The sequence below is a fragment of the Candidatus Baltobacteraceae bacterium genome, from assembly GCA_036489885.1.
Taxonomy (GTDB): Bacteria; Vulcanimicrobiota; Vulcanimicrobiia; order Vulcanimicrobiales; family Vulcanimicrobiaceae; genus JAFAMS01.
The window spans coordinates 1,835,692-1,892,598 of record DASXEW010000003.1; the positions used below are offsets into that span (position 1 = coordinate 1,835,692).

At 58.9% G+C, this 56,907-nt stretch carries 60 protein-coding genes and 3 tRNA genes (2 of these 63 cut by a window edge); 41 read left to right on the top strand and 22 right to left on the bottom strand.

What is annotated here, in order from left to right; all coding sequences use genetic code 11:
* Nucleotides 1-60, top strand: the 3' portion of a protein-coding gene (locus VGG22_15000) for a tetratricopeptide repeat protein (protein HEY1729683.1). It extends 600 nt beyond the left edge of the window; 60 of the gene's 660 nt are visible here — the last part of the coding sequence; its start codon lies off the left edge, out of view; the stop codon is at nt 58-60.
* Between the two features lie 468 nt (nt 61-528).
* Nucleotides 529-1,686, top strand: coding sequence for a DEAD/DEAH box helicase (locus VGG22_15005; protein HEY1729684.1), 1,158 nt, complete (start codon nt 529-531; stop codon nt 1,684-1,686).
* Nucleotides 1,687-1,699: 13 nt separating this feature from the next.
* Here VGG22_15005 and VGG22_15010 read toward each other — a convergent pair whose 3' ends face one another.
* From VGG22_15010 to VGG22_15030, 5 genes are read right to left on the bottom strand one after another with little or no spacing between them, the layout of a single operon-like run.
* Complete coding sequence (locus VGG22_15010) at nt 1,700-2,344, bottom strand: amino acid ABC transporter permease (GenBank protein ID HEY1729685.1); 645 nt, start codon at nt 2,342-2,344, stop codon at nt 1,700-1,702.
* The gene (locus tag VGG22_15015) at nt 2,344-3,003 is read right to left on the bottom strand and encodes an amino acid ABC transporter permease (GenBank protein HEY1729686.1); all 660 of its coding nucleotides are present in this window, start codon (nt 3,001-3,003) and stop codon (nt 2,344-2,346) included. The genes VGG22_15010 and VGG22_15015 overlap by 1 nt, the downstream gene beginning before the upstream one ends.
* A gap of 34 nt (nt 3,004-3,037) precedes the next feature.
* A complete protein-coding gene (locus tag VGG22_15020) occupies nt 3,038-3,910 on the bottom strand; it encodes a transporter substrate-binding domain-containing protein (protein ID HEY1729687.1) in 873 nt (290 codons plus the stop codon).
* A 9-nt stretch (nt 3,911-3,919) separates the two neighbouring features.
* On the bottom strand, nt 3,920-4,660 hold the full coding sequence (locus VGG22_15025) for an amino acid ABC transporter ATP-binding protein (GenBank protein HEY1729688.1): 741 nt from the start codon (nt 4,658-4,660) through the stop codon (nt 3,920-3,922).
* A 60-nt stretch (nt 4,661-4,720) separates the two neighbouring features.
* Entirely contained in the window at nt 4,721-5,707 is a 987-nt protein-coding gene (locus tag VGG22_15030) for a hypothetical protein (protein HEY1729689.1), read from the bottom strand.
* A gap of 79 nt (nt 5,708-5,786) precedes the next feature.
* Between VGG22_15030 and VGG22_15035 the strand changes: the two genes are divergently transcribed.
* On the top strand, nt 5,787-6,266 hold the full coding sequence (locus VGG22_15035) for a GNAT family protein (GenBank protein HEY1729690.1): 480 nt from the start codon (nt 5,787-5,789) through the stop codon (nt 6,264-6,266).
* On the opposite strand, the gene VGG22_15040 is transcribed toward VGG22_15035, so the two are convergent.
* From VGG22_15040 to VGG22_15075, 8 genes are all read right to left on the bottom strand, one after another.
* Nucleotides 6,263-6,616 carry a VOC family protein gene (locus VGG22_15040; GenBank protein ID HEY1729691.1) on the bottom strand — a complete coding sequence of 118 codons (354 nt, stop codon included), beginning with the start codon at nt 6,614-6,616 and terminating at the stop codon, nt 6,263-6,265. The two genes, VGG22_15035 and VGG22_15040, sit on opposite strands and share 4 nt — an antisense overlap.
* An 8-nt stretch (nt 6,617-6,624) precedes the next feature.
* The gene (locus VGG22_15045; protein ID HEY1729692.1) at nt 6,625-6,993 is read right to left on the bottom strand and encodes a DUF202 domain-containing protein; all 369 of its coding nucleotides are present in this window, start codon (nt 6,991-6,993) and stop codon (nt 6,625-6,627) included.
* 12 nt (nt 6,994-7,005) lie between these two features.
* Entirely contained in the window at nt 7,006-8,436 is a 1,431-nt protein-coding gene (locus tag VGG22_15050) for a glutamine synthetase family protein (GenBank protein ID HEY1729693.1), read from the bottom strand.
* Nucleotides 8,437-8,653: 217 nt separating this feature from the next.
* On the bottom strand, nt 8,654-9,082 hold the full coding sequence (locus VGG22_15055; GenBank protein HEY1729694.1) for a hypothetical protein: 429 nt from the start codon (nt 9,080-9,082) through the stop codon (nt 8,654-8,656).
* Between the two features lie 59 nt (nt 9,083-9,141).
* Nucleotides 9,142-9,432 (bottom strand): hypothetical protein, encoded by a 291-nt coding sequence (locus tag VGG22_15060; protein ID HEY1729695.1) that lies wholly within the window; start codon nt 9,430-9,432, stop codon nt 9,142-9,144.
* Between the two features lie 333 nt (nt 9,433-9,765).
* Entirely contained in the window at nt 9,766-11,241 is a 1,476-nt protein-coding gene (locus VGG22_15065) for a trypsin-like peptidase domain-containing protein (GenBank protein ID HEY1729696.1), read from the bottom strand.
* Between the two features lie 13 nt (nt 11,242-11,254).
* Nucleotides 11,255-12,406 (bottom strand): hypothetical protein, encoded by a 1,152-nt coding sequence (locus tag VGG22_15070; GenBank protein HEY1729697.1) that lies wholly within the window; start codon nt 12,404-12,406, stop codon nt 11,255-11,257.
* 100 nt (nt 12,407-12,506) lie between these two features.
* Nucleotides 12,507-13,571 (bottom strand): NAD-dependent epimerase/dehydratase family protein, encoded by a 1,065-nt coding sequence (locus VGG22_15075; GenBank protein HEY1729698.1) that lies wholly within the window; start codon nt 13,569-13,571, stop codon nt 12,507-12,509.
* Here VGG22_15075 and VGG22_15080 point away from each other — a divergent pair.
* Genes VGG22_15080 through VGG22_15090 form a run of 3 tightly spaced genes read left to right on the top strand, consistent with a single transcriptional unit; the run spans nt 13,521 to nt 18,288 of the window.
* Nucleotides 13,521-14,504, top strand: a complete 984-nt coding sequence (locus VGG22_15080) for a GNAT family N-acetyltransferase (GenBank protein HEY1729699.1) — start codon at nt 13,521-13,523, stop codon at nt 14,502-14,504. The genes VGG22_15075 and VGG22_15080 overlap by 51 nt on opposite strands.
* A 2-nt stretch (nt 14,505-14,506) precedes the next feature.
* Nucleotides 14,507-16,153, top strand: coding sequence for a peptide ABC transporter substrate-binding protein (locus tag VGG22_15085; GenBank protein ID HEY1729700.1), 1,647 nt, complete (start codon nt 14,507-14,509; stop codon nt 16,151-16,153).
* Nucleotides 16,153-18,288, top strand: a complete 2,136-nt coding sequence (locus tag VGG22_15090; GenBank protein ID HEY1729701.1) for a hypothetical protein — start codon at nt 16,153-16,155, stop codon at nt 18,286-18,288. The genes VGG22_15085 and VGG22_15090 overlap by 1 nt, the downstream gene beginning before the upstream one ends.
* On the opposite strand, the gene VGG22_15095 is transcribed toward VGG22_15090, so the two are convergent.
* The gene (locus tag VGG22_15095) at nt 18,289-18,753 is read right to left on the bottom strand and encodes an acyl-CoA thioesterase (GenBank protein ID HEY1729702.1); all 465 of its coding nucleotides are present in this window, start codon (nt 18,751-18,753) and stop codon (nt 18,289-18,291) included.
* 21 nt (nt 18,754-18,774) lie between these two features.
* On the opposite strand from VGG22_15095, the gene VGG22_15100 reads away from it, so the two are divergent.
* The 10 genes from VGG22_15100 to VGG22_15145 all read left to right on the top strand — a co-directional run bounded on the left by VGG22_15100 (nt 18,775) and on the right by VGG22_15145 (nt 24,886).
* Nucleotides 18,775-18,849, top strand: a tRNA-Val gene (locus tag VGG22_15100).
* A gap of 3 nt (nt 18,850-18,852) precedes the next feature.
* Nucleotides 18,853-18,930, top strand: a tRNA-Asp gene (locus tag VGG22_15105).
* A gap of 406 nt (nt 18,931-19,336) precedes the next feature.
* Nucleotides 19,337-20,410 carry a DUF4238 domain-containing protein gene (locus VGG22_15110; protein ID HEY1729703.1) on the top strand — a complete coding sequence of 358 codons (1,074 nt, stop codon included), beginning with the start codon at nt 19,337-19,339 and terminating at the stop codon, nt 20,408-20,410.
* A 406-nt stretch (nt 20,411-20,816) separates the two neighbouring features.
* On the top strand, nt 20,817-21,032 hold the full coding sequence (locus tag VGG22_15115; GenBank protein HEY1729704.1) for a hypothetical protein: 216 nt from the start codon (nt 20,817-20,819) through the stop codon (nt 21,030-21,032).
* A gap of 4 nt (nt 21,033-21,036) precedes the next feature.
* A complete protein-coding gene (locus VGG22_15120; GenBank protein ID HEY1729705.1) occupies nt 21,037-21,282 on the top strand; it encodes a hypothetical protein in 246 nt (81 codons plus the stop codon).
* Nucleotides 21,283-21,669: 387 nt separating this feature from the next.
* Nucleotides 21,670-22,137: a hypothetical protein gene (locus tag VGG22_15125; GenBank protein ID HEY1729706.1), complete on the top strand. Its 468-nt coding sequence runs from the start codon at nt 21,670-21,672 to the stop codon at nt 22,135-22,137.
* A 139-nt stretch (nt 22,138-22,276) separates the two neighbouring features.
* Nucleotides 22,277-22,483, top strand: a complete 207-nt coding sequence (locus tag VGG22_15130; protein HEY1729707.1) for a hypothetical protein — start codon at nt 22,277-22,279, stop codon at nt 22,481-22,483.
* A 488-nt stretch (nt 22,484-22,971) separates the two neighbouring features.
* The gene (locus VGG22_15135; GenBank protein ID HEY1729708.1) at nt 22,972-23,502 is read left to right on the top strand and encodes a DUF4145 domain-containing protein; all 531 of its coding nucleotides are present in this window, start codon (nt 22,972-22,974) and stop codon (nt 23,500-23,502) included.
* 380 nt (nt 23,503-23,882) lie between these two features.
* On the top strand, nt 23,883-24,338 hold the full coding sequence (locus VGG22_15140; protein ID HEY1729709.1) for a hypothetical protein: 456 nt from the start codon (nt 23,883-23,885) through the stop codon (nt 24,336-24,338).
* Between the two features lie 11 nt (nt 24,339-24,349).
* Complete coding sequence (locus VGG22_15145) at nt 24,350-24,886, top strand: hypothetical protein (protein ID HEY1729710.1); 537 nt, start codon at nt 24,350-24,352, stop codon at nt 24,884-24,886.
* 691 nt (nt 24,887-25,577) lie between these two features.
* On the opposite strand, the gene VGG22_15150 is transcribed toward VGG22_15145, so the two are convergent.
* A complete protein-coding gene (locus tag VGG22_15150; protein HEY1729711.1) occupies nt 25,578-25,985 on the bottom strand; it encodes a hypothetical protein in 408 nt (135 codons plus the stop codon).
* Nucleotides 25,986-26,115: 130 nt separating this feature from the next.
* Entirely contained in the window at nt 26,116-26,250 is a 135-nt protein-coding gene (locus tag VGG22_15155; GenBank protein HEY1729712.1) for a hypothetical protein, read from the bottom strand.
* 253 nt (nt 26,251-26,503) lie between these two features.
* On the opposite strand from VGG22_15155, the gene VGG22_15160 reads away from it, so the two are divergent.
* From VGG22_15160 to VGG22_15170, 3 genes are all read left to right on the top strand, one after another.
* Nucleotides 26,504-27,283, top strand: a complete 780-nt coding sequence (locus tag VGG22_15160) for a hypothetical protein (GenBank protein HEY1729713.1) — start codon at nt 26,504-26,506, stop codon at nt 27,281-27,283.
* Between the two features lie 89 nt (nt 27,284-27,372).
* Nucleotides 27,373-28,005, top strand: a complete 633-nt coding sequence (locus tag VGG22_15165; protein ID HEY1729714.1) for a hypothetical protein — start codon at nt 27,373-27,375, stop codon at nt 28,003-28,005.
* 554 nt (nt 28,006-28,559) lie between these two features.
* Entirely contained in the window at nt 28,560-28,988 is a 429-nt protein-coding gene (locus VGG22_15170) for a hypothetical protein (GenBank protein HEY1729715.1), read from the top strand.
* 27 nt (nt 28,989-29,015) lie between these two features.
* On the opposite strand, the gene VGG22_15175 is transcribed toward VGG22_15170, so the two are convergent.
* The 4 genes from VGG22_15175 to VGG22_15190 form a co-directional block, all read right to left on the bottom strand.
* Entirely contained in the window at nt 29,016-29,981 is a 966-nt protein-coding gene (locus VGG22_15175) for an ABC transporter substrate-binding protein (GenBank protein ID HEY1729716.1), read from the bottom strand.
* Nucleotides 29,981-30,733, bottom strand: a complete 753-nt coding sequence (locus tag VGG22_15180; GenBank protein ID HEY1729717.1) for an ABC transporter permease — start codon at nt 30,731-30,733, stop codon at nt 29,981-29,983. Before VGG22_15180 ends, VGG22_15175 begins: the two co-directional genes overlap by 1 nt.
* Nucleotides 30,730-31,497 (bottom strand): ABC transporter ATP-binding protein, encoded by a 768-nt coding sequence (locus VGG22_15185; protein ID HEY1729718.1) that lies wholly within the window; start codon nt 31,495-31,497, stop codon nt 30,730-30,732. The genes VGG22_15180 and VGG22_15185 overlap by 4 nt, the downstream gene beginning before the upstream one ends.
* A 53-nt stretch (nt 31,498-31,550) precedes the next feature.
* Nucleotides 31,551-31,626: transfer RNA gene (locus VGG22_15190), tRNA-Phe, on the bottom strand.
* Nucleotides 31,627-31,743: 117 nt separating this feature from the next.
* On the opposite strand from VGG22_15190, the gene VGG22_15195 reads away from it, so the two are divergent.
* Genes VGG22_15195 through VGG22_15220 form a run of 6 tightly spaced genes read left to right on the top strand, consistent with a single transcriptional unit; the run spans nt 31,744 to nt 39,344 of the window.
* Nucleotides 31,744-32,499: a lytic transglycosylase domain-containing protein gene (locus VGG22_15195; GenBank protein ID HEY1729719.1), complete on the top strand. Its 756-nt coding sequence runs from the start codon at nt 31,744-31,746 to the stop codon at nt 32,497-32,499.
* Between the two features lie 24 nt (nt 32,500-32,523).
* Entirely contained in the window at nt 32,524-33,732 is a 1,209-nt protein-coding gene (locus VGG22_15200; protein ID HEY1729720.1) for a CoA transferase, read from the top strand.
* A complete protein-coding gene (locus VGG22_15205) occupies nt 33,729-34,022 on the top strand; it encodes a DUF6457 domain-containing protein (GenBank protein HEY1729721.1) in 294 nt (97 codons plus the stop codon). Before VGG22_15200 ends, VGG22_15205 begins: the two co-directional genes overlap by 4 nt.
* 8 nt (nt 34,023-34,030) lie before the next feature.
* The gene (locus VGG22_15210) at nt 34,031-35,551 is read left to right on the top strand and encodes a 4Fe-4S dicluster domain-containing protein (protein HEY1729722.1); all 1,521 of its coding nucleotides are present in this window, start codon (nt 34,031-34,033) and stop codon (nt 35,549-35,551) included.
* The gene (locus VGG22_15215; GenBank protein ID HEY1729723.1) at nt 35,548-38,391 is read left to right on the top strand and encodes a molybdopterin-dependent oxidoreductase; all 2,844 of its coding nucleotides are present in this window, start codon (nt 35,548-35,550) and stop codon (nt 38,389-38,391) included. The genes VGG22_15210 and VGG22_15215 overlap by 4 nt, the downstream gene beginning before the upstream one ends.
* Nucleotides 38,388-39,344: a cation:proton antiporter gene (locus VGG22_15220; protein HEY1729724.1), complete on the top strand. Its 957-nt coding sequence runs from the start codon at nt 38,388-38,390 to the stop codon at nt 39,342-39,344. Before VGG22_15215 ends, VGG22_15220 begins: the two co-directional genes overlap by 4 nt.
* On the opposite strand, the gene VGG22_15225 is transcribed toward VGG22_15220, so the two are convergent.
* Complete coding sequence (locus tag VGG22_15225; protein HEY1729725.1) at nt 39,316-40,020, bottom strand: GntR family transcriptional regulator; 705 nt, start codon at nt 40,018-40,020, stop codon at nt 39,316-39,318. The two genes, VGG22_15220 and VGG22_15225, sit on opposite strands and share 29 nt — an antisense overlap.
* Nucleotides 40,021-40,160: 140 nt before the next feature.
* Between VGG22_15225 and VGG22_15230 the strand changes: the two genes are divergently transcribed.
* From VGG22_15230 to VGG22_15305, 16 genes are all read left to right on the top strand, one after another.
* Entirely contained in the window at nt 40,161-41,588 is a 1,428-nt protein-coding gene (locus tag VGG22_15230) for an aldehyde dehydrogenase family protein (protein HEY1729726.1), read from the top strand.
* A 111-nt stretch (nt 41,589-41,699) separates the two neighbouring features.
* Nucleotides 41,700-42,824: an ATP-grasp domain-containing protein gene (locus VGG22_15235; GenBank protein HEY1729727.1), complete on the top strand. Its 1,125-nt coding sequence runs from the start codon at nt 41,700-41,702 to the stop codon at nt 42,822-42,824.
* Nucleotides 42,821-43,702 (top strand): CoA-binding protein, encoded by an 882-nt coding sequence (locus VGG22_15240; protein ID HEY1729728.1) that lies wholly within the window; start codon nt 42,821-42,823, stop codon nt 43,700-43,702. The genes VGG22_15235 and VGG22_15240 overlap by 4 nt, the downstream gene beginning before the upstream one ends.
* Before the next feature lie 11 nt (nt 43,703-43,713).
* Entirely contained in the window at nt 43,714-45,480 is a 1,767-nt protein-coding gene (gene xsc, locus VGG22_15245; protein ID HEY1729729.1) for a sulfoacetaldehyde acetyltransferase, read from the top strand.
* The gene (locus VGG22_15250; protein HEY1729730.1) at nt 45,455-46,393 is read left to right on the top strand and encodes a bifunctional enoyl-CoA hydratase/phosphate acetyltransferase; all 939 of its coding nucleotides are present in this window, start codon (nt 45,455-45,457) and stop codon (nt 46,391-46,393) included. Before xsc ends, VGG22_15250 begins: the two co-directional genes overlap by 26 nt.
* Nucleotides 46,390-47,652, top strand: a complete 1,263-nt coding sequence (locus VGG22_15255; protein ID HEY1729731.1) for an amidase — start codon at nt 46,390-46,392, stop codon at nt 47,650-47,652. The genes VGG22_15250 and VGG22_15255 overlap by 4 nt, the downstream gene beginning before the upstream one ends.
* Nucleotides 47,649-48,422, top strand: a complete 774-nt coding sequence (locus tag VGG22_15260; GenBank protein ID HEY1729732.1) for an amino acid ABC transporter ATP-binding protein — start codon at nt 47,649-47,651, stop codon at nt 48,420-48,422. Before VGG22_15255 ends, VGG22_15260 begins: the two co-directional genes overlap by 4 nt.
* Before the next feature lie 77 nt (nt 48,423-48,499).
* The gene (locus VGG22_15265; protein ID HEY1729733.1) at nt 48,500-49,285 is read left to right on the top strand and encodes a transporter substrate-binding domain-containing protein; all 786 of its coding nucleotides are present in this window, start codon (nt 48,500-48,502) and stop codon (nt 49,283-49,285) included.
* 6 nt (nt 49,286-49,291) lie between these two features.
* Nucleotides 49,292-49,966 (top strand): amino acid ABC transporter permease, encoded by a 675-nt coding sequence (locus VGG22_15270; protein ID HEY1729734.1) that lies wholly within the window; start codon nt 49,292-49,294, stop codon nt 49,964-49,966.
* Complete coding sequence (locus tag VGG22_15275; protein HEY1729735.1) at nt 49,963-50,625, top strand: amino acid ABC transporter permease; 663 nt, start codon at nt 49,963-49,965, stop codon at nt 50,623-50,625. Before VGG22_15270 ends, VGG22_15275 begins: the two co-directional genes overlap by 4 nt.
* 14 nt (nt 50,626-50,639) lie before the next feature.
* Nucleotides 50,640-51,962 carry an aspartate aminotransferase family protein gene (locus VGG22_15280; protein ID HEY1729736.1) on the top strand — a complete coding sequence of 441 codons (1,323 nt, stop codon included), beginning with the start codon at nt 50,640-50,642 and terminating at the stop codon, nt 51,960-51,962.
* A gap of 74 nt (nt 51,963-52,036) precedes the next feature.
* The gene (locus VGG22_15285; GenBank protein HEY1729737.1) at nt 52,037-53,296 is read left to right on the top strand and encodes an ABC transporter substrate-binding protein; all 1,260 of its coding nucleotides are present in this window, start codon (nt 52,037-52,039) and stop codon (nt 53,294-53,296) included.
* Between the two features lie 86 nt (nt 53,297-53,382).
* Nucleotides 53,383-54,252, top strand: a complete 870-nt coding sequence (locus VGG22_15290; GenBank protein ID HEY1729738.1) for a branched-chain amino acid ABC transporter permease — start codon at nt 53,383-53,385, stop codon at nt 54,250-54,252.
* On the top strand, nt 54,249-55,259 hold the full coding sequence (locus VGG22_15295) for a branched-chain amino acid ABC transporter permease (protein ID HEY1729739.1): 1,011 nt from the start codon (nt 54,249-54,251) through the stop codon (nt 55,257-55,259). Before VGG22_15290 ends, VGG22_15295 begins: the two co-directional genes overlap by 4 nt.
* Nucleotides 55,256-56,041: an ABC transporter ATP-binding protein gene (locus VGG22_15300; GenBank protein HEY1729740.1), complete on the top strand. Its 786-nt coding sequence runs from the start codon at nt 55,256-55,258 to the stop codon at nt 56,039-56,041. Before VGG22_15295 ends, VGG22_15300 begins: the two co-directional genes overlap by 4 nt.
* A complete protein-coding gene (locus VGG22_15305) occupies nt 56,034-56,756 on the top strand; it encodes an ABC transporter ATP-binding protein (GenBank protein ID HEY1729741.1) in 723 nt (240 codons plus the stop codon). Before VGG22_15300 ends, VGG22_15305 begins: the two co-directional genes overlap by 8 nt.
* Nucleotides 56,757-56,875: 119 nt before the next feature.
* Here the strand turns inward: VGG22_15305 and VGG22_15310 are convergent, their stop codons facing one another.
* Nucleotides 56,876-56,907, bottom strand: partial view of a hydroxyacid-oxoacid transhydrogenase gene (locus VGG22_15310; protein HEY1729742.1) — the final stretch only. The gene runs 1,282 nt beyond the window's last position; only the last 32 of its 1,314 coding nucleotides appear in the window; the start codon falls outside the window, past its right edge; its stop codon occupies nt 56,876-56,878.

Genomic DNA, 56,907 nt, shown 5'->3' on the forward strand with positions numbered 1-56,907 from the left:
CTAACGCCTGAGGTTCGCGCCGCGTGCGGACCGGTTATCGATGCGGCGCTAAGTCGCTAAAGGAGTGCGGTTCTAGACATGTGCCGAGCCATTAAAACGCTGCATAACTTTGCACCGCCTGCAACTGACGAAGAGATCCTCGCGTCGTCAGTGCAGTTTGTGCGAAAACTTAGCGGATTCACGCATCCATCGAAGGCGAATGAGGCCGCATTTAGTCGCGCCGTGGAAGAAGTCAGTCATGCAGCTCATCATTTGCTCGCGTCGCTCGTGAGCAATGCGCCGCCGCGCAACCGGGGCGTTGAAGCGCAAAAAGCACGAGCCCGAGCCCAGAAGCGCTACGGTCGGGTGTCAGCCTGAGTGCAACCATTGGGTCGTGTCCTGATGTCGTGAGTCCGGGTCGCTTACCTAGGCGCCCGCGACGCACTCCACGCCAGAAAAGATCTTTTCATACAGCCGAAACGTAATTCCGAGGAAATCCTCGCCCGGGTCGATCGCAACGCACAGCGCGTCGCCATCGCACATGAGCTGATCCGCCCAGACGAGCAATTCACCCTAACCGACGATCAAACGCGGGCAGTCGACACCATTATCCGCGGCCTCGAGAGCGGCGCCCACGAGCATCTGCTCCACGCTCCGACCGGCTCCGGCAAGACCGAAGTCCTCATGCGTGTCGCGCTGCGAGCGGTATTAGAGGGCGGCTACGTCGTCATCATCGCGCCGACGCGCGATCTCGTCCGCCAACACGTCACCTATTTTCACGAACGCCTGGATAGCACCGGGTTGCACATCGCGGAAATTCACGGGGGCGTTTCGCCGGCAGAACGTCGCGCGGGCGAGGCGGCTGTGCGTGCCGGCAACGCGCAAATTGTCATCGGCAGCGCAATGCTGCTCTCGATCAAACATCTCTGGGATTTCGTCGATCACGCTGCGCTCACGATTATCGACGACGTGAATGCGTTCGACGAGCGCGAGCATCTGCGCTTGCTCGAGAATCTCGGCTGTCCGCTGGTCTTTGCATCTGCGACGCCCGACGAGCTAAGACCGTTCCTGACGCGCATCGGCGCAATGGCGAACGTCGCGCGCATGCGCGAGATGCCGTTCGACGTACGCCCGACAAAAGTGCATAAAATTGCGGGCGTCTGGGGCGAGCCGCCGGCCGAACAGCTGACGCGAGCCGAGTCGCATATTCGCGAGCATCTCACGCGCGGTTCACGCATCTTCGTGATCGGCCGTACACGCGGCGACGTCCCGCGAATCGCCGAGCGCCTTGCGGATACGTATGAGATTGACGTGCAGCAACTGCGCGGCGACATGGCCGACACGGCTGAACATCGCAAGCGGCATCGTCGCAAAGGCGTCGAGGTCGACAAAACCTCGACCCGCGTCGAGATGATGCGACAATTTCGCGACGGATCGCCCTCGATTCTCGCGGCAACGAACCTCGTCGGCAGCGGCCTTGACGTTCCGGCCGCCGACCTGATAGTAATCACCGATGCCGACGCGTTTGGAGAAGCCGAAGTCGAGCAGCTCATCGGTCGCGTCGGACGTCGTGATCTTCCTTCGGATGCCGTGATGGTAACCGGGACGACGCTCGAGCGGAACCCTTCGAAGAGTATGCCCACCGGTCGTGCCCGTACGTTCATGCCGCTCGGGATGCACAGCAAGAGCCTACGATTTAGGCGCTGACGCTAGGCGTCGTTCAACTTCTGGTTTCGAGTCGCCGGCCGGCTTGACCGATCGTATAGTTCACGACGAAGTACATTGCCGCGACCAGCGCAAACACCGGTAGCGGCTTGAACGGCGGCGCCGCGTACACGATTTGGCCTCGTCCAAGCAGCTCGGGAATCGTGATGATAGCGGTCAACGACGTATCCTTCAGTAACGAGACGAACTGCGCCACGAGTGCGGGCATCATGTTCCGCAGCGCAATCGGCAGGAGGATCACCCGCATGATCGTCGTTCCGCGCAGCCCCTGCGATTCTGCTGCTTCGACGATTCCGCGAGGCACGGCTAAAATGCCGGACCGGACGATTTCAGCCACGAGTGATGCAGTGAACAAGGCCATCGCTATCGCACCGGCCGTGAATGGCGCCAGCTTGATGCCGAGCGCGTGTGGAATCGCGAAATACGTATAGACGATAACGAGGAGCATCGGCAGCGCCCGCATTCCCTCAATGTAGATGGTCGCCGGCCAACGCAGCCAGGGATATCTCGAGAGTCTTGCAAGCGCGAGCAGAATTCCGATTACGAGAGATCCGGCGATCGCGACGGCCGCAAGCTTGATGGTGACGCCGAGTCCGCCCAAGAGAAAAAGAATGGTCGGGACGTTGAATAGCCAGTCCATCAGACGCTTACCGCTGCCGTCTTGAAGCGGCGTTCCAGTTGGTTTACGACGTAGGCTGATGGAAGGGTCAAGCAGAGATAGAGAAGAGCCGCAGCCGTGTACACGGTCGAGTACGCAAAAGTTTGCGCACCGATCGAATCGGCCGTATGCAGGATGTCGTAGACGGCGATCGTGCTAACGAGCGCACTGTTCTTGATTAGGTTGAGTACTTGGTTCCCGAGCGGCGGAATCACGGCGCGAAATGCTTGCGGAAGAATGACAAGCCGCATTGCTTTCGCGTGGCTCATCCCCGAAGCCAGCGCCGCTTCCATCTGCCCGCGGTGCACGGAGAGAATTCCGCCGCGAATAGTTTCTGCGATGAATGCAGCGGTGTAGATGCCTAGGCCGAGAAAGCCGCATTCAAAAGCGCCGAACCGGATTCCGATCGACGGCAGTCCGAAGTAGAAGAAGAAGATTTGTACGAGCAAGGGGACGTTGCGCACGAACTCGACGTACGCGGTTCCGATCGTTCGTAACAACCGGTTCGGCGCAACACGTAACGTTGCGATAACGGTTCCGAGCACAAACGCAAGCACCAGCGCGCACGCCGACACTTCGACCGTAATGCGAAGCCCCGAGAGGAGCAGTTGCCGGTTTTGGGCCAGGAGTTCCCAGTCCATTACGTCGACGTGCTCTGCTCTCGGCTCGCCTTACCTAGCCTTTTGTTTGATTGGCGAATTGTTGCGCAGCCTTCTCAGCCGGCATCGCGTACCACGTTTTCCAGTTTGCAGGCAGGGGTTCGTGCACCCACTTCTCATGGATCCTCGCAAATGTGCCGTCGTTACCGATCGACACGAGCGCGTCGTTTACAGCCTTAAGAAGCGTGTCGTTTCCTTTTGCTATCCCAATCCCATAGGGCTCGAACGTAAACAAACCGCCGACAAGTTTGACATCCTTTGGAGCTTGATTGTGGAAACCAACCAGAATGGTGTTGTCCGTCGTGATCGCATCGGTTCGGCCATCGAGCAGGGCTTGATAGCACGGCGTGTATCCATCGAAGGTTTGCACGTTTGCCGTCGGCACGAGCTGATGGATCGTCTGCTCGGGCGTGGAGCCTTTTGCGGTGCAGACGTTCTTGCCCGCCAAGTCGTGATAGCTCTTGATCGGCGAGTCAGTTTTCACCAACAGGGACTGTCCTGCCGAGTAGTAGACGTTCGAGAACGCGATTTGCTGCATTCGTGGCGCGGTGATCGTCGCCGTCGCGATGAACATGTCGATATCGCCGTTTTGCACCATCGGGATGCGATTTGAGGTGATGACTTGCGCAAATTGTACTTTGCTGGGGTCGCCGAGGATGCGTTTGGTGATCTCGTGCGCGAGGTCGATCTCGAAACCGGTTGGTTCGCTCTGACCGGGCGTGAGGTAACCGAAACTCGGATTATCATACTTCACGCCAATCTTAAGGACTCCGCGCTTCTTGATTGCATCGAGCGTGCTGTCCGCAGATGCGGCAACTGGGAGCAGAGATGCAGCGAGAGTTCCTCCCGCAAGCGTAATAATTGAACGACGAGTGATGCCGTGGGTCATGTATTCTCCTTATACGTGGTGCGCCAGGATTTTGGAGAGGAACGTTTTGGTTCGCTCGTTCTCCGGGTTTTTGAAGAAATGTTCGGGCGTTCCGGTTTCGACGATGCGCCCGCTATCCATAAAGATGACGCGATGGCCGACGCTTCGTGCGAAGCCCATTTCGTGCGTGACGACGAGCATCGTAATTCCCGTCGTCGCAAGTGCGGCCATGACGTCAAGGACTTCCTTGATCATCTCAGGGTCGAGCGCACTTGTGGGCTCGTCGAAAAGGAGAATCTTCGGCTGCATCGCGAGAGCCCTCGCAATTGCGACGCGCTGCTGTTGGCCTCCCGAAAGCTGAGCCGGATACGATCCCTCTTTATCAGCGAGACCCACGCGGGTGAGGATCTCACGCGCCAAGCGCTCGGCCTCCGTTTTCGAAAGGCGTTTTACGTTGATTGGAGCGAGCGAGACGTTCTGCAGCGCCGTCATATGAGGATAGAGGTGAAACCCTTGAAACACCATTCCTACCTCAGCACGAACGGCGCCGATGTCAGTCGTTTTGGCGCTCACCTCTTTGCCGTCGACGGTGAGCCGGCCGGTCTGAATAGTCTCTAGGCGATTGATGCACCGTATCAGGGTGCTCTTGCCGGACCCCGATGGGCCAATCACGCAAACGACTTCGCCTTTTTCGACAGCGAGGTCGATGTCAATGAGGACATGCTGCTGCCCAAACCATTTGTTAACGGCAGCAAATTCGATGATCGGCACGCAGTCGCACCGTACTCGTTATAGCAGTATTTTGCCTGCCGTCGCCGCGAGAGCCGGGCTTTATTTCGTGGGCGTCACTGTTACGGTCGAAAGTTCGGCGGGAAGCGTCACTGCATTGTTCGGATCGTTGTAATCGAGAAATGTCTCGGTGATGAAGCTATTCTTACACTCGTGTGTGAGAAACGTGCTCTTGTCATACGTACACGACAATTCGCGCGGCCCCGCCGCGTGTGCTCCTGGTATCGACGCCGTCGCGATCGAGACTTGATATGATCCGTAGGTTACCCCGCCTTCACTGACGTCGGCACCCACCATTATGCGCGTTCCCTCAACCAACGTCTTGATCGAGTCGGCCGGTAGTGCGGCTGCTGACGGCATCGGCTGTTTTTGCCAGGCGCTGCTCCCGACGCGGTGATAGAGATAGCCGTCCGCGATATACATCTCCATGACGACCGGTCCACTTGCGATCTGCGTGTGCACGGTTTTGGCGGCGGCCGCCATCTTCTTCTTAAGATCGCCGATGCTCATGCTGGCCGCCAGGTTGGAACCGCGCGTGCATGATGAGGCATTCTGTGGCAGCCACGTTCCGTTGACCGAAGTCTCGAACTCGCGTGTGAATGCGGAATTGCTCTGCTTCGTGTAAACCATGTGGATCGGTTCCGATGCCTGTCCGCTATCCTGCGTTCCCTCGAAGGTCCACTTGTCCGTGGTCCAAGGCCCGGCGGTTCCGCTTTCGTTGAAGTTCGAGGCTGAGCGTAGATGCGATTCCCACTTCCAGGTACTGCTTCCCGAGTCGAAGCGATAGGTCTCGTCGAACTCTCCGGAAAGGCCGTCCGTTGTCCGAAAGACGTTCTTCATTGAGATCGATCCGGGCGCGTCACGCGTGAACGTCATGGTTCCCAGGCTGCACGCTACGCTTTCGCACTTCCAGGTGCCGACCAGCGCGAACGCCTGATCCGAATTCGGTGCGACCTGCTGAGCGCCCGTCGGTGCCGTCGTAGCGCATGCGGCAAGCACGATCGCAGCGAAGCATGAATGCCATGTCATATATGGCGCACGTCGGCGGTTGGGAGACAATTTGCTCTGAAGAATGCCAAACGCCCACGTTCTGTTGACAGTTTAATAAATGATGCTCGCAGTTCGTCGCGCTACACTCGATGACGTCGATTTCATCCACGTAGCCCATGATGCAGCGCATGCGCGGGCATTCGTCCATCCGGTTCCGCTGGACGCTGTTCGAGCGGCTCTTGAGGATCCGGCTCGCGGGACGTTCATTCTTACGAAAGACGGCGAGCGCGCCGGTATGCTGCTACTGGCATACGATCCAGAAGCGCCGTGGCTCGTGGAACTCCGCAGAATTATCGTAACGAAGCAGCATGGCGGCATCGGAACGTTCGCACTACAATGGCTTGTGTCTCGGTGCTTCAATGAGATCGGCGCGGATCGGATATGGCTCGAGGTGGTCGAATCGAACACTCGAGCACGGCGCCTTTACGAACGCGCCGGATTCAAGCATGAGGGAACGTTTCGCGACGGGTTCCGCGATGAGGACGGACGGTATGCGAATCTTTGCGTTTATGGTCTGCTAAGGCGAGATCTCGTCTAGCCCTTACGTTGATGGAGCGCGAAGCCGTTACCGTCGGGGTCCATCGCAAAACAGATCGAGCATGTTTGGAATTCATACACTTCGGTAACCGTTGCATCGTTCTCGATCAAGTGCTCGTGCGCGGCGACAATGTCGTCGACTTCAAAGTTCACGCCGCTCGATGAACCGGGTTGTAAGCCCGGCGGCGGGTCACCGTCGATTGCAAATGTGGACGGCCCAACGTTAAACTCGTAGAAGCGATCGTTGAAATACTGACCTTCCTGCAGTCCAAGGACGTCCCGGTAAAAGGCTCGCGCACGCTCGACGTCATTAACAGCGTAGGCAGTGAATGCGACGTCCTTGATTTTCATTTGCGGCCCTACTGAGTGCGGTAGAGATTGACGGCGACGATCGCCCCGATGATCGTGATAATCGCACCACCGGTGACGGCGACCCAGGCCGGCATCGGCGAATTCTCGCTTCGGCGCAGCGCACGGTCGGTCAGGACGTACCGCGCAGACCCGTAGGTGCCCGTAACGATTCCCGCCAGGGCCATTACCGTTCCAAAGGCCGTTGATGCTCCGGTCGCTTTGAAAGCAACGTGCGCAATGAGCGACGCTTCGCGTTCAAAAAGCGCGAAGCGTGCGATAACAAATCCGAACCCGATGAACGCGAGCGCCGTTCGCACGTAAGCGAGGAACGTGCGTTCGTTTGCGAGAGTATCGGTAGCTCTCGGCGCTGCGTTCACGCCATCCGTCGTCTAGAACAGATTCCAGAGATACTGATTATAGACTTCGTGATGATATTGCACTTCTTGCGGTTTGACGAAAGTTCCGAGTAAGCGCGGGCATCGGTCTGCGCTGGCTTGCTTGAGATCTGCATAGCGGCCCTTGACCTCTTCGCCAAGGAGGGTCGAGGCCCACTTCGATTCACGGAAACCTGAAAGTGCTGTGTAGATATTGTCCGGCAGATAACGCTCCGCTTGCCGTAGGTTCTTGATCTTAGCAACCTGGCCGTCGATGCCGGTCCGGAAGACCGACAACATCACCATATACGGATTCGCATCTGGCGCCACGGAGCGAACTTCGACGCGCGAGCTGCGCTCGTTGCCGAACGGAACACGAATCATTGATCCGCGATCGACAGCCGATGCCTTGATCTGATTCGGTGCTTCGAAGTGCGGATCGAGACGTCGATATGCATTGACGCTCGAATTCAGCAGTAGACAGATGTCGTCGCCGGCCGAGAGAATACGATCGACAAATCCCCAGGCAAAGGCACTCAGGCGTTCCTCACCCTTTGGATCCCAGAACAGATTCTTGCCGCTCTTCGCGATCGAAACGTTCGTGTGCATCCCGCTACCGTTCACGCCGACAACCGGTTTCGGCAAGAAGCTCGCCGACATACCAAGCTTGGTTGCGACCTGGCGGCAGATGAGCTTGTATAATTGGATGGTATCCGCGGCGGCAACAACCTCACCGTACGAGTAGTTGATTTCAAATTGCGACGGGGCGACTTCGGGATGATCCTTTTCATTCTCGAAGCCCATCGCGCGTTGCACTTCAGCCGTCATGTCGATGAACAGGCGCAGTGGATCGCCCGGCAGGGAGTGGTAGTAACCACCCGTGTTAACGTAATCGAATTTTCCGGTCTCGTTGAAATGTTGCTCGGCATCGAGACCCTGAAAGAGGAAGCCTTCGATTTCGTTGGCAGCGTTCAGCGTGTAGCCGTTTTTCTTGTGTTGCTCAACGGCGAATTTCTTGAGTAGGCCGCGAACGTCGGCCGGGTAGACCTCGCCGTCGCGCGACATAACGTCACCGAAGACAAGGACCTTGCCCGGTCCGAAAATATCGGACGGTCCCCAATAGAAGGCGCTCCAGTCGAGGAACAGCCGCAGATCGCTCTCGCGCTGCTCGGTGAAGCCACGGATCGACGAGCCGTCGAAGGTCAGATTGTCGTACGACTTTAGAAGAAATTTCTTGTCGTAGTCGAGCATGTGCAGCCGGCCCTCGAGGTCGCTGAACATCACCGTGACCGCTTTGATGCGGGGCTCGTCGGTGAGGTATCGCAGGCGTTCTTCCTGCAGATCATCCAGAGAAACGCGGCTGTGCCGTTGGCGTTTGGCTTGAAGATTGAGCTCTTCCAGCTCGGAATAGGACAGCGTCAGAAAATCGCGCAGTTCGGTCGTCATAGCATTCGCGCTTTGCACAACGTCATCAGAATCCTCGCTCCAAATGTACAATGACCGAGACACTAAAGGAGGAGCTCCCTACCGCGCCAACCGGATCGTCACGGTCAACCCCGCCTACTACCGCTCAACGCGGTGCCGGCTGGATCGCGTCAGTGACGCCGCATTTGACTGGCTGGAATCGCTCGATCAAAAAGAAAAGCTCGAGCGTCTCAATCAGTTAAAAACTTGAGCGCGGCGTACGGAACACGAGTCCGTCGATTTTTCCCGCATCGTTGATGTGTATGAGAACGTCGTCCGAGCCTTCCTTAAAGATCACGATGTAGCGACGCCACGGCGCGGGAGGGTCGTCGACCAACTTAATGTTTGGTCGAGCGACGGTCTTGAATGGCCCAATTCCGAAATTGAGCTGCGCTGCGATGTCCTCGATCTGCGAGGCGGGAACGTGCGCCAGGAAGTCGTCGGTGAACCAATCCGCCGACACATGCTTCATCGTGAAAATTTGCAAAATGCGTGTTGCCGCAAGATCGGGGGTCGACGTTGGTACGGGTGACGCGGCTGCAGCGGGCGATGCGGGTGCGGCTGTCTGGGCCTGGGCGGCGCTGCATACAACGAGGATGGCGGCAGCGCAAAGCAGAGCGCGGATCATGAAATCGTAGCTTCAACCCACGAGAGTCCCGAACATGCGGCCTCGCGAAACAGAGCTGATTAGATCGTAGCCGTTGGAGCCGGTGTCGGGGTGATTTCGGGCGCCGGCTCAACGGGTAGACCCCAAATGGTTCCGTCTGCGTATTTTACAAACGTTACCGCACACTTCGGCTGCGGTTGGCGCGAGAAGACGAACTGTACGTTTCCCGCATAGTCCTTGAATCGATGGTCGACGGTTATGCCGGGTGAGAATTTCCCGACGTCGCGCACCGAGACGTCTTTTCCGTCAATGTCGACCGCAAAGCGCGCGAGCACGATCTCTTGGTTGCTCTCGTTCGTGAACTTGATCATCAACGCGCCAGTGGTTTTCCGAGAGCTCCGAAAAGCCCGCCATACACATAATCTAGGCGGCAGTTGTCAATCTGAATTGGCGATATCGTTCCTGCCACGATGGACGGCACTGATGGTGACGGCGCCGGCGAGGCATCGTCGGCGCGCGCGCCGGTTGGAAGCGTGGAAGCAATAAGGAAAGAACACGCTAATAGACACGAGATCGTGCGCATCGACAATAACTCCAATTCGGCTCACGTAGAAAGTGTCGCTTGCACGTGACACTAGCATGCGAGTCTTATGCGCGTTTGGGAAATGCTGTCGACAGTGCGCGGGGCCTTGACTTTCCCTTGTCTATTGATTCGGTGCGGTTGTTGCCATAACAGGGCGTTGCATTCTGTTTCCGCGACGAACGGAAACATTGAGCTGCCCTTCCGGTGCACTCGCGATTAACTCGCGCGCTTGCGCGGCGTCGATTACGCGTTGTCCGTTGATCGTCGTGACGATGTCGCCGGGTTGAAGTCCGGCTTTTTGCGCGAGACTGTTTGGTCCAACTTGTCGGACGAGAACGCCGCGCGGTGTTTGCATGAGTATGAACCCGTACGTGTCAGCAGGAACCGCGGGTGTCGCCGCGATCCACTGCACGCTACGTCCGGCATCCGCGGTTAGTTGCGCGTTCTGCGGGACGATGAAGTTCGCCGTTATTGCCATCGATTCGCCGCCGCGGATCGAGAGTTGCTTTCGCGGCCCGTAGACTTCACCGGGTCCGGCAGATAGGGCTCGCGCAGATAGCGTCTGCATTCCACCGTTCGGTGACGGAACGCTGATCTGAAAATCACCAGCTTGCGCGACCATGTCGTGCGAAGGGTGCAGATTCAAGCGGACGTGCAACACGTCTGCGTCGAGATTCGGACGCTGCGTAATCCAGGATGTCTGCACGGTGAAATCGCCTTGCTGGAGTGGGAGTTGCCGGAAAATCTCTTGCTCTGAAGGAAGTTGTCGTTGGGGCTGTGGTTCCGCAGGTTCCTCAGCCGGCAGCGGTTCGGCGGCAACGAATGCAGATGACGGCAACGGTGCTTGCGCAACGAGCGGTTCAGGCTGTTGCACGACCGGAATCGGTGCGACCGGAGCCGGCGGCTCTTCATAGGCGACACGGACTTTTTGATCTTCAAAGAACGGGCTTAGCACGAGCGGCCCCGAGATCGCGTAGCCGCCACGTTCTTGGCGGTTGGTGTCGCGTGTGTCGATCATGCCGACGACTTCACCGGTGCGCGGTTCGAATACGGGCGATCCGCTTAGGCCTTCTTCGATGTTCAAATTAGCGAGATCGATGAAGCGTCCGTTGCTCGGCAGCGAGCTTATCGTTCCGGGATAGAGCACACGCGGAACGAGGCCGGCGATTTCGATCGACTCGTCGTTTTTCAGAAAGCCGGCAACTGCGACATAGCTGCCTTCATGTAGCGCGTGATCTTGTGAAACGAATCGTACCGGAATCAAATTCGGCTCATCGATGTTGAGCATGGCGGTGTCGACCGGCCCGACGGACTTCAAGTGCGCGTCGATGTCGCGGGCTTGCCCGGGAACATTGACGATTATCTTCGCCGCTTTCGTGACCGTGTGCGCCGACGTTAGAACCAGCGATCCGCCTTTGTCGGACGCGACGACGAACCCGGTACCGGATTGAATCGGCTTACCGTTGCCGTCGAGTGCCCAGATCTTGACAAGCGATGGCTTGATTTTCGCGTAACCGATCGATGCATCGTCGCCTGCGAACGCAGCGCGGGAGACTAGAGCCATTGCGATGAGAAGCGACGAGAAGAAGAGACGCATTGAAGACGGACCTCTAAACGGCATGGAGATAAATTCCGGCGGCATCACAGACTCCTGAGGTCTGCCGGCTGACGCCAAGAGGGGGCCAATCCAGGTACATTCCGGGGATTGCAGCGGACCAAGTTTCGGGGAGTGCCCACGTTTCGTAGTGCGGCACGATCGAAGGCGGCTTCAGGTGGCCGATCTCGCAACTTTTGAAAACAATTTGCGGCTTGCGATTCGTCGGGCTTTTGATGCCGAAATAGCTTCCGTCGACGAATCGATTGCGATGCCGTGCATTGTGTTGCCAACTATATGGCTGCGCGATCGCAACGATGCGTTTGAGAATTATTCCATCCGACGTAGAGCCGCCCGACGGCGTCCATCCGTCCTGCGGAACCGTCTTTTGCACCATCGTGAGCGTGACGCGCTTTCCGTCGGCATTGACGCCCGTCGCGGTGAACACGAGTAGCGACGGCGTGACCGGATAGAGCTCGAGCGTCACGTCCGGCCCACCGCAGGGGAAGCGCATATCGGACGTGATCGGCTTGTTCGACGCGTACTTCCAATAAAAAGCGTAGTCGTCGACGCCCGACTGTGCCGAGCTCTTTTGAAGGCCGGCATCGACCGAGACGCCGTTCGGTCCGGCGCCCCAGCCGCCAATGTAAATGTAACCGGTCTCTTCGTCGACGATCCCTTGTGTGAAATGACTGACACCGCACGGGATCGAGACGCTGACGCGCTCCGCGCTGAATCCGTTCAGCGTACGAACGCCGTGGAACGCACCCGAATCGATATCGAAGGGCGAGGCGACTTCTGCTCGTGCCGGCGTCCCGGGGACGCGATCGTCATCTGAAGCCGGCTGCACGAAGCGATGCTCGAACATCCACGTCAAATCGTGCTTCTCGGCTCGCGGCGTTGGGCGCGCATTCGGCTTCGGGTAAGCGGTTGTGGGGACGAAGGCGAGTTGCGGTTGCGTAAACTTGCCGGCCACGGCGACGCGAAAGTCGCCGCTGTACGCGAGCGCTTGCGGATGACCGTGGCGATCCGCAACGATCACGAAGCTCCGCTGATTAGGGCGCAGCCGTTTCATCACCGCCGAGTCGTTGGGCAAGGCAACCGAAGACGCCGACGTAACGACGAGGGCGAGCACGAAAAACGCAAGGCGAACGCGGTGCTTATCCACGGCAGCTTGAACGTTCGGCGATACGGCAGGCCGTCCGTCAGAATGCGCGCGCTTCCCATGTCAATTTAATCTACACGGACGAAAGCGGCCGACGAAGAATTTAGTTAGTGACCTTCAGAAAGCTGTCTTCGGCAGCATAGTCAAATACGTCGGCGTAGACCCGCGCGAATATCGGGAATACCACGCGCCAATCGCGCCCTCGCGCCGCATCGATAAGCCATCCGCAAACCTCGGGCGCGTACGACGCGTAGTCCGTCACGGGCCTGTACCCAATTTGGGCTGCCCTGCGCATGTCGACCATGATAGGTTCCGCGTTCGACCAGGGAGTCACACCGACTCCGTCGATCACTTCTTCGCTTGGCACCGTGACGAATTCGCAATCCCAGTTCAAGCCACGCGCGATGATGCCCGCGATCTCACGGACATTCGGCGTAGTGGGATCGGCGGCGTTAAGCGGCCCGCGAAATGACGCCTCCAATGCGGCTTCGATTACGGCCGCGATGTTCGGTGTTGCGGAATTGTGGAAGATTGACGCCTCGAACTTGAGGGGTACGCGCTTGCGATCATCCAGATATCGCTTGATGAACCACCACTCGCGCGGCAGTTTCGAACTCGGTCCGTAGATCGCGCACGGACGAATCAGGCTAACCGGCACTCGGGCGTGCTCCAATAGCGTATTCTCGAGCGCGACTTTCTTCGTAGAGTAATCTTGTTGGCCGGCAAGCGTCGTCGGTTGAGTCTCGGGAACCGGAACGGGGAATTGCGCGTAAACGCCGGCGGTCGAGATGACGCTGAACTGTCCGACGGCGTCCTGTATTTCGAGCAGTTGCGCCGCGTGATTCTCGTCGTATGCAATCGTGTCGATGACGGCATCGGCGCCGTCCGCAAGCGCAGCGCGGAGCGCGCCCGGCTCGTTACGATCGAGCCGGATACTCCTCGCGCCAAGCTCCGTGAGGTTGGGGAGTGGATCGCCGCGTTGCGCGCACGTTACAGCCCATCCGGCGTGCAACAATCGTTCACCGGTTGCGCGCCCGATTTGACCGTTTGCACCTATGATAATTGCATGCCGCGCCATGAATGTCTCCGAGAGATACGTGGCAAACAACAGCGCACCTTGGCGGCCGATATTCGGATTCAACGCGCGACGGAAGGCGACATCGAGCACATTCTCGATCTCCTCGAGGCAGTTGCCTCGGAAGATCGTTGGATTGCAACCCAACTGCCCGTCGATCGCGAACGACGAACTGCGTCGATGCTGGCGACATTGGCTCGCGAGAATGCGGCGCTTTTCGTTGCCGTTCGTGATGGTGCCGTTGTCGGTGAACTCGGATTGTATCCCGGTTGGCCGGGCGTCTACGACCTCGCGATGCTCGTCGAGCGTTCGCAACGTACTACGGGTATCGGCAGTGCGCTTATGCGGGCCGGCATCGACTGGGCTAATTCGATGCACGCACACAAGATTGCGCTAGAGGTCTTTCCGTGGAACGCAGGCGCGATCGCGCTCTATTCCAAGTTTGGCTTCTTGAACGAGGGTCACCGTCGCAGACATCTGCGCCGCAGGAACGGTGAGTTGTGGGATGTGATAGCGATGGGCTTATTGCTTGGCCGCTACGATCCGCCGGATTCCGTCGCCAAGACAATCGGCGATGTCCATATTCGTGCCGCGCGGCGCTCGGATAGCGAGGCGTTGGCACGCTTACGTCATGCGCTGTGGCCGGAAGCATCATACGACGAGATCCTCGCCGACATGCAGCTGATGTTCGATGGGGTAGCGTCGTCGTTGCCCTTAGTCGATTTCGTCGCCCAGCTAGATACCAGGCTCATCGGCTTCGTCGAAGTCGGATTGCGCTCGCACGCGAACCACTGCGATCCCACTCGTCCAGTTGGATTCATCGAAGGCTGGTTTGTTGACGCCGGCGTCCGCCAACGCGGTATTGGAAGAGCGCTTATTGCCGCGGCCGAAGACTGGGCTCGCATGCAAGGGTGCAAGGAGATGGCCTCGGATGCGCTCGTCGACAATGCGCTCTCGCAGCTCGCACACGAGAGGCTTGGCTACGAAGTCGCAAATCAGTGCACCGATTTTCGAAAGACGCTCTGAACGTGGAACATTCGAAGCGGCGTTCCGGTATCTCGAGCGTGTTGTCGAGAGCGCGAATTGTAACGACGTGCGCCTTGCTTCTAGGCGTAACGGCTCCGGCGCCACCCGCGCAGGGACAGGAGCAGACGTTGCATATTGGCCTCACGCAAGAGCCGGCAACGCTCAACCCCGTGGTTGGGACGCTCGCACTTGAAACCGACGTCGTCCAGTTCATCTACAGCGGCCTGACCCGTTACGACGAACGTGGCAATCGCGTCCCCGACCTTGCGCGGGAAGTTCCGACCCGCGCAAACGGTGGGATCTCAGCCGACGACCGTACGATCACGTACCATCTCGTCCGCAACGCCTTCTGGCACGACGGTGTTCCCGTCACATCGGAGGACGTAAAGTTCACATTCGAAGCGCAGATGAATCCGAAGAACAACGTTGCGACCCGAACGCCGTACGACGAGATCGAACGCGTCGAGACGCCGGATAAATACACGGTACGGCTCATTCTCAAGCGTCCGTGGGCGCCCGCGCTCGATGCATTCAGCGACCGGAACGCCGGCGCGATCGTTCCGGCGCATCTACTTGCAAAGTACGACGATCTCAATCACATCGATTTCAACGGCGCACCGGTCGGAAGCGGGCCGTATAAGCTCGTGAGCTGGCAGCGTGGTAGTCAGATGATCCTTGAAGCCGACCCGAGATTCTATCGTGGTGCGGCCAAGATCAAGCGCGTCGTGCTGCGTTTTCTGACGGCGGACAATACGATGATGATCGCGCTGCGAACGCACGAGATCGATATGGCAGATACGTTGAATCTCTCAACGTATCTGAATTTGGGCAACATCCCCGGCATGGTACCCGCGATCAACGCGAAGTCGTTTTGGGAGCATTTGACCTTCAATACGTCGCGCGCACCGCTTGACGACCGCCGCGTTCGTCTAGCCCTCTGCTACGGCTTTGACGTGCATGAGATTTTCGCGAACGTCGCGCACGGTTTGGGGCTGCTCGGGCCGACAGCCGAGAATCCGGCAACGCCGTGGTTCAATCGGAAGCTGAGCTATTATCCCTACGATCCCTCACATGCCGCGCGTTTGCTGGACGAAGCCGGATGGAAGATTGGTTCCGACGGCATTCGTGTCAAGGACGGAAAACGATTGAATCTGACGCTCGTGTCGACGGCGGGCAATCAAACGCGCGAACAAACGGAGATCATCCTGCAGCAGCGCTGGAAAGCCATCGGCGTCGACGTGACGATCAAGAACGGGCCTGCGTCAATGGTTTTCGCGTTGGCGGCGAACGGTGGACCTCTGTACTCGGGCAACTTTGATGTGGCGCTGTCAGCATTCGTATTGGCGACGCCGGACCCCGAACAAATCAACGTCAACGAGGAAGACCGCGTGCCGCCGAACGGCAATAATCTTTCGTTCTATCGCAACCACGAATTGACCGAGCTCGAAGAACGCGCCGCATCTACATTCGATGTTCCCACGCGCAAGCGGCTGTACGATCGGATTCAAGGAATCGAGCTGCATGACGTGCCGTACTACGTCCTCCGATGGGCTGCGATCACCGATATGCGCAGTACCAATCTCGAGGGGGTGCGTCCGTCGCTCGTCGGGTCCACGTTCTGGAACGTCGCAGACTGGCAATTCAAGTAATGAGACGTTCCATTCTCGCGAGCGCCCTCATGATGATGTTGGGGGGCGTAGCTGCCGCCGCGATCTCCGCACTCGATGTATCTAAGGTCGATACGACGCCGTCGCTCGATCCGCGCGCACCGGCGTCTGGATGGACGCAGCCGGCGCCGGCGTCATTGACATGGGACGTCGTGCACGCGCGTCCTGCAAGTGAACCGACGGAAGTCCGCACCGCAACGGACGGTCGCTACCTGTACGTGCGCTTCGATGCGAAACAGGAGGGCAAGGTCGTTATCTCACAGCACGGCGACGACGCGATTACAGGTGGAAGCAACGGCACCAACGGGACGTTGTCGTGGAGCAACGACGATGCCGTCTGGGTCGACTTGTGGCCGAACGGCCCGGGCGGATTCGAGTATCAATTCGAAGCCAATCCCGGCGGTTCGCACAACGAGTACTCGAGCGAAAACACCGCGTTTGCACCGCATTGGGAGTCGCGTGGCTCATCTGTTCCAGGCGGCTACGTGGTCACGATGGCGATCCCGCTGAGCGTGATCCACGGCGTGCACGCCGGTTCGTGGCGCGCCCAATTCATTCGATATATTCGCGCGACGGGAGCCGAGTATGTGTGGTCGTTCGATGCAGTGCAGACGAACGCGGACGATGTTTCGCGCGCCGGCACAATTGCGATTCCGGTCGTGACGGTGCACGCAGCGCGTCCGGAACCGCGCGTTGCGCCGTATGCGCTCGGCGCCGTCGCCGCGCCGTCAGCCGGCGGATCGACCTCGCGTATCGGCGCCGATCTGTCGGTGCCGGTATCGGCGACCTCGGCATTTTTTGCGACGTTCCACCCGGATTTCTCGAACGTCGAGCTGGATCAGCAAACGATTTCGCCGAGCGTGTATCAACGCGTCATTAACGAGGTGCGACCGTTTTTCACGCAAGCCGCGCCGTTTTATAACACGTTTAGTTGTGATGTTTGCAATGGATTTCGTACGACGCTCTACACGCCGGCAATTCCCACGCCGTCTCAAGGTTATGCCTTCGAGGGACGGCAAGGCGATTTCGGTTTCGCGAGCTTCGATGCGATCGGGGTCAATCGCGATGATTCCGCCGCTGCTCTCGACTTCACGTCGCCGGACGCACATTGGCAAGCATCGGCCCAACATGTCACCGCTGACATCCCGGGCGTCGTCGATGATGCAGACGAGATTGGCGTCAACTATTCGAGCCTCAAGTATCTCAGCGGGTACGTCAATTTCTCGACGGACCGCGGAACGAACGCACTCGTTCCCGGACAGGCCAACGCAATCGATGCGGGTGGCGGATGGGGGAATCAGAACTTCGCTTTCTTCGCATCAGCCCGCAAAGTCGGCGCGTACTTCAACCCGGTTGACGGCTTCGATTCGCATCCGGACATCGCCGGATATGGAACGTACATTGTCCGCATCTGGACGATGGCGCCGCGAAGCGTGCTGCAATCTGTCGGCATCAGTGGTTTTATGGATCGATATCAGGGATCCGCGATGGGCTCGAACCAGAGCGACAATGCCTCGACCCTCGATATCCTTACGAAGAGCGCGTGGGATCTGCAGCTCGACACGGGTTCCGACTACTGGCGCTTCGGCAATATTCTGACGCCGATCTCGCAGAATGCCGGCTTCAGCTTGACGTACCACTCCGGCTTGCAAAACAACGTCGGCAATTTCCCGGCACACGGCACGTCCGCAACGCCGACGCAGCTTCAATACTATACGGGGCGCTACGGCCTGGGCCGGCTCGACACGTGGCTGCGGACGTCGACGATTCGGATCGGCGATCGCGGCTTTCTCACGCTCGTCGACGACAGCACGTCGCAGTGGATGCCGCGCGGCACGGCCGACAACATCCAATGGTTTGAAGACGTCTCGTACGCATATCAAATCGCGCCGAACTCGTCGCTTGCGATCGGAATCCGGCGCGTCACGGGGAATCCACCGCAACCCAACGGCGGCGGCGATTGCATCGGTCGGTGCTCGAACATCTCGATCGCCTACCACTTACGGCTCAAGAACGAAGAGTTCTACGTTGCTTACGGCGATCCGAACACTCTAGTCAGCGTGCCGCAAGCAATCTTCAAAATGATCTTCTACGTCGGCGGCCAGAAGGGGACGTAGCTACTTTACGGCGAGCGGCTCGTATTCCGCGACGATCTTACGCCATTCGTCCGGAATGGGGATCGATTTCTTCTGCCCATAGTCGTACGCGACGCATTTCATGAACAGTGTCGCCGCCAGAGTGCCGTGCGTCTCGCTCCAGATCTCGTATTCCGTATCGAACGACTTGTTGCCGAATCGAGAAATTCGGCAACCAACGGCGACTGCTTCCATCCATTCAAGGGGCGCGCGGTAGTCGACCTCGAGACGCGCGGCAATGCATCCGCGGCCTCCCGTTATGTCCTCGCCGAGCACCTCTGCAAAATAGGCACAACGCGCGGTTTCCGTCCACCGAATGTAGGCGATGTGATTCGTGTGCCGGAGCATGTCGATCTCAAAGAACGGCACGCGGAAGCGTTCGATATAGCGGTAACCTTCGAGCACGCATCCTCCATAGAAGTCCTGGACAGGCTGAGCCGTGGTCATGTAGAATCCCTGGGTTCGCCAGGGCGCGTAGCTTAGCGGGAGAGCGCCCGCTTCACACGCGGGAGGTCGTTGGTTCGATCCCAACCGTGCCCACCACTTGGCGCTGTAGCTCAGTTGGTTTAGAGCGCCGCCCTGTCACGGCGGAGGTCGTGGGTTCGAGCCCCATCAGCGTCGCCAGATGTAAGCGCAGTGTGTTACCTCCAAATAACGCAAGCGCCGCAAGGAAAACCCGCTCGGTAACCCGGGCGGGTTTCTCCTATATCCAACACGTTCATCGATCGTGCGCACGCAGAGTTTCCCCTTCGGGTACGAATAGTCTTCGCCGGGACGATTCGTAAAGCGCCACGCACCTGGCATTGTAGGCTGCGAGGCTGTGGGCATGGGAACGTGGATTCAGTCGAGCGACAGTACCGCATGGAGATCGACCGTCTTTACCGCCAGTGGGGTAGCCCTCGCGGGGGCAGCTCGGACGTGACGACGGACGGGCCCGGCTCCACGATTCGAATGCTAGTTGAGGTTGACTTCATCGAGGAGCTTGAACGCTCGGGCATCCCATTCGAACACGTATACTTGTAACGTGAGTATGCCGGTAAGCCATCATACCGTCCCACAGGTCTATCTGAGGCAGTTTGCAGATAGGAAAAAACGACTGTTGGCGGTTTCGCGCGATGGCAATGTTACCGAGCAACTTACTCGGCCCAATATCGTGCGCGTGAAAGACGCGACCGCCATCGAAAACTTCTACACCGTCTACACGGAATCGGGCGAGGCTGACGTCGATATCGAGAACCACTTTTCGGACCTTGAAAACAACTACAGGCCGATGATGGATGCTGTGCGCAGCGGGCGCGCGCTTTGCCCGAGTGATAAGGTGCGGATTGCGCTAATGGCCGCTTCGCAAGAGTCGCGGACCGTTGGTCAGATCGAAAGCTGGAGCGAAAGTGTCGAGAGCGAGCTAGGAATCGCCGAGTCGCTGTATCGCGAAAACTTACCGAACGCTACGGATGCAGAGATCACTGAGCGCATGCGATCGTATATTGCCGCCCGCGACACGACGCCGATTCTCGGAGCGCACAGCCCGCGTGACTTAGCGAGAGGATACATCCAGCCGATGCTCGCCGCACGGTTTGAGATGTTCTCACGCATGAACCAGTGCCTGTTGGTGAGTAGGGCGCAAAACTTTATTACGTCTGATCATCCCGTAGTCTGGATAAATTGGGTTCGATGGCCGCCACAGAGCCTTATGGACTACTCGTCGTTGCATCTCGCACAAGAGGTGACATTCCCGCTATCGTCGCGCTTCTGCATTTTGTTCTCGTATCTACCCGTTCGTGATCGTGTAGAGTTGCCGCAAGAAGCAGTAAGCATCGTCAATGCTCGGCAGGCTGTTCGTTCGTACGAGCTTTTCATGAAGCCGACGGAGTTGCAAGTCGTGCTCGACCGATATAGGGATGACATATTCGCCGGTGACGACTGTGTCCGTGGGCCACTTTGGAGCTTCTGTAACGGCGAGGGCAGCATAACGCCGTTCTTTGACGTCGTCGAGTTCTTGGGCTTGGATTTGAAGGACGTCCTTCGCGATAACATCGGATTTATCGAGGGTTTGGCCGATGTCGAAGGCATCGAAGTCGACCCGCGGGTCTATGATCAATTGTGACATTGGACGAGATCAAACGCGCAATCGCGGCGTTGCCTTTGAACGATCGCGCTGACCTGCGGCCGTGGATTCTCGCGCACTACGATGCGCGCGGTTATCCGCAAACCGATAAAGCGAAGGAGCTGGAAGCGAAATTGGGGCAGGCATCGCGCGCAACAAGGTAAGACTCAACTCCCTCATAATCGTGCAAGTGAGCCGAGCTTAGGCGATTAGCCACCCTGCGCGTCGCCAAACTGTCGACAGAATCGACCTGAGCAGGCTACGGGGCTCGGCTGGCGCACGTTTCATTCGGCGCCCAGCGCCGGGAGGGTGATCGTGCCGATTATGTCCGCACCCTGTTTTCCACTTTGCAGCGTGCACGCGGTTGCGACCCTGCAAGACTGTTCTGATTCGCGCGAGCGCACCAATGAGTGACTCCGATGCAAGCGCTCTGTTTGCGCTGCTCTTTTATGCCGCTTTCTTAGTGTTGTTCACAGTAGGTTGGTTTCGCATCTTCCGTAAGGCTGGTTACAACGGTTGGTTGTCGCTCTTGATGATCATTCCAATCGTCGCCATCGGTGTTCTTATCTGGTTTGCGGTCGCGACGTGGCCAAAACAAATGCCGTCGCGAGCAGGACGGTAGTACGATGCCTTTCTACATCGCAATGCTCGGCAGTCCGATAGAATTAGCACTGGTTGTGGGCGCTCTTTCGGTCATGGTGGCGCCGCTCTTGTGTTTCGGCAGCATCTTTCGCAAGGCGGGCTACAACAGTTGGCTGGCACTTCTCATGGTGATTCCTGGGGTGAACTTTGTGATGTTCCTCTGGTTCGCGTTTTCGACTTGGCCAAGTGAACGCGAGTCAGCGATACCCGAGAACGGGAGCGCAGGCTGAGCACGCCGTCAGTATCGCCACCTGAACTCGGCAATGGCAAGGTAGCATCGATGGCGCTGGCGTTCGCTGGCGCAGCAGCAATATACGCCCTGCAATACCTGCCTTACGGTTACTACACGGTTACGCGAATTGTCGTGTTTCTCGGAGCCGGGTTTGGCGCATATTGGTTCGCTCAAAAAAGACTAACGCTGCCGGCTCTTGTCGCCGCTGGTGCAGCAATTCTCTTCAACCCCATATTCCCGATGCGAATGCGTCGTGCCGAGTGGCATACGTTTGATATATGGACAGGGTTGATCTTACTGGGACTGGCTGCATATTCATACCGCCTATCCATACAGAGACCCGGTCCATCGACTTGACGCAGCTAATTCGGAGAGGCCTCGGCACATGATCGCAAATGTCGTCAAAGCGACAGGCAATTCTGGCCTTGCAGTCCTCGGGACGGCCTTCGTGGTCTTGATTTTCGCCGGACCGTGGCTTGTGTACGAAGTGTTTCCTCTTCAAGCGTACCGAGTGACTGAGGCACTGGGGTTTATTGCGTTCCTCGTTGGCGTCGTGTTTGCGATCATTGCCATCGTTCCGAGAGCACGCCCGACTTGCGGCGCGGTGTTGATCGGCGCGTCGTACGTGATCTCTCTATTACTTTGGGTGTGGTCCGTCATTCTCGTTGGCAATGCTTGGGGAATCGTGACGCTCTACGTCGTCAACTTTTTCTTTGGGGTCGGCGCGATCGTCGGTGCGTACGCCGCGACACTACTGGGCGGCAACTGGTCGGCGCTGGGGCAATTGGTCATCATCACCATCATCATCTTTGCTTTTCGACTCGGTGGAGCAGCCTTAACCGGCTCGGAGTAAAGGCGCCTACCGTTGTGTGCCAGATACCTGGCATTGGCAGGGCTACACTAAGCGTAGAAACATAGCTCCTAGCTCCGCTCGTCGGCGCCAGGCCGCGTCCGGCGGGAATCCGGACCCTTGATTAGTGGAGGAACGGATAATGCCAGACCAACCTGGTTTAAATAGTCGTCACCGCGACGAAGACGGTGAGATTCACAAGAAGCGCAGCGACACGCTGATCAAGACCCTGCGAAAAGAATATCGCGAAGATGCGTTTGGCAACGTGCGTAGCGACATGAAGCTCAGCAACTTCTTGAAGCGCGCCGGCGTCGATACGCTGTCCGATTATTTGAAACATCGGCGTTAAGCTGTGTTGCCGGTCGTCCTCAACATAATCTCTGCACTTGCTTCGTTTGCGGCCGCGGTTTTCTGGTTTCGTTCCAGTGGTCCGCTCCCACCTATGGTGGCGTATTTCGGAGGTGCACCGCCGACTGACCCCTTCGTCAAAACCTTGCGACGCGGGATGGAGATGAACCGAATAGCTGCGATGTGCGCGGGCATTGCCGCATTGGCTTTCGGACTTTCGCTCGCAATACAGATTGCTTCAAATTCCCCGGCGGGCTCGCGATGACGTTCTTTGCGCCGAACGATGATTGGGAATGCCCATATTGCCATCGTAGCATTGTACTTACTGGCGCGGACGTCGTGACGAACGATCGTCCAGTACAGCACCAAGTCACGCCAGAGAAGTTCTTTTTCGAACGCGCGCAGAGCGTTGCATGCCGTCGATGCGGAGGTTTCACTTATAGCGTGGGGTTCTATAGGTGCCAACTTGATCCAATGGGTAGGCCAATGATGCAGGCGCAAAATCTAAGTAGGGCAATCACGAATAAGGTGTATTTTGAGGGACGTGTCGTCCCCGCGTCAGACCCAAGAACTTATCCAGACGTTCCGATCCCAGAGGGCGTACTGGTAGACTATCGCGAGGCTCACGCAATCCGGAATCTCAGCCCTAGAGCATCCGTTACGCTAGGGCGCCGTTGCGTACAGGGAATCATTCGCGACTTTTATGACGTGAAGAAGAACTCACTGCACCATGAGATTAAGGAGATCGCGAAAGAACTCGACAAGGAGTTTGTTCAGGCGCTACTTGCAGTGAAGGGACTTGGCAATATTGGCGCTCACCCAGAGAATGATACGGCACTGGTCGTCGACGTTGAGCCAGCTGATGCGGAGGCACTCCTGCGCGTTATCGAACTGTTTATCGATATGACCTATGTGCGTAGGCACAACGAAAAGCAGACTCTTGCCCACATCCAAGCGGTTAATGCGGAGAAGCAAGAACTGCGAAATCGTGATCCCAATGCAGATCATGAAGATGCGTAGCGTGAGGCAGTGGACTAGCGATGCCTGTACCTAGTCGGGGCAAACAAAGAGCCACGAGCGCGAAGGCACGGGCACGACCACACGCTCAGGAACAATCGGTCGATCCTGCGGTTCATTGTGCGCTGCGGCTTTTAGCACTCGTAAGCAAGACACGGCCCACTAGACCGCTCAGGAACAGAACGTCGATTCAGGACTCGTTGGCGCTACTCGCATATTCCCTGGCTTGCGCGAACTGCAGTAAGGAGGTTCCGAAACCGGCACTGTACTGCACGCCGCGCTGTTCGCAGTCGGCATCGACGGTACGCTACGTGCGTGGCTGCCTTAGTGATGGGCGCGTCGAACGCACGGACGTCCTCGAAGGCATAGGTTCGAAACTGCTAATGCTTACGGGCGGTGGTTACCCATCGACGGAGCGAAGATTAACCCGTACGCGACGCGATGAAATCTTTGCGAGAGACGGTTTTAAATGTCTGCTTTGCGGCGCACCGGCCGATCAAATCGATCATATCCGCGGGCACACCGACGACCCGTCGAACTTGCGAGCGGTGTGCCGAAAGTGCAATATCGGTGCAGCGTTCGAGAACTCTAGGACGGTCACGGAAGATAGCGACCCAGAGCTTTACGCTTTTATCGATGGCCTTTTTAAGGAGCTTGCCACACGGATTGCCAGTCCAGTCCCGCTCAAGGTCTGCGACGACGAACGCGAGTGGAATTCATTTCAGAAGCAGTTAATGCCACAGCGACACCAGCGATTTAAGGACATGGAAGCAGAGCGCGAAGATGACTTTGAGGACGTCGACGGTTATCTGTGGCACGCCATGCAGAAGGACGACTAACCTTGCGAGGTTTGACGATTGCCGCGATGGCCTGGATCGCATGGCTCAGTACAGGCCAGGCTCACCAGAGGCGCTGTTTCATTCGCCTCAAGTTCTTGCTAATCGCGAGCTTCTTTCTGGCCTTCGTCACCGGCGTCAAATCCGATCGGGCATTTGCGCAGACCGTTGCACCTTGGGAAGAGAAGATATTGATGGATCACTGCCGCGACGGTAAGCAACTCGTGGCTCTTGAGCATGAGGCAGATACACATATCGGCAAGGATGATCCCATGGATACCTACAGCGCGCCGTTGAAGGCTGCGGCTAAATTGGCGTACGGTTGCGCGAGGACGACGAAGAATGAGTATGCTAAAGATTGGTACTCGTTCTCGTTTGCAAACGATGCTTTTCGCGGCGTCACATCCGCTGATGAGGCTGAACGCGTTTGGCCGCCAATGATTAACATCCTAATCGTGTTGACGCACTCACCACACCCGGATGTGCGGAAGGCTGCCCAAGAAACACTTAGTCTGGCGAAAGCGGCAGAGAACAAAGCTGGCATACATTGAAAATGCATGCGCGTTATCATACAAAGATCGCGCCTAAGGCCTGACCCTCTTCGAAGGCCACTTTTCGTTCGCGGCACGCCCGTCTTGCATCGAGTTTCGCCGGTCGGCGCTCGACGTAGGCTCTAAGGTTCACGCAGTCTGACGTTCAAGCCAACGAGGGTGTCATGCCGGCTTTCTTCGCTGCCGCGACGACCGTGAATCGTATCGCTGCGCTCCCTGTGTTGCGGCACGAACGAAAGGCACGCGGGGTGATCAACCCCGTTCGTGTTCTGTTGGCGCGACGGAACCATGCTCGATAAAACGCGGCTGCGCATCGTTTGGCAAGAAGCTCGGCAAACGCTGGGTCTTCCCGCCGATCTCCAACTCTACGCGCTCAAGACGTTAGGCAACTCGTTCGCTCTGGCGCGCGGCTGTAACGTCAGCGCTCAGGCGCACAAGATGGGCCACCGCTCGACGCGCATGGCGCAAACGGCTTACAGACCCTCCTCACTGACGAGCTACGAGAGACGGTCGATGTGTTCGACCGAAAGCGAGCCACTCCGAGATAGAGCGAGAGTGTTCACAAAGTACGGAGCCTATCGTTGGTCGACGGGCTTGTTTTGGCTTGACCATGTCGAAACGCGCTACCCCGAGAGTAAGTATGGCATCGGTTTCGCGTTTCATGTTGGGGAGTGCGTGTGGGACGTACCGACTATCGTTGCCGACCAAAAATCATAAGCGCGGCAAGTATCCCGAGCACGATGATCCACTGACTGTAGCGGTCCCAGAACCGACGGAGCCTGCTTTTATTACGCTCGTGTAGTCGTTGGTTGGCCTGGTTGTATTCGATTGTAGGCGCGGGCGGGTAGGGGTTGATCCCGTAGTGTTTCATCACAAAGCGCTCCGCGTCGCCCTCGTTGTACAGCCAAGTATCAAGCCATGCATCCTCTTTCGGGATGACCCGCCCGTTACGCCAGCCGCAATTATGTCCACCCGGAGCGTCGTGCGCATAAGGGTTATCGCAGCGCGGTGTTGTTTTCGCTAGCTCTTCGGCGCGCTTGCGGTCAGCTTCGAGCTTTATTTTGGCATCGGCCGTCAGGTACGCGACAATACGGTCCATGATGTCAAGGACCGGCGGTTCGTGGCTCCGTCTATCGCTACTCATGGGCGTAACCCGGCGTACCTCCGTCGCTTACAGCCCGATACCGTTGAGGCAGATCGCAGGCGCTCGCATCAACGCGGGTGCCTTTCTATGCGCCCATTATGATGTGAGCCAAGACTTCGCCGCTCACCGCGTCCTTGATTCCCTCGTAAACGACGTTATATCTAAAGGCGACATCCTTCGTGTCGGAGATCGACGCAAAGAACGTCTTGAACGTGGGCATGGTCTGCCTGCCTCTCAGCTACGCGCCGGTTAACAGCAGCGCGCCGAGTTTCCCCCAAAGTTTCCCCTTCGACGGTGCGTTTCTGGGGTATCTCATGCGGTTCCATGTGCCTATTTCGTGCGGGGCGTGCGGGGATTTCGCGTTCTGTCACGGCGGAGGTCGTGGGTTCGAGCCCCATCAGCGTCGCCAGTTTCGAAAACCCGCCCGACGCACGCCGGGCGGGTTTTCTTGTGCGTCCGTTGCACCAATGGACATGCGCAGGCTCGCGCTGTACGCGGTCGCAATCGTGCTCGTAGGCGCCGCAGCACCACGCGTTCCGTGGTTTACACCGTCGCAGGCGCTTAGCGCGCTCGTGCGTGACGACCAGAGCGTTGCCGGTTGCATGCAGCAAGATGCAAAGAACCTCCGAGCCGGAATAACGGTCTCCGCAATCGCGTCAAATCCGAAGTTGGCGCTCGTTCAAGTGATGGCGTCGTGCGTTTGCGGCGCTCAGAATTGTCCTTTTTGGGTTTATCGCGTCGACGGCGGCAGCGCGAAGCGTCTCGTCGACGGGTTCGTGATCGACGTCAGCATGGTTCCACGCTCCTCGGGACCGCCGGACATTGTCGCAGTCGCACACGACAGCGCGCTCGTCACGGACGGAACGCGGTACGCGTATCGTAATGGAACCTACGTCGCGGTCGACTCTTGGCGGAGCCGGGGCGACACGGGTGCGCGTAAGCCGATGTCCGTGGCGATCAAGTTCGTTCCCGGCACTTCTTCGACGCATCTCGCGGGTGCGGTATCCGTAGGATGGGGTGACGTCTACACATTTGCTGCCTCTGCGGGACAACGGCTAACGACTTCTTCCTTGCATCCCGCAAGCGACATCGATGTCGAACTTTTCCCCGAAAACAGACTGCCGGTTCACGTCCTGTTGAATGGCAAAGGCATCTTCTTACCGGCGACCGGCACGTATCAGTTGACGGTGGATCCGGCGACCGCTGGCTATGCCGACAGTGTGCACTACAGATTTACACTAGAGATTCAATAGCAGAAGCAACTGTCGACAGTACCTGTGTCGCAAGGTAAGCGTGTTCTCTGTCGGCGCATAGCATAAGCACGTTTCGGAGGTGGAACGTGATGATTTCTAGAGTCACCGCCTTTTTCGCCATGCTCTTGTTTGTAGGATGTTTTGCAGGAACGTCGCTTGCGCAATCGCCGGCCGTTGTTCCTTCGACTGCACCAAGTCCTGATGTTGAGCCATCAGCGACCGAGGCTCCGGGAATACTCGTGCCTGGCGGTACAATTGTTGCAGTGTCGCTGACGGAACCCGTATCGTCGGCAACGGCAAAAGAAGGCGATCAAGTCGCAATCAAAGTCACCAAGGAAGTTGACGCTGGTGGCTGGCGTGTGATTCCGAAAGGGTCTCCGGGCCATGCAACTGTTGAGACAGTTGAAACCGCAGGTAGCAATGGACATGGTGGCCAGCTCGGCCTAGTTGTCGATTGGGTCTATAGCGAGGACGGCGGCAAGGTCAAACTATCGCCAAGCAATCACGCGAGCGAGAACGGACAACAGAAGGGCGCCGCCAGTACGGCGACGATCCTCAGCTACGTCCTACTCGGGCCGTTAGGTCTTTTTGCGCATAATTTCGTGCGCGGCCGGGACGCGACGATAGACACTAAGAAGGTTTTCCAAGTCTTCGTCGATCGTGATGTGCACGTCGTCACGACTGCCAAGGCCTCGGACGTCGGCGACCGTTTTGACAAATAGCGTGAGCCACGGCAGCTGGCGTAGAGAATTGGCACGATGTTTTCATTGCCGAAGTCGGCGCGTCGGCGGCGCTGATCGGTATCCGTGGCTTCCGCCGCGCGCAGCCCAAGTGCTCATTACATTGATGGGGGTGCTCTTGACCTCGTCGATCGCGCTCGTTCCCGATCAGAGCCACATTGTGCTTGGCGTCGAGCTGATTCCAGTCAACGTGCTCATTTGACTCGCGTGTCTTTCACTTCACCCTGCTCGTGATGACGGCGGGATCGTTCGTCCTATTCCTCGCGCAGAACGGACTCTATATATAATTCGCTAACGTCCAAAATGAAAAGACCCGCCAGCAAAGCGGACGGGTCTTCGGGTAAAGAAAAGTCCGGTGGCTACTTCTTTTTCTTTTTTGTCGCTTTTTTCTTAGCTTTTTTCTTAGCTGCCATGATGTTTGAACACCCCCTTCCTGACGTGATATCGATTGGTGTCTATTTTGCCACGCTCACGTTCTGCTCCGCTATCGCGGCGGTGACGGCGGAGCCGGGGGCGCGGGAGCTTGCGGTCCCTCTATGCGTGCGGGCGCGACTGTTGATACGCTTTCGTTCGGGGTCGGTGCCGCGGTGGGCGTTTCAGTTGACTCGGGTACGAGCGTCTGGCCGCCTGAGGGGACGGGCGTCATCGGAGCGAGGCTCTCCGCCGGCGTCGGGAGCGTCGTCGCAAAGGACGGCGAGGGAATCGGGATGAGCGTCGCGCTCGAAGGCAAGCCCCTGGGTGTGGGAACAGGCGAAGCGGACGGCGTTCCAGCCGGAATCGGCTTGCTGAGCATCACGCCGAAAAATGCAGCCGCGATGCAGACGGCAACCATCGCGGCGATGATGATCCCGCGACGAATCCCTATGACCGGTACGCCGTCCCAGTCGTTTGCGAGTATCGATCGAAGAAGTCCGTGCGCCCGAGTGCTTCGACTGCCGACTGATCGAGCGCCGTTGCGGTCGTGAAGTGATACTTGATCAGGAAGCTCTTCATCAATACCTCGAGACGAGGCGAACCTCGTTGAGCGGTGCCTTATAGGCAAGGATCCCTTCAGCCATGAACTCACGTTGGACGTCTTGGACGGTAGCAAGATCGATGCGCAGGTCGGGATAGAAGTCGTAGCGCGCGGACGCGCGGATGACCTCGATGGGCTGCTTCGTGTACTTTGCGTATGCGGCAAGCGCATCCGGCGCAAAATAACTCGCACCTTGAAGCTCGGTCGCGGCTTTTCGACACGCAGCTATCGCCGTGTGAGCGAGGTCGATCTTATCGGTCAGACTCGGACCGAAGAAGATGCCGGAACCTGAGATACCGGCGGGCGGATAGCCGATCGTGCGCGCCAGGTTGTCGCGCGCAAAAGCTTCTGTGAACGGCGACGACGTGAATACGGCGTCGATCGCTTTGCGCTGGAGCGCGACGGCTTGATCCGGATTTGCGATGTTCACGCTGTCGATATCGTTCAGCGTCAATCCCGCGGGCCGTAAGATGCGAGCGACATAGTAGGCCGACACGGCGCCTGCGCCGCCGATCCAACCGATCTTCTTACCGCGCAGCGCCGGGAGCGTTCGAATTCCGGACTGCCACAAGTCTTCGCGCACCATGAGGGCGCTGGGATGTCCCGCTTTGGGCTGGTAAGCGGTCGACGCGACGAAGCGCACGTTCAGATCGCGCGCGACGGCATTGTAGAAAGCAGCTGAGAGCGCGGCGGCAACCAGATCGATTCGCCCGGTGGCGGCCAGCGCCATCGCATCTTGCCCGGCGACGACCGGTGTGAGATCGACGTCGAAGCCTTCTTCTTTAAAATAGCCGCGCTCCGCGGCGACGAACACGGGCGCGAACAGCGTCGAGGGGACGTAGCCGATCTCGAGTCTTGTGGTCCCGGCGGCACGCGCGGGGCGGGACGCCGCAGCGACAAACGATGTCGCAGCGCCGGACAGGAAGCGTCGGCGTGAGCTCATTACCGCGGGCTTCGCCGCCAGGGGACGAAGACGTTCTCGAGCGCATTGCCGGCCAGCGTGAGCACGTAGCCGAGCAACGAGACCATCACGAGCGCCACGTACATACGCTCGACTTGAAGCGTCTGCCATGCATTCCAGATTTGAAAACCGAGCCCGCTCTTGGCGGCAGTGAACTCCGCAGCGACGGCGAGTACGATCGCGATGCCGATCGAAAGTTTGATCCCGGCGAAGACGTTCGTTAAAGCTCCCGGCAGCAGTACGTTCATATAGTACGAGGTCCGTCGAATCTCGAACGAACGCGCAACGTCCAGATAGATGGGCTCGATCTGGCGGACACCGGCGGCCGTGTTGATCAGCATGATGAAGAAGACGCCGATCGCGACGATTGCGTACTTCGAACTTTCGCCGATCCCGAAGATTAGGAGAATCAGCGGAAGAATCGCGATCTTCGGGATCGGGTAGAGTAACGCCACGATCGGTTCGAGGATTGCACGAGCTATCCGGTTGACGCCCATGAGGAGACCGATTGCAACACCGGGGATGCCGCCGATCAGGCAGCCGACGATTACGCGCTGTAGCGTCGTCCAGGTGTTCGAGACGAGCTCGCCGCTTTTCAAGAAATCGACGAAGTCGCCGACGATCGAGCTGGGCGCCGGAAAAAAGCGCGCATCGAGCAGGTGCACGCGTACGACGAACTCCCATAGTGCAAGCAGCGCGACCGGCGAGACGAACCGAAAGATCCGCTCGATCACGTTGCGCGCTCTTGGCGTAGCAGATGCCAGATGTGCACCGAGAGCCGGCCGAACTCCGGATCGGCGCGCAGCTCGATCGGATCGCGCGGACGCACGAACGGAACCGTCACGACTTCGCGGATCTGTCCAGGCTGCGCCGTCATGACGATGATCCGGTCCGAAAGCGCCAGCGCTTCTTCGATGCTGTGCGTGATGAAGAGAACGGTTTTACGGTCGCGTTCCCAAAGTGCAAGCAGCTCACCCGCCAGCAGGACGCGCGTTTGTTCATCGAGCGCGCCGAAGGGCTCGTCCATAAACAACACTTGCGGGTCGACTGCGAACGCGCGCGCAACCGCGCCGCGCTGTTTCATGCCGCCTGAGAGCTGATACGGGTAGGCGTCTTCGAAGCGCGTCAGGTTAACGAGATCGAGTTGTGCCGTAACGCGACGGCTGCGTTCGCCTGAATCGATGTCGAGCCGGTCAAATGCAAAGTCGACGTTCTGGCGCAGCGTCATCCACGGGAAGAGCGAATATTCTTGGAAGACGGTCGCACACGGAAGCGCATCCGGACGATTGTGCGTCGCGTTGACGTCAACGCTTCCGGCCGTGGCTTGATCGAGACCGGCAGCGATACGCAACAACGTCGTTTTGCCGCAGCCGCTCGGTCCGACGATCGAAACGAACTCGCCGTCGCCAACCTCGAAGTCGATACCCTCGAGCGCAACAGTGCCCGATGCAAAGACTTTACGCAATCCGTGGATTGCAATGCGTGGAAGTTCGGCCACGTCCGCGCGTTCAAAGAAAAAGGCTTGAAGTCATTTTCTTCAAGCCTTTCACATGGTGCCAAGGGCCAGAATCGAACTGGCGACACCGCACTTTTCAGGCGCGTGCTCTACCGACTGAGCTACCTTGGCGAGGGCCGGTTCCGGTTCAACGCTGGGAGCGGAGAAATCCTGGAAAGGGCGCTTATCAGGCGGCAAGGAACCCTGCCCTCCCTCCGTATGCGAGTCTTTCTCGTCGGCGCTATTTGCGTGGGAATCTTGCTCCATCTCACCACTCCAAGCAAGGCGCAAGCACCGCGGAACTCACTGGCGCAGCAATATGGCGTTGTCTTGCGCTCGTTCAATGCGAGCCTCACGCCGCCGGTTGCGATCGACATAGCGCAGCATGTTCTGCTGCTGGCATCCTATTATAGTCTGGATCCGCGACTGCTCGTCGCGATCGTCGGCGTCGAGTCCGGTTGGCATACACATGCCGTCTCGCCGTCGGGTGCGCAGGGGCTCGGACAACTCATGCCTGCAACCGCCGACGGTCTGTCCGTGCAAGCGTTCGAGAAATACGAGAACCTCGACGGCACCGCGCGTTACATTCGGCGTTTGCTCAACGAGTACGCGAAGCTTCCGCTCGAGCGTCGTTACTCGCTCGCAATTGCAGGTTACAATGCGGGCCCGGATGCGGTGCGGCGCTTCGGCGGCGTCCCACCTTACGCCGAAACGCAAGCCTATGTAGTTCACGTCCTCGGCCTATGGCGTCAGCTTCGAACCCAACTGCCCGCGTTTGCGCCGGCGATCCCGGTGCTCGTAAGGGCACACGCTCCCGCGATTGCCGTCAAGCATCTGGTACCGCCGGCAACGGCGACGACGAGCGTCAGCGTTGCAGCGTTCCCTCCGATCGACGCGCAAGCGCTCGGTGCGCGTGAGCGTCACGAGCTCGAAGGCGATGCGGTGTTGCCGCGGCCGAAAAAGACGATTGGGCGCTGGCTCGCGAGGGCCTTAGGAGTCCACTAGCTCGGCGCGAATGCCGCCGGAGAGATGAGACCACTCGAAGGCATCCGCGTTATCGAATGCGGGACGATCATCGCCGCACCGTATCTTGCGCTGATCCTCGGTGATTATGGCGCCGACGTCATCAAAGTCGAGCATCCGAAGGGCGACAACATGCGCGGCAACGGCCCGCGCGAGAACGGTGTCGGGCTCAACTTCAAATTCTACGGGCGCGACAAACGCAACATCGTGCTCGATCTCTCGAAGCCGGAAGGACAAGAGATTCTGCGCGGCCTCGCGCTCAAGAGCGACGTTCTCATTGAAAACTTCCGCCCCGGTGTCATGGAACGGTGGGGAATCGGATGGAACGATCTTCACGCGCTCCACCCGCGTCTCGTCATGGCGCGTATCACGGGATTCGGACAATTCGGGCCGTACGCGTCGCGCGCGGGCTTCGGCACGCTTGCCGAAGCGATGAGCGGATTTGCGCACATCAACGGCGATCCGGATGGTCCGCCGATGCTCCCCGCTTTTGGCATGGCAGACTCGATCGCCGCGCTCGCCGGCGCGTACGCCGTCATGCTCGCGCTCTATCATCGTGACACGCGCAATGCGGGCGGGCAGATGATCGACATTTCACTCATCGAACCGATCTTTCATATCCTCGGTGCGCAGACGACGATTTTCCAGAAAACGGGCGAGATTCAATTTCGGAGCGGCAATCGCACCAAGAACAACGCGCCGCGCAACATCTATCGCGCACGCGACGGACGCTGGGTCGCGATCTCGACGAGCGCCGACGTGATCGCGCGTCGCGTCATGCATCTCGTCGAACATCCCGAAGTCATTGACGAGCCGTGGTTTGCGAGCGGCCGCACGCGCGCCGAGCACACCGAAGAGCTCGATGAGATGGTCGGTGGCTGGATTGCGCGGCGCGATGCGGACGATGTCATCAAGGCGTTTGAGGAAGCTGGAGCAGCCATCGCGCCGATCTACGACGTAGCGCAAGTACAAGCCGATCCGCAATATCAAGCGCTCGAAAGCATTGTTACGGTGCCGGATGAGGATCTCGGCGCCGTGCAAATGCAGAATCTGCTCTTTCGCATGAGCGAAACGCCCGGTGAAGTCCGCGCGGCCGGACGCCGAATCGGTCAAGACACCGACGAGGTTTTAAGGGAACTTTTAGGCCTGAGCGACGAGCGTCTTCGCAAGCTCTACGAATCCGGCATTACTGCGCCGGCAGAGGAGGTGGCATGAATCCGTTTTTTCAGAAATTTGTTGCGATGCTCGTCGACGAGGCAAACGCACGCGGCGCCGGTATCGACGCTCCCACGATGGACGACCGTACGGCAAAGGACCTGCTCGACCTCGCGCGCGTCGTTGCGCACTCGCAGGAGCGGCGCTTTGCACCGTTGGCATGCTACCTAGCCGGCGTCGCAATTGCGACGATACGCGTGAAGCAGCCACAGCTCGATATCGGCGATTATGTCAAAGCGCTTCGCGTTGCGCTTGAACCACAAGAGGACTCAGGTAGCAATCCCGTGTAGGACGCGCAGTGGAGACGTCTCACCAACCGCGATATGCGAAGGTCATCGATCATACAAGGTGCATCGGATGTCACGCCTGTACGACGGCCTGTAAATCGGAAAATGACGTTCCGCTTTCCGTGACGCGTACGTACGTCAAGTCGGTCGACGTCGGAACGTTTCCAACCGCTCGGCGTGCCTTTCAGGTAACGCGCTGCAATCAGTGCGACGACGCGCCGTGCGTCGCAGCTTGTCCTACGACGGCGATGTATCGCCGGCCCGATGGAATCGTCGATTTCAATAAGTCGATCTGCATCGGTTGTAAGGCCTGTATCGCGGCCTGCCCGTACGACGCCATCTTCATCAATCCGCGCGATCACTCGGCCGAGAAGTGCAACTTCTGTGCGCATCGTCTTGACATGAACCTCGAGCCGGCTTGCGTCGTCGTCTGTCCGACCGAGGCGATTATCATCGGCGACATGGACGATCCAACGACCAAGGTTGCGCAAATCATCAACCGTCAGCCCGTCAATGTGCGCCGTCCGGAGAAGGAAACGCATCCGAAATTGTTCTATCGCGGCGCGCATCAAGCGACGCTCGATCCGATTGCAGCGAGACGTCCTCCGGGAGACCTCTACGCGTGGGCGACGCAGCCGCAGGGGCCAAACGAAATTGGTTCGGGTCATCCGGGGCCGCATGCGAATTCGTCGGCGGCCGCGCTGCTCTCGTACGATGTTTCGCACAAGGCGCCGTGGGATTGGCGCGTCAGCCTCTATACGTGGACGAAGAGTCTTGCTGCGGGCATCTATCTTGCTGCGGTACTGGTTGCAATCTTCGGCGGGATCTCGTGGACGAGCGCGTTGATGCGCTGGGTTGTCCCGATTGGCTCCGGCGTCTTCCTTGGAATAACCGGATTGGTGTTGATTGCGGATCTCGAGCATCCCGAGCGCTTCTATTTGATCTTCACCAAGCATCAGTGGCGAAGCTGGCTTGTGCGCGGCGCGTTCATCATCGGCGGGTACTCGATCATCTTGCTCATTCATTTTCTCGCGAGCTTGAGCGGAAACGTCGTCATTCAACAGCGCGCCGCAATCGCGGGCGTTCCGCTCTCGCTCATGACCGCCGTCTACACCGGCTATCTCTTCGCGCAAGCCAAGGGGCGCGATCTATGGCAGAATCCGCTCTTGCCGCCGCATCTGTTCGTGCAGGCAATCCTCGCGGGCTCGTGCGTCCTCTCGGCGTTTTCGATCGCGCTCGATCTGCCCTCACGCGACGCGCTGTTGTGGCTCGTCTCGATTTCGGCGCTCGCGCAGTTGTTGTTCGTGCTGGCTGAGTTTACACTCGGACATCCGACTGCACACGCTCGGCTTGCCGCGCATCAGATGATCGCGGGCAAGTACGCACGCTGGTTCTGGCCCTCGATAGCCGGTATAGCCGTTGCAGTCTTCGCGCCCTGGGTGTGGTGGATTGCAATCTTCATCGCGCTCGTCGCGCTGTTCTTGTACGAGCACGCGTACGTGCAAGCCGGCCAATCGGTACCGTTGGCATGAGCGACGAAACGTTCTATCAGGGCCCTAGCCGGACGCATCTGGCGTCGTTTCCACCCAAAGAGCGCTGGAACGACTGGGTCGAGATCGAGTCCAAGGCCTGGCCGCAGCGCGAAGAGCACCATTATTCGCTCGTTCCGACAACGTGCTTCAATTGCGAATCGGCGTGCGGACTGCTGGCGTACATCGATAAAGAGACGGGCGAGATCCGCAAGTTTGAAGGCAATCCCGAACATCCGGGTTCGCGCGGACGAAATTGCGCAAAGGGCCCGGCAACGATCAATCAAGTCAAAGACGTTGATAGAATCGCGTTTCCGCTCAAGCGTGCCGGCGAACGTGGCGACGGTAAATGGGTGCAGGTTGGTTGGGATGAGGCGCTCGACGACATCGCCGCCCGCATTCGCCGTGCAATCGTCGAAGAGCGCGAGAACGAGATCATGTATCACGTGGGCCGTCCAGGCGAGGACGGTTACACCGAACGCGTCATGGGCGCATGGGGCATCGACGGACACAACTCCCACACGAATATCTGCAGCTCGGCAGCTCGCGCCGGCTATGCGTTCTGGATGGGTATCGATCGTCCCAGCCCCGATCACGCAAATGCGGACGTCATCTTCCTCATAAGCTCGCATCTCGAAGCCGGGCATTATTTCAATCCGCACGCGCAGCGAATCATTGAGGCAAAGGCGGCCGGCGCGAAGATCATCGTATTCGACATTCGCCTATCGAACACGGCGACACACGCCGACCATTGGCTCGCCCCGCAACCTGGGAGCGAGGCCGCGATTCTGCTCGCCATGGCGCGCAATCTGGTCGAGACGGGACGCTACAATCGTGAGTTCGTGCGTCGCTGGTGGAACTGGGATGAATATCTTGCGAACGAGCGGCCGGAACTTCCGCGCACGTTCGAAAGCTTCGAGAAGGCGTTCCTCGAGCTGTATTCTGATTTCACGTTTGAGTATGCGGCCCAAGAAGCCGGCGTCGCCATCGACCAGTTGCGCACGATTACTGATGTCGTCGCCGGCGCTGGTACGCGGCTGTCGAGCCACAATTGGCGCTCCGCAGCGGCCGGGCATCTTGGCGGTTGGCAAGTATCGCGCACGCTCTTCCTTTTAAATGCGCTCATGGGTGCAGTTGCGACCGAGGGCGGCGTCTATCCGAATGCGTGGAACAAGTTCGTTCCGAAGCCCATTCACGCGACGCCGCATCCGAAGCGTTGGAACAACGTAACGTGGCCTGAGCAATATCCTCTAGCCTATCACGAGATGTCGTTCTTGTTGCCGCATTTGCTGCGAGACCAGAACCGCAAACTCGACGTTTACTTCACGCGCGTCTACAACCCCGTTTGGACGAATCCGGATGGTATGTCGTGGATCGAGATGTTCAAGGAGACCGGTCGAATCGGCTTGCACGTCGCGCTGACGCCGACGTGGAGCGAAACCGCGTATTTCGCGGACTACGTCTTACCGATGGGTCTCGGTCCGGAACGTCACGATATTCATTCGTACGAAACGCACGACGCCCAGTGGCTCGGATTCCGTCAACCCGTCGTACGGACGGCGCGCGAACGCGACGGCGAAAAATTCACCGACACCCGCGACGCCAACCCCGGTCAAGTTTGGGAAGAGAACGAGTTTTGGATCGAGATGTCGTGGCGCATCGATCCCGACGGCAAGCTCGGCATCCGCAAGTACTTCGAATCGAAGAAGAAGCCTGGAGAGAAGCTGACGCTCGATGAGTACTACGGTTTTATATTCGAGAACTCTGTGCCCGGATTGCCGGAACGTGCCGCTGCAGAAAATTTGACGCCGCTTGCATTCATGCGTAAGTACGGGGCCTTCGAAGTTGCACGCAATATCGGTGCGCAGCACGAGATCTCCGTACCGCAAAGCGAGCTCGAAGACGTCGCGGTCTCGGAATTAGGGCGCGTCTACACGCGCGCCGCGAAGCCAGCGCCTGAAAACATCGTTCCGCTTCCCGCGCCCGACGACGATCCGGATGGACGCCGCCCCGTAGGCGTGCAGGTCGATGGTCAAATCCTGCGCGGCTGGCCGACGCCGAGCGGTAAGCTCGAATTCTATTCCTCGACGCTTGCGACATGGGGTTGGCGCGAATACGCGACGCCGCAGTACATCAAGAGTCACGTTCATCCCGATAACCTGAAGCCCGGGCAGATGGTGCTCAATCCGATTTTCCGTTTGCCGACGCAGATTCACACGCGCAGCGCAAATGCGAAATGGCTCGACGAGCTCGCGCACGTCAATCCGCTGTGGATCAATCCGATCGATGCAGAAAAGCTTGGCGGGATCACGACGGGCGATCTCGTCCGCATCACGACCGAGATCGGTTACTTCGTGCTCAAGGCGTGGGTGACGGAGGGGATTCGTCCGGGAGTCGTTGCTTGCAGTCACCACATGGGCCGTTGGAAGGTGGGTGAGACCGGTCAACGGCAGATGGCTGCGACGGTCGGTCTCGATCGAGACGAATCGCGCTGGAGCATGCGACGCAAAGCGGGCATCTCGCCATTTAAGTCGGACGATCCCGACACGCAGCGCATTTGGTGGACCGACGTCGGCGTTCATCAGAATCTGACATTCTGCGTGCAGCCAGACCCGATTTCGGGGATGCACTGTTGGCACCAAGCCGTTACCGTCGAGCGGGCGCAACCCGGCGACGCGTACGGCAACGTGTTCGTCGATACCGAAAAGAGTCGCGCGGCCTACACGAAATGGAAAGCGATGACGCGCCCCGCCAGCCGCTATTCGCCCAACGCGACGCGACGCCCGTGGTGGTTCCTTCGTCCACTGCGTCCGAGCCGTAACGAATACAAACTCCCCGTTTGAAGTTCCCGGACGTTCTGGGATTCCTCGCGATCGGCTTTGTGCTCGGCGACGCGGGGTTGCGCGTCATTCATATTCCGCTGGCTTCACAGGCAAGCGGCGTCCTCATCGCGCTCGCGGCTTCCGTCATCTTGTACGATTGCGGACACGATCTCGACCGCGAGCATCTCGGCTCGGCGTGGCGCAGTCTGGTATTACTCGTCACCGTAGGCGTCGTCATTACGGCGGGGCTCGCAGCGCTGGCATCGCACGTTGCCTTCGGGTGGGATTGGCCGACGGCCGTTCTCTTCGGGACCATCATTGCGGCGACGGATCCGGCCGCGGTGATTCCGATATTGCGGCAGTCCGGTGTTTCGCAGCGCATCAGCAATGTTGCGCAGGCAGAATCGGCGCTCAACGACGTGATCGGTGCGGTGTTGACGATCTTTGCGCTCGCGATCGTGCAGAGAGGACATATGAACTCGGCTTCAGCCGTTTCCACCGTCGCCGTCACGCTGCTCTACGGCGCGGCATTCGTGGCGGGACTCGCACATCGCGGTGAGCGTCAACGGATCTTCTCTGCGCTTACGGTCGTCGCGCGATGCATCGTTTTTGTTCTCTTGGGCGCTGCGCTCAACCCCGGGACTGCGGCATTCCCGTTGGTTGCGACCGCACTTTTCGCAGCGGCGTTCATGCTGTTGATTCGACCGGCCGCGGTCTTCGCGTCGCTCTGGGCGGATCGTGTGCACCGCTGGGATCTGCGCGAGCTTCTGATGCTTTCGTGGGTGCGCGAGACGGGCGTCATGTCCGCCGCGCTAGCCGCGAACGTCGTGGCGCTCGCGGTCCCGAACGCAGAATCGATCGTCGCGAAGACGACGGCCGTCATCGTCGCAACGGTCGTCATTCAAGGGCTCACGACGGGAACGTTTGCGCGAGCGCTCGGTGTAGCTAGCGCGCCGCCCGCATCTGGAAAGTAAAACGATCCGAGCGATAGAGACTGTGCCCGCACAGAATTGGGCGCTCGCCGCTCGTGTAGAAGGTGACCTTACGGCTTAGCAACGCGTGTCCGCGTGCGACGCCGAGAATTTTGGCAACGCCGGCATCGGCGTTGATTGCGCCGACTTCCTGCTCAACGGAGGCAGCCTCCACGCCGCTCTCGCGCGCAATCGTAGCGAAGAGCGATTGCCGGCGCGCATCTTCGCGCGTAATGCCGCGGCTGCACCAGCCGGCAACATAGCGCACATCGTAGGCGCCCGGTTCGTCGTCAGCGACGCGGATGCGGCGCACGAGCACGACTTCGCTGCCTTGCGCCACTTGCAGTGCAGCGGCAACGTCCGGTTCGGCGGACACGCGGCGGAATGTGAGAATCTTGGCGAGCGGATCGAGATGCGGAAGATTCCAGTCTTGCATGAAGCGCTCGACGCCGTCGAGGTGCAGCGCGAGCCGCGCCTGCCGGACCAGAAACGTTCCGCGTCCCGGTACCCGCTTGACGACGCCGCGGCGCACCAGCTCGGCAATCGCATTGCGCGCCGTCATTCGACTCACACCGAAGCGCTCCATCAACGCCGCATCCGAGAGCAGACGCTGCTCGCCTTCAGGAAGCGTTTGCAAATCCTCAAGCAAGCGCAGCTTGATCTGCTCGTACAACGGCATGGGGCCGGTACGGTCGATGGGCTTGGGCCTGCTCGAAGGGTGAGCCATATGGAATCGCCTATTGAACAAATGTACGGACAGGTCTAGACTATGGCTTAGCGCCGAGAGCGTCAAGAGGAATAGGGGTTCCAGCACCAACCATGGCACTGGCAGTTGAACAACGTAGCGATGCGGCGACGATCGTTGCCAAGCTGATTGCGCGTGGGCGCGAAGCCCAGCTCGCGATTCGTGACTACACGCAAGAGCAAACGAATCAGCTTGTGACCGCGGTCGCATGGGCGTGTTACAAGCCCGAGAACGCCGAGCGCTTAGCGCGGCTTGCAATCGAAGATACGGGTCTTGGCCGTTACGAGCACAAGGTCATCAAAAATCAGCGCAAGACGTTCGGCACGCTGCGCGACTTGCTCGATCCGGGCGCGATATCGGTCGGTGTCATGCGCGAGGATCGCGAGCTGGGACTAACGTTGATCGCAAAGCCGGTTGGTGTCGTCGCGGCGGTCTGCCCGTCGACGAATCCGTCCGCGACCCCGATCAACAAAACGATGATGATCATCAAGGGACGCAACGCGACGATTCTTGCGCCCTCGCCGAAAGGCGCGACCACATGCGAGCTCGTCGTAGAACTCGTGCACGAGCAACTGCGTAAGCTCGGCGCTCCCTTGGACCTCGTGCAGATGTTGCCGCAGCCGATCTCAAAAGAGCTCACGCACGAGCTGATGCGGCAAGCCGACGTCGTGGTAGCGACCGGTTCGCAAAACAACGTTCGCGCAGCATATTCATCCGGGACACCGGCGCTCGGCGTCGGCGCCGGAAACACACCGGCGATCATCGATGAGACGGCCGATCTCGATGATGCAGCAGCCAAGATCAAATTGAGCAAGTGTTTCGACTACGCGACGAGCTGTTCGTCCGAGAACTCCGTTTTGATTCCGTCCGCCCGCTACGCGCAAACGATCGATGCGTTGCGGCGGCAAGGCGGCTACTTGCTTGATGCCAAGCAAAAAGCGCAGCTCGAAAAGGTAATGTTCCCCGGCGGCAAGCTTAGTCAGAAGATCGTTGCGCAATCACCGAAGACAATCGCGGAAGTTGCGGGCTTCGAAGATCCCGCGACACACACGGCTGAGTTCTTTATGGTCGAGGAGACCGGCGTAGGCGACGAGTTCCCATTCTCGGGCGAAAAGCTCTCGGTCGTGCTCACCGTGTACCGCTACGATACCTTCGACGACGCGGTCGATCTGGTCGGACGCATCTTGCGCTACAGCGGGATGGGTCACTCGGTAGCGATTCATACCAAAACCTCGGAGCGCGCGGCGCGTCTCGCCCACGAGCTCGACGTCGTTCGCGTTCTCGTCAATCAACCGCACAGTTTCAACAACGGCGGTGGATTCGACAACGGTCTGAATTTCACGTTGACGATGGGCTGCGGTTCATGGGCAAAGAACAGCATCAGCGAAAATCTCTCGTACAAACACTTCCTCAACACGACACATCTCGTGCGGCAAATCCCCGAACGTAAGCCGACTGAAGAAGCGCTGTTCGGTTCGTATTGGAAGCGCTTTGGTCGGTGACGGACCGAGCGTAGTGGGATCGTGCATTAGCGACAGGGTTGTTGCGAGGTCGGCTTGGGGGCCCCATGCGCAGCATGGGGAGTGCGGAGCCTGGGGCGGAGCACCTTTGAAGTGAACGTCCCTGAATACATCGCGAAGTCGTTGCTTCGCGACGCGGGCATCGTCACGCCGGACGGCGAGGTGGCGCGTGATGCACGTGCTGCAGCCGACCACGCTCGCAAGCTCGGCGGACGTGTCGCAATCAAGGCGCAAATCCCGGCCGGCAAACGTGGCAAATCGGGCGGAATCGCTTTTGCTGAAACCCCGGAAGAAGCGGAGGCCAAGGCGGCGGCGCTCATCGGTCGCGAGGTAGCCGGACATCGCGTCGATGAGGTCTTGATCGAGTCCGCGGCCGACATCGAGCGCGAGCTTTACGTCGCGATTCTCAACGACGGCTCGAGTCGCGGACCACTGCTGCTCTTTTCGCGCGAGGGCGGCATCGAGATCGAGGAGCAGGGCGAAACGATCGTTCGCCGGGCACTCGACGTTCGAACTGGTTTGGATGCCGCGACTGCGCGCGAGATCGCGGGCGACGACGCACTCGCAGAGCTGATGCAAAAGATGTACGAACGCTTCATCGCGCTCGACTGCGAGCTGCTCGAGATCAATCCGCTTGCGCGCGAGCGTTCCGGCCGTTATATCGCTCTCGATTGCAAGATGACGCTTGACGATTCGGCGCGCCCACGTCAAAAAGAGCTATTCGCGCGCATCGAGACTGCAACGGGTCCGCTCGGGACGACGCTCGAACAACGCGCGCGCGCCGCGAGTCTGTATTTTATCGAGCTGGACGGCGAGGTCGGCGTGCTTGCGAACGGCGCAGGCTTGACGATGACGACGCTGGATGCCGTACATCTGCACGGTGGAAAGCCGGCGAACTTCCTCGAGATCGGCGGCGAAGCTTACACGAAGGCAACGGTTGCGCTCGAGCTCGTTCTCTCGAACCCGCGTGTGCGTAGTGTTCTGGTCAATTTCTGCGGCGCGTTTGCGCGCACCGACGTTATGGCCGAGGGCGTCGCGCAGGCCTACGAAACGCTGCGGCCGAGCGTCCCGTTCTTCTTTTCGATTCACGGCACCGGAGAAGAGCGCGCGATCGAGATCGTTCGCGAGCGCTTAGGGATCGAGCCGTTCGCGCTGATGGATGACGCCGTCAAGGCCGCGATTGCTGCCGCGCGTGAGCCGGCGGGAGTACGCGCATGATTCTGCGTCGGGATCAAACCGTGCTCGTTCAAGGCATCACGGGAAAACAAGCCTCCTTTTGGACCGAAAAAATGCTTGCTTGCGGAACGAGGATCGTTGCCGGCTCGAGCCCGGGAAAAGGCGGCAACAATGTATTCGGTATTCCGGTGTACGATTCGGCAGTCGCAGCCGCTGCAACGCACTCGATCGACTGCACGGTGCTCTTCACGCCGCCGATGGCAACGAAGCTCGCAGTCTTCGATGCGCTCGAGGCTGGGATTCGCAATCTCGTCGTGCTGGCGGAGCATGTTCCCGTGCACGACGTGATGGAGTTCGTTGCTGCCGCAAAAGGCGTTGGCGCGCAGCTCGTTGGTCCGAATACTGCTGGCGTCGTGACGCCCGGCGAATGCGCGGTCGGCATCATGCCCGGCTTCGCGGAGAATATTTTTCAGCCAGGTTCGGTTGGTGTGATCTCGCGCAGCGGAAGTCTGGGCACGCTGATTTGCCTCGACATCGTGCGCGCCGGCTTCGGCGAATCGGCGTTTCTCGGCATCGGCGGCGATCCGGTGCTCGGGACGACGACCGCGGATGCATTGCGTATCTTCGACGGCGACGCGAAAACCAAAGCTGTCGTCATCGTTGGCGAGCTTGGCGGCACAATGGAAGAAGAGGCCGCCGAATATGCTGCGCAAACAAAGATGTCGTCGCGCAAGCCGATCGTCGCGTTCATTGCGGGCCGCAGCGCGCCGCCCGGAAGACGAATGGGACATGCCGGCGCTATTGTTATAGGTTCGCGCGGAAGCGGTGAATCGAAAGTTCGGGCGCTGCGCGACGCAGGTGCAACGGTCCTTGATACACCATCCGACATAGGGTCGGTTCTTCGCAACGTTCTCTCGTGAGAGGTAACTAGATGGCCATCGAAACTCGTCCCAAACCCGACGTCAAGTCCGCGGGCTACTCGCGGCCGCTCTCACGGATGACGCCGAGCGAAGCGTTCGTTGAAACGTTGCGTGCGGAAGGCGTCACGCTTGCACCGGGAATCGTCGGATCGGCGTACATGGATGCGCTCGATCTCTTCCCGGCAGCCGGCATTCGCTTCTTGCCCGTCGCGCACGAACAAAACGCCGTCCACATGGCCGACGGTTGGGGACGCATGACTGGGCGCCCGACGATCGCAATCGCGCAGAACGGTCCCGGCATCACGAACTTCGTCACTGCTGTTGCGGCAGCGTATTGGGCGCACACGCCAATGGTCGTCGTAACGCCGTCTGTCGGTTCGGCGAGTACGGGTCTTGGTGGATTCCAAGAAGCCGAGCAGATGTCGATTTTCTCGAAGATGACAAAATGGCAAGTGCAGGTCAACCGGCCGGATCGTATGGCCGAGCTGTTGCGCCGCGCGTTCTATATTGCGAAGGCCGAAAACGGCCCCGTACAAATCGACATTCCGCGCGATTATTTCTACGGTGAAGTCGAAACCGAGATCTATCCGTCACTCACCCTCGAGCGCGGCCAAGGTCCGGATGATGCCCTCGAGGCCGCCGCGCGGATGCTCGTCGAGGCAAAGAATCCGCTGATCGTGTGCGGCGGCGGCGTCGTGCAAGCCGGCGGCGGCGATGAAGCCCGCGCGCTCGCGGAATTTCTGTGCGTCCCTGTAGCCAACTCATATCTGCACAACGATTCCTTCCCGGCCGGTCACGAGCTGGCGGTAGGGCCGCTCGGCTATTGCGGTTCTAAAGCGGCAATGCAGCTGATTTCGGAAGCCGACGTCGTGCTGGCACTCGGATGCCGTCTGAATCCGTTCGGAACGACGCCGCAATACGGCTTCGACTACTGGCCGAAAAATGCGAAGATCATTCAGATCGACGCGGATGCTCGTACGCTCGGTTTGACCAAGAAGATCGCGATCGGCATTTGCGCCGATGCAAAGGCGGCGGCGGGACGGCTGCTCGAGCACGCACGAAATCTCGACGGCGGACGCCGCCGCAACGAAGCGACGCTCAAAAAGATTGCGGACGCGAAGAAATCCTGGACCGACGAGCTCGCGAAGCTCTCATCAAAGACCGGCGAGCCGATTAGTCCGCGTCACGCCCTCAAGCTCGTCACCGAAGCGCTTCCGAAGGATTGCGTTGTCACGACCGATATCGGCAACATCTCCTCGGTCTCGAACAGCTATCTGCGGTTTGATAATCCACGCCGCTTCCTGGCCGCGATGAGTTTTGGAAACTGCGGCTACTCGTATCCCACGGCGCTCGGCGCCAAGCTTGCGCGTCCGGACCTTCCGGTCGTCGCATTCATCGGCGACGGTGCCTGGGGAATGAGTCTTCCCGAAGTGATGACCGCGGTTCGCGAAAACATCCCTGTCGTTGCGATCGTGTGGAACAACGCGCAGTGGGGCGCCGAGAAGAAGAACCAGGTCGACTACTACGGTGACCGGTTCGTCGGCACCAATCTGAAGAATCCAGACTTCGCCGAAGTTGCGCGTGCGATGGGTGCGCAGGGCATCAAGGTCGATAAGGCGTCGGAGATCGGCAATGCGGTGAAAACCGCGGTTGACAGCGGTAAACCGACCGTTATCAATCTCGTGGTCGACTCCGTCGAGCTCGCCGAACCGTTCCGGCGCGATGCGCTCAAGAAGCCCGTTCGTATGCTCGATGTCTATAAACACCTTACGGGCTGAGTTCGGGCATCTCGAAAATATGATGGCAGCCGTGCGCGCACGTAAATGTCCGCGCACGGTTGCGGTCGTTCAGCCGGTCAGCAGCTACGCGCTCGCTGCGGTACTGCGGGCAACGGAAGAAGGCTTCGTTCGTCCATTGCTGGTCGGCGATGAAACGCGGATTCGCAAGCTCGCGGCCGATGAAGGCTTGCGTCTTGACGATGCGCAGATCGTGGGTGCAGATACTGACGCGGATGCTGCGGAGCGTGCCGTCGCCCTCGTTCGAAGCGGCGACGCCGAGATGCTGATGAAAGGGCACATTCACACCGACGATTTTCTTCGTCCGACGCTTAACCGCGAAGGCGGCTTGCGAACGGATCGGACGATGAGTCACATCTTCGTATGCTATCTGCCGCAACAGATCTATCCGAAGGCACTATTGGTGACCGACGCCGCCTTTAACATCGCGCCGAACTTGGCGGCAAAACGCGCGATTGTCGAAAATGCAATCGCGCTCGCGCACGCGCTCGGCGTGGCTGTGCCGAAAGTCGCTGTGCTCGCCGCAACCGAAGAAGTAAATTCTGCGATGCCTGCGACGGTCGACGCACGTGCGCTGCGCGACATGAATCGCGGCGGTGAGATCACAGGCGCCATCGTCGACGGCCCGTTTGCGTTTGACAACGCGCTCTCTGCCAAAGCGGCGAAGACGAAAGGGATCGACTCTCCTGTTTGCGGCGATCCGGATATCCTCGTCGTGCCGACGATCGAAGCCGGCAACATGCTCTATAAGGAGATGGTGCACTTCTGCGGAGCGATTACGCCCGGAATCGTTCTCGGTGCTACAGCACCGATTCTTCTCACGTCACGTGCTGATCCACTCGAAGCGCGGCTCGCATCTTGCGCGCTAGCCGCAGCCTATTTGGACGCTGCGTGATTTCGCAGACGGACGAGACGCTCGCATTCGGCCCGATTGCGACGCTCCGCAGAGCGCTATGCGACGGGTTATTCTCTCCGGTTGAGCTCGTCGAACTCGTGCTGGCGCGTATCGATCGCGACGAACCGCGCCTGAAGGCATGGGTGGAGATCGATCGGGATGCGGCGCTCGGCGCCGCACGCACGGCCGACCTGAGCGCGCCGCTTGGTGGAATTCCGTTCGGCGTCAAGGACGTCATCGATGTCCGCAACATGCCGACGCGCTTCGGCGCGAACATTTCGGCGCCACTGCCGCAACTCGACGCATGGTGCGTTGCGGCGGTACGGCGCGCAGGCGCCATCCCGCTCGGCAAGCTGCACACGACGCCGTTTGCTTACGCCGATCCGGCCCCAACCAAGAACGCGATCGAATCTACGTATTCGCCCGGAGGTTCGAGCTCGGGAAGCGGAGCTGCGGTCGGAGCGCATCAGATCCCGTTTGCCTTCGGAACGCAAACCGGCGGCTCAACCTTGCGTCCCGCAGCATTCAACGGCGTCGCCGGATTCAAGCCGACGTTCAGTGCGATTCCAACGACCGGAGTCGCGATGCTCGCGCCTACCTTTGATACGGTGGGAATCATCGCGCGGACGGCGAGCGATCTTGCGGAGGTCTTCGCCGTCTACTATCCCGGTGCGCTCGATGCGGTGCCTCCACCCGCGCCGCGCATCATTGACGCGCTCGGCTATCGCATGGATATTTCCGGTTCGCAGGTTTGCGCAGCGATCGATCGGGCGCTCGAAGCGCTTGTGGCGGCCGGCGCGACGCGCACGAAACGCGCCCTACCGTCCGTAGTCGAGCAAGTAGAAAGTAATTGGCGCGCGATCGCTGCGTACGAAGCGTCCGCAGTATTGCCCCCGCTCATTGAGCGCGTCTCAGGCTATCCGCGTGCCGAGAAACTGATCGCCGAAGGGCTCGCGCAAGATGCGGCTTGCTATCGAAAGGCGCGCGACGTTCGTTCACAGATTGTGGGCGAGCTTTCGGCGCTTCTCTCTGAAGGTGATGTGATCGCCTTGCCGTCCGCCGGCGAAGTGCCGAAGTTCGGCTCGATGGGCGATGCGCATTTCTTGCGTCTGTGGTCGCTCGGCGGTTTTCCGTCGATCTCGATTCCGGTCGGATTCGATGCGACAGGTTTACCAATCGGTATGCAGCTCGTGGCAAAACGCGGCGACGACCTTATGCTGCTAGCCATTGCGCGCTGGGCTGAGAATCAACTCACGTGAGCCTGATTCAAGTCGAGGACGTCGAGAAGCGCTTCGATGCGAACGTGGTGTTGCGCGGCGTCAGTCTGCAGGTCGAACGTGGCGAAGTTCTTGTCGTCATCGGCCCGAGCGGCGGCGGTAAGAGCACGCTTCTGCGTTGTATCAATCTGCTGGAGCCGATTCAGCGCGGCCGCATCATCGTCGACGGGCAAGTCATCACGGACCCGGGCGTCAACGTCAACGCGGTGCGGCGCCAAGTCGGAATGGTCTTCCAACACTTCAATCTCTTTCCGCATCTGCGCGTCATCGACAATCTTACACTCGCGCCGACGCAAGCGTTGCACCAACAAAAATCCGAAGCGAGTCAACGCGGTCGGGCGCTGCTCGAACGCGTCGGCTTGCGCGACAAAGCCGATAGCTATCCGCATCAGCTTTCCGGAGGCCAGCAACAACGCGTTGCCATCGCCCGGGCTCTCATGATGGATCCGCGCGTCATGCTCTTCGATGAGGTTACGTCCGCCCTCGATCCGGAACTCGTCGGCGACGTCCTCGAAGTGATGCGCGATCTCGCAGAATCGGGGATGACGATGATTGTCGTGACGCACGAGATGCAATTCGCGCGCGAAGTCGGCGATCGACTGGTTTTGATCGCCGAAGGCGTGGTCGTTGAAGAAGGTAAGCCGCGCGAGATGCTCGATCGGCCGCAGCACGAACGAACGCGCCAGTTCTTACGACGGTTGCTGCGTTTTCACGATGCGGAGGGCGCTCCGGTCAGTCAAGGAGGCACATGAGAAAGCTATTTTGGTTATTGGCAATTCCTGTTTTACTCGTATCGGTCTCTTCCGGTTCAAGCGCTGCACCAACGAAGATGTCAGTTGCGGTTCCGGCAGAGCTCAGAGCCAAAGGGGTGCTAACGGTCGGCGTCAAGTGCGACTATCCGCCGTTCGGCTACGTCGACACCAGCGGAAACACGGTTGGCTATGACGTTGATTTCGCGCGTGAGCTCGCACAGCTTGCGCTCGGCAATCCGAATGCGGTGCAGACCCAGTGCGTCTCGAGCGCAGACCGAATTCCGTACCTCACGACGCATCGGGTCGACATCGTTATTGCGACGCTGGGATACAACGCGGATCGCGCCCGCGTCATCGCGTTCTCGAAGCCGTACTTTTCGCAAACCGGCCGTGTGATCGTCACGAAAGCGTCCGGAATCAACGGCGTCAAGGACTTTGGCGGCAAGACCGTCCTCACGCTTAAGGGCACGCCGTACGGTAAGTGGTTCAACGATTGCCTTCCGAGCGCTAAGGTCACGGAATACGAGACGACGAGCCAAGCGCTGATTGCGCTCAAAGAAGGCCGCGGCGTCGGATATGCGGACGACGATACGTTGTTGATCGGACTTGCCGGCAAGGATCCATCATTGACCGTCGTCGGCGCGCTCTACTCGAGCAAGTACGGCGTCGGCATGCGTCTCGACGACGACGCAATGATCAAGTGGGTCGACGCTGCGATCACCAAGTTGCAATCCCAAGACTTCTTTTTCAGTCAGTTCAAGAAGTGGGTCCCCGACAAACACCTCCAGGATCTGTTCTCAGAGTCGATGCCGCGTCCGGGGCACGATCTCAACTATCCAGCAGGTCCCGTCGTTCACTGCTGAAGCCGGATGAGCGGCTACACCTTCGATCCCGCGATCATCTGGCAGAATCTGCCCAATCTTTTGGGTGGACTGCTGTTGACGTTGGAGGTGAGCCTGATCGGCATCATCGGCGCGCTCGTCATCGGGATCGCGGGCGGCGCCGTACGAACCTTTGAGCTGCCCGTAGTCAGCGGCATCGTTCGGGTGTACGTCGAGTTCATCCGCAACACGCCGTTTCTCGTGCAGCTCTTTTTCCTGTATTTCGCCTTACCCGAGCTAGGGCTGCGTCTAAGCGGTTTCACGGTCGCGTGGGTGACGCTGATGATTCACGGCGGATCGTACAACGTCGAGAACTTTCGCGCCGGCTTCACGTCGACTGCTGCGGGTTTCCGCGAAGGTGCGCGTGCACTCGGACTTTCTCCATGGCAAGCCTTTCGTTATGTGACCTTCCCGATCGGAATTCGCACCGCAATGCCGTCGGTCACGAACACCTGCATCTCGGTGCTCAAAGGCTCGTCGCTGATGGTTGCGATCGGCTTTCCGGAGCTTACCGACAGAGCGGTCTCCATCGTCGGTCAAACATTTCGCGTCTACGAGATGTTCTTCACAATCGCCATCATCTATCTGGTCGTCGTTTGGGCGCTTTCGATCGTCATGCACTGGGCCGAGCGTCGCATGGCGATCCCGGGATTCAGCATTTGAGCACCGACTGGGTAGGCCCCGTCGCCACGTACATGCTCGGCGGATTGCGCACGACGATTGCGCTGTGCCTGATTACCGTGGTTGCGAGCACGCTCGTCGGCATCGTCCTCGGGACGCTCAGCGTGATTCGTTCGCTTCCGCTCGAGCTTGCATTGCGAGCGTATATCGAGTTTTGGCGCGGACTGCCCACCGTCGTCTCGCTGTTTTTTATTTTCTTTGCGCTGCCGACCATACACGTCTACGTGAACGCATTCATCGCCGCCGCGGTCGGGCTTACGCTCTGGGCCAGCGCGAACATCGCCGAGATCGTCCGCGGTGCGATTAAATCGATTCCCCGCGATCAATTCACGGCCGGCGCTGCGCTCGGTCTCGGCTGGCTGAGCGTGATGCGCCTGATTATCTTGCCGCAGGCTCTGCGACGCATGATTCCACCGCTCGTCGGCATGCTCGCCAATCTGATCCAGACCACGACGCTGGCTGCCGTTATCGGTGTGCTCGACGTCCTTGAAGCCGGCAAACAATCCGTCGAACGCTTGACTCTGCAGACCGGCAATCCGCACGCGATCGAAGTTTATGCCGCGATCCTCGTCGTCTTTTTCGCAATCTGTTTCCCGATCTCACAATATGCAAATTCCCTCGAGAAACGTCTCGTCGTCTAAATAAGGAAAGATACATGCTTACCGATAGCCCCGCGAAGTCTCTCCCCGAAGCCGAGCTGCGCGAGCTCGCGCAAAAATACTCTCTGGCCCACCGTCCGGACCGATCGCCCAAAGAAGCGCCGATCTTGAACAAGGCCAAAGGTTCGGTCGTCACGGACATCAACGGCAAAGAGTATCTCGATTTTAATTCTGGCGAGATGTGCGCGGCGCTCGGACACAATCATCCGCGCATCGCGGCTGCGGTCGCGGAAGCCGCAGAGACGATCAGTAACTCGAGCAATACGTTCTACAGCGTCTACGAGATCATGCTGGCCGCAAAGATCGGTCAGATGTCGCCCGAGCCGCTCAAGAAGAGCGTCTTTCACGGCTCCGGCTGCGAATCGATCGAAGCCGCGATGACGATGTCGAAAAAGGCCACCGACGGTTACGAGATCATGAGCCCGCACGCGAGCTATCACGGTCTCTCGGAGGTTCCGCGTTCGGTGACGCATGCCGGCTGGCGTAACAAGATCGGTCCGTTCGCGCCGGGCTCGTATGCGATGTTCGCACCGTACTGCTACCGGTGCCCAATCAATAAGACGTTCCCGGATTGCAAGCTTGCGTGCGTGGACGCCAGCTTCGAGCTGTTCGATGCCGAGTCGACCGGACATCAGGCCGCGGTGATCACCGAGCCGCTGTTCAGCGCGGGAGGCGTCATCTCGCCGCCGGCCGGTTGGATGAAACGCGTCGAAGAGAAGTGCGACGAACGCGGGATGCTACTCGTCCTGGACGAGGCGCAGACGGGTTTGGGGAAGCTCGGCTCGACGTATGCGTTCCAGCAAGAAGAGGGCAACGTCACGCCCGACATCGTCGCGATCTCGAAACACTTCGGCGGCGGCATCACGATCAGCGCGGTGATTACCTCTGAAGACATCGAGCAGCGTTTAAGGAAGAACGGCTACCAGATCAATCACTCCCACGATGCCGACCCGCTCGCGTGCCGAGCCGGTATCGAGAGTCTGCAGATCATAGAAGACGAGAAGCTGGGAGAGCGCGCCAAGGAGATCGAGCGCTACTTCCAGGCCCATCTGCGCAAGCTCCAAGACGAATTCGAAACGATCGGCGACGTCCGCGGGAAGGGCTTGATCCACGGGATCGAGTTCGTGAAGGACCGCGGGACGAAAGAACCGTGGTTTGTGGTGGGCGACAAACTTCGCCGGGCGTGCCTGACGAACGGCCTGTATTTTACGCTGAGGCGGAACGGCTCAGTCTTACGTTTCGTTCCACCATTCTCAACGACTAATGCCCAGCTCGACCAAGCTGCCGAAATCTTGCGGGACGCAATCAAGGCGCTCTAGAAACCCCGGCGCCGAAGCAGGCTTTGCGGGCGCGAAGTTTTCGGCCGACCCATGTGCCGGCCTAGGAGGTGTTTGTGGAGGGACCCAAGTCCAAGTCACGTCGGGAATTCGTCAAGGCGGCTGCCATCACTGGCGGAGTCGTTCTAGGCGCTCCCCTCTTTATTCCCAAACGTTCGGAAGCGGCGGAGACGCTGACCATCGGCGTCAACGAAGAGCTGACGGGCGTGTACGCGTACCCCGCGAAGAACGAAGTTCGCGGGATGCAGATGGCCGTCGACGATTGGAACAAAAAAGGCGGCGTTATCGGCCGACAGCTCAAACTGTTAGTCGAAGACAATGCGAATAATCCCGGAACTGCAGTCGAAAAGGCGCGTAAGCTTTTTGAGGTCGACAAAGTTCCGGTGCTGATCGGAACGTTAAACAGCGCGAATTCGCAGGCCGTCAGCAACGTGGCCTTCCAGGCCGGTAGGCCGTTCCTCGTCTCCGGCGGTCATACTGACAGTGTGACGGGAGCACAATGCCACTGGACGACGTTCCGCACGTGCCACAGCACCTGGGCTGAAACGCACGCCACCGGTCTTTCGATCTCGAAGAAGTTCGGCAAGAAGTGGTACTACATCACGCCGGACTACGCGTTCGGGCACTCTCTGCTCGACGGCTACAAGGACATGGAAGCAAAGCTCGGCGTCCAGGTCGTAGGCAGTGATCTCACGCCCCTTGGTACGACCGATTTCAGTGCGTACTTAACGAAGGTTCTTGCTGCGAAGCCGGACTGTCTGATCATCATGGTGCAAGGCGACGATCAGATCAATTGTCTCAAACAGGCGAATTCGTTCGGAATTCTCAAGCGTATCCCGGTTGCCGGACCTCAGGGCGAGCTCGAGCCGCTGTGGGGCGTGCCGAAGGAAGCGCAAGTCGGCTATTGGGGCGTCGAGTGGTACTACAAGAACGTCGGAAATAATAAGGAAGCACAATCGTTCGTGTCGCGCTACATGGCGCAGTTTCAAGAACCACCAACTGCGCGTAGCGCATTCGGGTACATCACCGTGGAGCGCATGGCGACCGCGATTCAGGAAGCCAAGGGTACGGATCCGGTAAAAGTGTGCAAACAGCTTTCCGGAATGACGTTCCATCCGCTCCAACAGGGAACGGGAACGTATCGAGCCGTCGATCATCAGCTCACGTGGCCGATGCTGTTCTGCGAGACTATCGCCGGCGGTCAATCCGATAATCCGAAAGACATCTTCAAGATGGTCGACGTTCAGCCGGGAGAGGCGATCGAACATCCGGTCTCAGAGCAGGAAAAGATCTGCAAGCTCACCTGGCCGGCATAAGACTCAGGTAAATCCACCCCTTACCGTCATCCCGAGCACCCCACCAAGAGGCGCTCGGGATGACGCATTCATATTAAAGGGACGTAATGGAACGACTCATCCCCGAAATCGTTAACGGTATCGTCCTCGGCGCCTTTTACGCGATCATCGCCATCGGCTTATCGCTGATCATGAACCTTACCGGTACGGTCAATCTTGCGCATGGCTCGTTCCTGACACTCGCCGGTTATTTGGCATTCGTGCTCCTCCAGCGGGGAACGAACTTTTGGCTGGCGCTCGGAATTTCGGCGCTCTTAACCGTCGTCGTGGGCTTAATCGTTGAACGAACGTTGATCGCCCCGCTTTACAAGCGCATTCCGCTCTACAGTCTGCTGCTCACGTTCGGGCTCGCGTTGATCGCCGAAGAAGTCTTCCGGCTGATTTGGGGACCGCAGTCAGTTCCGTTTTCGACACCGGCGTCGCTTCAAGGTGCGACGATCATCGGCGACACTGTTCTGCCGACGTATCGTTTGGCTATTATGGCCGTCCTTGCGGTCGTTATGCTGCTGTTGCTGTTTTTCATGTATCGCACCCGGCAAGGTTTGCGGCTACGCGGCGCCGTGCTCAACCGGGAGATGATGGCGGCGCTCGGCATCAATACGCAAACGCTCTACATGATGAATTTCGGTTTAGGAATCTTCTTGGCGGCGGTCGCCGGAGTGCTCGCCTCCGGTTTGATCGGTCTCTCGCCCACGATGGGGAACGGTTTGCTGATGCCGGCGTTCATCACCGTCGTGATCGGCGGGATGGGCAGCCTTGCGGGGTGCTTAGTCGGAGGACTGCTGCTCGGCGTCGGCCAGAGTGTCACGACGCTCTATGCACCGGCTGCTTCCGAGATCGTCACGTACGTTCTCATGGCGGTGGTCCTGTTGATTCGACCGCGAGGGCTCTTCGGTGAGGAGGGTCTGTTCGGATGAAGCGGACGCTCGATACTGTCGGCATGTCGATCCTTGCGATCGTGCTCTTGGGAATGCCGTTGTGGATGAATGTCATCAAGCTCAACGTTTCGCTTGGGACGTCGTTGCTGCTGTTCGGACTTGCAGCAGCGAGCGTCAACATTCTGGTCGGCTACACGGGGTTCATGGCGTTCGGCAATGCTGCGTTCTTTGGTGTCGGTGCTTACGGCTCGGCGCTCTTCAGTCACTACATCCTGCCCGACAATATGATACTCGCGACGATCGTCGGAGCCTTAACAGGAACGCTTTCCGCGTTCGTTCTGGCGCCGTTTCTGATCCGCCGGCGCGGCATCTATTTTGCGTTGCTGACCGTCGCCTTCGGGCAAGTATATTATTTTATCGCGTATCGCTGGAGCAATGTGACGGGCGGCGAAGACGGGTTCTCGATTTCGCGCCCGCATCTGTTTGGACCGCAAACGAATCCGATGAACGGTCCGGAATACTATTATTACGTGCTGGTCGTCTTTGTTGCGGTAATGGTATTCCTGTGGTTCCTGGTTCGTTCTCCGTTCGGGTTATCGCTTCGCGCGATCAGTCAGAATGAAGTCCGCGTGCGGTACCTCGCGATCAACAGCGATCGTCTGATCTTCAAGGCCCTGGTCATCTCGGGGATGGTGGCCGGCATCGCAGGCTCGTTGTATTCGATGTCGATCAACTTTGCGTACCCACTGCTGATGGACTGGCATCAATCCGGTGACTTCGTCATGATGACGATTCTCGGCGGTGCCGGTACGCTTTGGGGCCCGTTCATTGGCGCCATCATCTACACGCTCGCTGCAAACGTCTTGAGCAGCAAGACGGAGACGTGGCAGATCATGATCGGCGCGCTATTCGTCATATGCGTATTGTTCTTCCCGAAAGGTATTCTCGGGTTTCTCTCGCGTCCGACCACGACGAGCGAAGATGTCGATACGGCGCCGAGTCGTCCTCGAACCGAACAAGCGCTCGCGCAGAGTGAGCAAGGATGACCGCAACTGCCGGCGGCGCGACGATGCTGCACGCGGAGAAAGTCTCGCTCTCGTTTGGCGGCGTACATGCCGTCGTCGAGGTCGATATCGACGTCCACGAACGCGAGATCTACGCGATCATAGGACCAAACGGAGCCGGAAAGACAAGCTTTTTCAACGCGCTGACGGGATTTTTTTTCCCCGAAGCGGGCCGCGTCAGCTTTCTCGGTGAGGATATCACGCGCAAGCCGAACTACGAGCGTATTGCACGTGGGATGAGCCGGACGTTTCAAACGCCGAGCATTTTCCCTGAGCTAACGGTGTACGAGAACGTAGCGCTCGGCGTCCACAGCAGGATGGGTATCGCGGGCAGCTTGCGCGGACTCGGTGCGCGCAAGAAAGAGACCGACGTACGCGTCGATGAACTGTTGGGCTTTGTCAATCTTCAGCGCTGGAAGGAGACGCAGGTCGCGTCGCTTTCGCACGGCAGTCAACGTCTGGTCGAGATTGCGGCGTGTCTTTCCGTTGACCCGAAGCTCGTACTCCTCGACGAACCGACGGCAGGTTTGGCGGAAGCGGATACGGCACGCGTAATGGAAGTCGTGCGCGATCTGCGCGATCGTCTCGGCCTCACCGTCGTCTTTGTCGAGCACAATATGCGCTTTGTTTCGAGTCTTGCCGACACGGTCATGGTGATGGATCGTGGCCGCGCTCTGCTCCGCGGCGGCCCCCAAGAAGTACTCAACGATTCTCGCGTGCGCGAGGCATATCTCGGCGCGGAAGAGGAGACCGCCGATGTCTGATAGCGCGCCATTGCTTGAAGTCAACGACATCCAAACCTACTACGGGAAAAGCCACATTCTTCGTGGTGTGTCGCTGAAGGTTCAAAAAGGCGAGATCGTCACATTGCTAGGCCTGAACGGCGCCGGAAAGTCGACGACGATTCGCAGTATTCTCGGCCTAACACCGCCGCGCTCCGGTTCGGTCAAATTCAAAGGAACCGAAGTGAGTGGAATGCCGACATATCAGATCGCGAAGATGGGCATCGGGTACGTCCCTGAAGGACGGCTTATGTTCGGTGCGCTCACTACCCTTGAGACGTTGCAGCTCGCCGAACGCGGCGGTAACGGTGAGGGCTGGACGATTGAACGCACCTTCGAACGTTTTCCGAAGCTCGTCGAGCTGCGTTCACGAAAATCGGGAAAGCTTTCAGGCGGCGAACAAGAGATGCTCGCGATCGGACGCGCGCTGGTCGGAAATCCCGACCTTATCCTGATCGACGAACCTTCGCAGGGGCTCGCGCCCATCATCGTCCGTGAAGTCTATCGCATCATCGAGGATCTGCGTAACCACGGCGTCTCGATATTGCTCGTCGAGCAAAACGCGTTGATGGCGCTCAAGGCCGCACAACGCGCGTACGTGATCGACGATGGACGCATCGTGTATGAAGGTGCTGCTGCCGACCTGGGCGCGGATCGCGCTCGTGTCCGCGACCTCATGGGCCTCGCGACCGCATAAAGCTCGCCTTGCCTATTTGTCATCCCGAGCGTAACGCTCCGCGGGAGCGCGTAGTCGAGGGACCGCGTAATTGATTCGGTTAGTCCGACCGGGATTTGCTCCTAAACGGAAACGAAAGACTACCAGTAAGCGAGCGCGTTAGCGTAGAGAT

What these genes read in the sequence shown, in the direction of transcription:
- VGG22_15090 (HEY1729701.1), top strand. Translation starts at nt 16,153, where the DNA reads ATGAGACGTTCCATTCTCGCGAGCGCCCTCATGATGATGTTGGGGGGC.
- VGG22_15010 (HEY1729685.1), bottom strand. Translation starts at nt 2,344, where the DNA reads ATGGACTGGCTATTCAACGTCCCGACCATTCTTTTTCTCTTGGGCGGA.
- VGG22_15270 (HEY1729734.1), top strand. Translation starts at nt 49,292, where the DNA reads ATGAGCGGCTACACCTTCGATCCCGCGATCATCTGGCAGAATCTGCCC.
- VGG22_15155 (HEY1729712.1), bottom strand. Translation starts at nt 26,250, where the DNA reads ATGCCCACGTTCAAGACGTTCTTTGCGTCGATCTCCGACACGAAGGAT.
- VGG22_15215 (HEY1729723.1), top strand. Translation starts at nt 35,548, where the DNA reads ATGAGCGACGAAACGTTCTATCAGGGCCCTAGCCGGACGCATCTGGCG.
- VGG22_15125 (HEY1729706.1), top strand. Translation starts at nt 21,670, where the DNA reads ATGATCGCAAATGTCGTCAAAGCGACAGGCAATTCTGGCCTTGCAGTC.
- VGG22_15035 (HEY1729690.1), top strand. Translation starts at nt 5,787, where the DNA reads ATGATGCTCGCAGTTCGTCGCGCTACACTCGATGACGTCGATTTCATC.
- VGG22_15170 (HEY1729715.1), top strand. Translation starts at nt 28,560, where the DNA reads ATGCGTGCGGGCGCGACTGTTGATACGCTTTCGTTCGGGGTCGGTGCC.
- VGG22_15135 (HEY1729708.1), top strand. Translation starts at nt 22,972, where the DNA reads ATGCAGGCGCAAAATCTAAGTAGGGCAATCACGAATAAGGTGTATTTT.
- VGG22_15225 (HEY1729725.1), bottom strand. Translation starts at nt 40,020, where the DNA reads ATGCCGTTGTACGAGCAGATCAAGCTGCGCTTGCTTGAGGATTTGCAA.
- VGG22_15115 (HEY1729704.1), top strand. Translation starts at nt 20,817, where the DNA reads ATGAGTGACTCCGATGCAAGCGCTCTGTTTGCGCTGCTCTTTTATGCC.
- VGG22_15050 (HEY1729693.1), bottom strand. Translation starts at nt 8,436, where the DNA reads ATGACGACCGAACTGCGCGATTTTCTGACGCTGTCCTATTCCGAGCTG.
- VGG22_15300 (HEY1729740.1), top strand. Translation starts at nt 55,256, where the DNA reads ATGACCGCAACTGCCGGCGGCGCGACGATGCTGCACGCGGAGAAAGTC.
- VGG22_15110 (HEY1729703.1), top strand. Translation starts at nt 19,337, where the DNA reads ATGCCGGTAAGCCATCATACCGTCCCACAGGTCTATCTGAGGCAGTTT.
- VGG22_15290 (HEY1729738.1), top strand. Translation starts at nt 53,383, where the DNA reads ATGGAACGACTCATCCCCGAAATCGTTAACGGTATCGTCCTCGGCGCC.
- VGG22_15030 (HEY1729689.1), bottom strand. Translation starts at nt 5,707, where the DNA reads ATGACATGGCATTCATGCTTCGCTGCGATCGTGCTTGCCGCATGCGCT.
- VGG22_15150 (HEY1729711.1), bottom strand. Translation starts at nt 25,985, where the DNA reads ATGGACCGTATTGTCGCGTACCTGACGGCCGATGCCAAAATAAAGCTC.
- VGG22_15015 (HEY1729686.1), bottom strand. Translation starts at nt 3,003, where the DNA reads ATGGACTGGGAACTCCTGGCCCAAAACCGGCAACTGCTCCTCTCGGGG.
- VGG22_15295 (HEY1729739.1), top strand. Translation starts at nt 54,249, where the DNA reads ATGAAGCGGACGCTCGATACTGTCGGCATGTCGATCCTTGCGATCGTG.
- VGG22_15280 (HEY1729736.1), top strand. Translation starts at nt 50,640, where the DNA reads ATGCTTACCGATAGCCCCGCGAAGTCTCTCCCCGAAGCCGAGCTGCGC.
- xsc (HEY1729729.1), top strand. Translation starts at nt 43,714, where the DNA reads ATGGCCATCGAAACTCGTCCCAAACCCGACGTCAAGTCCGCGGGCTAC.
- VGG22_15095 (HEY1729702.1), bottom strand. Translation starts at nt 18,753, where the DNA reads ATGACCACGGCTCAGCCTGTCCAGGACTTCTATGGAGGATGCGTGCTC.
- VGG22_15140 (HEY1729709.1), top strand. Translation starts at nt 23,883, where the DNA reads ATGCTTACGGGCGGTGGTTACCCATCGACGGAGCGAAGATTAACCCGT.
- VGG22_15130 (HEY1729707.1), top strand. Translation starts at nt 22,277, where the DNA reads ATGCCAGACCAACCTGGTTTAAATAGTCGTCACCGCGACGAAGACGGT.
- VGG22_15160 (HEY1729713.1), top strand. Translation starts at nt 26,504, where the DNA reads ATGCGCAGGCTCGCGCTGTACGCGGTCGCAATCGTGCTCGTAGGCGCC.
- VGG22_15200 (HEY1729720.1), top strand. Translation starts at nt 32,524, where the DNA reads ATGAGACCACTCGAAGGCATCCGCGTTATCGAATGCGGGACGATCATC.
- VGG22_15065 (HEY1729696.1), bottom strand. Translation starts at nt 11,241, where the DNA reads ATGCGTCTCTTCTTCTCGTCGCTTCTCATCGCAATGGCTCTAGTCTCC.
- VGG22_15040 (HEY1729691.1), bottom strand. Translation starts at nt 6,616, where the DNA reads ATGAAAATCAAGGACGTCGCATTCACTGCCTACGCTGTTAATGACGTC.
- VGG22_15305 (HEY1729741.1), top strand. Translation starts at nt 56,034, where the DNA reads ATGTCTGATAGCGCGCCATTGCTTGAAGTCAACGACATCCAAACCTAC.
- VGG22_15165 (HEY1729714.1), top strand. Translation starts at nt 27,373, where the DNA reads ATGATTTCTAGAGTCACCGCCTTTTTCGCCATGCTCTTGTTTGTAGGA.
- VGG22_15055 (HEY1729694.1), bottom strand. Translation starts at nt 9,082, where the DNA reads ATGATCCGCGCTCTGCTTTGCGCTGCCGCCATCCTCGTTGTATGCAGC.
- VGG22_15205 (HEY1729721.1), top strand. Translation starts at nt 33,729, where the DNA reads ATGAATCCGTTTTTTCAGAAATTTGTTGCGATGCTCGTCGACGAGGCA.
- VGG22_15240 (HEY1729728.1), top strand. Translation starts at nt 42,821, where the DNA reads ATGATTCTGCGTCGGGATCAAACCGTGCTCGTTCAAGGCATCACGGGA.
- VGG22_15230 (HEY1729726.1), top strand. Translation starts at nt 40,161, where the DNA reads ATGGCACTGGCAGTTGAACAACGTAGCGATGCGGCGACGATCGTTGCC.
- VGG22_15265 (HEY1729733.1), top strand. Translation starts at nt 48,500, where the DNA reads ATGTCAGTTGCGGTTCCGGCAGAGCTCAGAGCCAAAGGGGTGCTAACG.
- VGG22_15120 (HEY1729705.1), top strand. Translation starts at nt 21,037, where the DNA reads ATGCCTTTCTACATCGCAATGCTCGGCAGTCCGATAGAATTAGCACTG.
- VGG22_15250 (HEY1729730.1), top strand. Translation starts at nt 45,455, where the DNA reads ATGTCTATAAACACCTTACGGGCTGAGTTCGGGCATCTCGAAAATATG.
- VGG22_15020 (HEY1729687.1), bottom strand. Translation starts at nt 3,910, where the DNA reads ATGACCCACGGCATCACTCGTCGTTCAATTATTACGCTTGCGGGAGGA.
- VGG22_15060 (HEY1729695.1), bottom strand. Translation starts at nt 9,432, where the DNA reads ATGATCAAGTTCACGAACGAGAGCAACCAAGAGATCGTGCTCGCGCGC.
- VGG22_15175 (HEY1729716.1), bottom strand. Translation starts at nt 29,981, where the DNA reads ATGAGCTCACGCCGACGCTTCCTGTCCGGCGCTGCGACATCGTTTGTC.